This is a genomic window from Candidatus Kurthia intestinigallinarum, assembly GCF_003991225.1.
GTDB classification, from domain to species: Bacteria; Bacillota; Bacilli; order Bacillales_A; family Planococcaceae; genus Kurthia; species Kurthia populi.
Map to the genome: position 1 here is coordinate 57,672 of NZ_JTFC01000032.1, position 57,671 is coordinate 115,342.

At 37.2% G+C, this 57,671-nt stretch carries 59 protein-coding genes, 1 other RNA gene, 1 pseudogene and 1 other annotated feature (2 of these 62 cut by a window edge); of the genes and pseudogenes, 56 read left to right on the forward strand and 5 right to left on the reverse strand.

Going from position 1 to position 57,671, the window contains the following annotated elements; genetic code table 11:
* On the forward strand, positions 1-57 hold the 3' portion of the coding sequence (dtd, locus tag QI30_RS13275; protein ID WP_126991102.1) for a D-aminoacyl-tRNA deacylase. It extends 390 nt beyond the left edge of the window; 57 of the gene's 447 nt are visible here — the last part of the coding sequence; the start codon falls outside the window, past its left edge; its stop codon occupies positions 55-57.
* 84 nt (positions 58-141) lie between these two features.
* Here dtd and QI30_RS13280 read toward each other — a convergent pair whose 3' ends face one another.
* On the reverse strand, positions 142-1,518 hold the full coding sequence (locus QI30_RS13280; RefSeq protein ID WP_126991103.1) for an N-acetylmuramoyl-L-alanine amidase: 1,377 nt from the start codon (positions 1,516-1,518) through the stop codon (positions 142-144).
* 165 nt (positions 1,519-1,683) lie between these two features.
* Positions 1,684-1,928, forward strand: a binding site (T-box leader).
* 83 nt (positions 1,929-2,011) lie between these two features.
* Here QI30_RS13280 and hisS point away from each other — a divergent pair.
* The 4 genes from hisS (at position 2,012) to QI30_RS13300 (ending at position 7,219) form a co-directional block, all read left to right on the forward strand.
* Positions 2,012-3,277: a histidine--tRNA ligase gene (hisS, locus tag QI30_RS13285; RefSeq protein WP_126991104.1), complete on the forward strand. Its 1,266-nt coding sequence runs from the start codon at positions 2,012-2,014 to the stop codon at positions 3,275-3,277.
* Between the two features lie 16 nt (positions 3,278-3,293).
* Entirely contained in the window at positions 3,294-5,081 is a 1,788-nt protein-coding gene (gene aspS / locus QI30_RS13290; RefSeq protein ID WP_126991105.1) for an aspartate--tRNA ligase, read from the forward strand.
* Between the two features lie 140 nt (positions 5,082-5,221).
* Positions 5,222-5,407: non-coding RNA, 6S RNA (gene ssrS, locus QI30_RS13295), on the forward strand.
* Positions 5,408-5,512: 105 nt separating this feature from the next.
* Positions 5,513-7,219, forward strand: a complete 1,707-nt coding sequence (locus QI30_RS13300; protein ID WP_126991106.1) for a hypothetical protein — start codon at positions 5,513-5,515, stop codon at positions 7,217-7,219.
* A 31-nt stretch (positions 7,220-7,250) separates the two neighbouring features.
* Here QI30_RS13300 and QI30_RS13305 read toward each other — a convergent pair whose 3' ends face one another.
* On the reverse strand, positions 7,251-7,898 hold the full coding sequence (locus tag QI30_RS13305; RefSeq protein ID WP_126991107.1) for a hypothetical protein: 648 nt from the start codon (positions 7,896-7,898) through the stop codon (positions 7,251-7,253).
* Positions 7,899-8,011: 113 nt separating this feature from the next.
* On the opposite strand from QI30_RS13305, the gene QI30_RS13310 reads away from it, so the two are divergent.
* The gene (locus tag QI30_RS13310; RefSeq protein WP_126991108.1) at positions 8,012-8,773 is read left to right on the forward strand and encodes a tRNA threonylcarbamoyladenosine dehydratase; all 762 of its coding nucleotides are present in this window, start codon (positions 8,012-8,014) and stop codon (positions 8,771-8,773) included.
* Positions 8,774-8,880: 107 nt separating this feature from the next.
* A complete protein-coding gene (locus QI30_RS13315) occupies positions 8,881-9,603 on the forward strand; it encodes a GntR family transcriptional regulator (RefSeq protein WP_126991109.1) in 723 nt (240 codons plus the stop codon).
* A gap of 44 nt (positions 9,604-9,647) precedes the next feature.
* On the opposite strand, the gene QI30_RS13320 is transcribed toward QI30_RS13315, so the two are convergent.
* On the reverse strand, positions 9,648-10,937 hold the full coding sequence (locus tag QI30_RS13320) for a replication-associated recombination protein A (RefSeq protein WP_126991110.1): 1,290 nt from the start codon (positions 10,935-10,937) through the stop codon (positions 9,648-9,650).
* Between the two features lie 108 nt (positions 10,938-11,045).
* Between QI30_RS13320 and cymR the strand changes: the two genes are divergently transcribed.
* From cymR to mtnN, 21 genes are all read left to right on the forward strand, one after another.
* Positions 11,046-11,465 (forward strand): cysteine metabolism transcriptional regulator CymR, encoded by a 420-nt coding sequence (cymR, locus tag QI30_RS13325; protein WP_126991111.1) that lies wholly within the window; start codon positions 11,046-11,048, stop codon positions 11,463-11,465.
* A 45-nt stretch (positions 11,466-11,510) separates the two neighbouring features.
* The gene (locus tag QI30_RS13330) at positions 11,511-12,653 is read left to right on the forward strand and encodes a cysteine desulfurase family protein (protein ID WP_126991112.1); all 1,143 of its coding nucleotides are present in this window, start codon (positions 11,511-11,513) and stop codon (positions 12,651-12,653) included.
* A 22-nt stretch (positions 12,654-12,675) separates the two neighbouring features.
* Positions 12,676-13,803, forward strand: coding sequence for a tRNA 2-thiouridine(34) synthase MnmA (gene mnmA, locus QI30_RS13335; protein ID WP_126991113.1), 1,128 nt, complete (start codon positions 12,676-12,678; stop codon positions 13,801-13,803).
* Between the two features lie 14 nt (positions 13,804-13,817).
* The gene (locus QI30_RS13340; protein ID WP_126991114.1) at positions 13,818-14,477 is read left to right on the forward strand and encodes a tetratricopeptide repeat protein; all 660 of its coding nucleotides are present in this window, start codon (positions 13,818-13,820) and stop codon (positions 14,475-14,477) included.
* A gap of 15 nt (positions 14,478-14,492) precedes the next feature.
* Positions 14,493-16,898 (forward strand): SF1B family DNA helicase RecD2, encoded by a 2,406-nt coding sequence (recD2, locus tag QI30_RS13345; RefSeq protein ID WP_126991115.1) that lies wholly within the window; start codon positions 14,493-14,495, stop codon positions 16,896-16,898.
* 335 nt (positions 16,899-17,233) lie between these two features.
* Positions 17,234-19,894 carry an alanine--tRNA ligase gene (gene alaS / locus QI30_RS13350; protein ID WP_126991116.1) on the forward strand — a complete coding sequence of 887 codons (2,661 nt, stop codon included), beginning with the start codon at positions 17,234-17,236 and terminating at the stop codon, positions 19,892-19,894.
* Positions 19,895-19,960: 66 nt separating this feature from the next.
* The gene (locus QI30_RS13355; RefSeq protein ID WP_126991117.1) at positions 19,961-20,230 is read left to right on the forward strand and encodes an IreB family regulatory phosphoprotein; all 270 of its coding nucleotides are present in this window, start codon (positions 19,961-19,963) and stop codon (positions 20,228-20,230) included.
* Positions 20,230-20,649 (forward strand): Holliday junction resolvase RuvX, encoded by a 420-nt coding sequence (ruvX, locus tag QI30_RS13360; RefSeq protein WP_126991118.1) that lies wholly within the window; start codon positions 20,230-20,232, stop codon positions 20,647-20,649. Before QI30_RS13355 ends, ruvX begins: the two co-directional genes overlap by 1 nt.
* 11 nt (positions 20,650-20,660) lie before the next feature.
* Positions 20,661-20,942, forward strand: a complete 282-nt coding sequence (locus QI30_RS13365) for a DUF1292 domain-containing protein (RefSeq protein WP_126991119.1) — start codon at positions 20,661-20,663, stop codon at positions 20,940-20,942.
* Between the two features lie 12 nt (positions 20,943-20,954).
* The gene (locus tag QI30_RS13370; RefSeq protein ID WP_126991120.1) at positions 20,955-21,281 is read left to right on the forward strand and encodes a hypothetical protein; all 327 of its coding nucleotides are present in this window, start codon (positions 20,955-20,957) and stop codon (positions 21,279-21,281) included.
* Positions 21,282-21,295: 14 nt separating this feature from the next.
* Positions 21,296-21,847, forward strand: a complete 552-nt coding sequence (locus QI30_RS13375; RefSeq protein WP_126991121.1) for a DUF1292 domain-containing protein — start codon at positions 21,296-21,298, stop codon at positions 21,845-21,847.
* Between the two features lie 12 nt (positions 21,848-21,859).
* On the forward strand, positions 21,860-22,378 hold the full coding sequence (locus tag QI30_RS13380) for a DUF1292 domain-containing protein (RefSeq protein WP_233600588.1): 519 nt from the start codon (positions 21,860-21,862) through the stop codon (positions 22,376-22,378).
* 14 nt (positions 22,379-22,392) lie between these two features.
* Entirely contained in the window at positions 22,393-22,680 is a 288-nt protein-coding gene (locus QI30_RS13385) for a DUF1292 domain-containing protein (protein WP_126991123.1), read from the forward strand.
* 92 nt (positions 22,681-22,772) lie between these two features.
* Complete coding sequence (gene mltG / locus QI30_RS13390; RefSeq protein WP_126991124.1) at positions 22,773-23,888, forward strand: endolytic transglycosylase MltG; 1,116 nt, start codon at positions 22,773-22,775, stop codon at positions 23,886-23,888.
* Positions 23,889-24,025: 137 nt separating this feature from the next.
* Positions 24,026-24,658, forward strand: coding sequence for an O-methyltransferase (locus QI30_RS13395; RefSeq protein WP_126991125.1), 633 nt, complete (start codon positions 24,026-24,028; stop codon positions 24,656-24,658).
* A 14-nt stretch (positions 24,659-24,672) separates the two neighbouring features.
* Positions 24,673-25,602, forward strand: coding sequence for a peptidase U32 family protein (locus QI30_RS13400; protein ID WP_126991126.1), 930 nt, complete (start codon positions 24,673-24,675; stop codon positions 25,600-25,602).
* Positions 25,603-25,618: 16 nt separating this feature from the next.
* On the forward strand, positions 25,619-26,896 hold the full coding sequence (locus QI30_RS13405) for a peptidase U32 family protein (protein ID WP_126991127.1): 1,278 nt from the start codon (positions 25,619-25,621) through the stop codon (positions 26,894-26,896).
* Positions 26,897-27,535, forward strand: a complete 639-nt coding sequence (gene udk / locus QI30_RS13410; protein WP_126991128.1) for a uridine kinase — start codon at positions 26,897-26,899, stop codon at positions 27,533-27,535. It abuts the gene before it with no gap.
* 250 nt (positions 27,536-27,785) lie between these two features.
* Positions 27,786-28,259, forward strand: a complete 474-nt coding sequence (gene greA / locus QI30_RS13415) for a transcription elongation factor GreA (RefSeq protein ID WP_126991129.1) — start codon at positions 27,786-27,788, stop codon at positions 28,257-28,259.
* A 137-nt stretch (positions 28,260-28,396) separates the two neighbouring features.
* Positions 28,397-29,056, forward strand: a complete 660-nt coding sequence (locus QI30_RS13420; RefSeq protein WP_233600589.1) for a DUF1510 family protein — start codon at positions 28,397-28,399, stop codon at positions 29,054-29,056.
* An 88-nt stretch (positions 29,057-29,144) separates the two neighbouring features.
* On the forward strand, positions 29,145-29,837 hold the full coding sequence (mtnN, locus tag QI30_RS13425) for a 5'-methylthioadenosine/S-adenosylhomocysteine nucleosidase (RefSeq protein ID WP_126991131.1): 693 nt from the start codon (positions 29,145-29,147) through the stop codon (positions 29,835-29,837).
* 89 nt (positions 29,838-29,926) lie between these two features.
* Here mtnN and pssA read toward each other — a convergent pair whose 3' ends face one another.
* Positions 29,927-30,466: a CDP-diacylglycerol--serine O-phosphatidyltransferase gene (pssA, locus tag QI30_RS13430; RefSeq protein ID WP_126991132.1), complete on the reverse strand. Its 540-nt coding sequence runs from the start codon at positions 30,464-30,466 to the stop codon at positions 29,927-29,929.
* 82 nt (positions 30,467-30,548) lie between these two features.
* Between pssA and QI30_RS13435 the strand changes: the two genes are divergently transcribed.
* From QI30_RS13435 to holA, 13 genes are all read left to right on the forward strand, one after another.
* Complete coding sequence (locus QI30_RS13435) at positions 30,549-31,325, forward strand: phosphatidylserine decarboxylase (RefSeq protein WP_126991133.1); 777 nt, start codon at positions 30,549-30,551, stop codon at positions 31,323-31,325.
* A 53-nt stretch (positions 31,326-31,378) separates the two neighbouring features.
* A complete protein-coding gene (locus QI30_RS13440) occupies positions 31,379-31,897 on the forward strand; it encodes a YqeG family HAD IIIA-type phosphatase (RefSeq protein WP_029499261.1) in 519 nt (172 codons plus the stop codon).
* A gap of 3 nt (positions 31,898-31,900) precedes the next feature.
* Positions 31,901-33,004 (forward strand): ribosome biogenesis GTPase YqeH, encoded by a 1,104-nt coding sequence (yqeH, locus tag QI30_RS13445; RefSeq protein WP_126991134.1) that lies wholly within the window; start codon positions 31,901-31,903, stop codon positions 33,002-33,004.
* An 11-nt stretch (positions 33,005-33,015) separates the two neighbouring features.
* Positions 33,016-33,852, forward strand: a complete 837-nt coding sequence (gene aroE / locus QI30_RS13450; RefSeq protein ID WP_126991135.1) for a shikimate dehydrogenase — start codon at positions 33,016-33,018, stop codon at positions 33,850-33,852.
* Entirely contained in the window at positions 33,853-34,155 is a 303-nt protein-coding gene (gene yhbY / locus QI30_RS13455; protein WP_126991136.1) for a ribosome assembly RNA-binding protein YhbY, read from the forward strand.
* A gap of 11 nt (positions 34,156-34,166) precedes the next feature.
* Entirely contained in the window at positions 34,167-34,739 is a 573-nt protein-coding gene (locus tag QI30_RS13460; RefSeq protein ID WP_126991137.1) for a nicotinate-nucleotide adenylyltransferase, read from the forward strand.
* On the forward strand, positions 34,726-35,298 hold the full coding sequence (gene yqeK / locus QI30_RS13465) for a bis(5'-nucleosyl)-tetraphosphatase (symmetrical) YqeK (RefSeq protein WP_126991138.1): 573 nt from the start codon (positions 34,726-34,728) through the stop codon (positions 35,296-35,298). Before QI30_RS13460 ends, yqeK begins: the two co-directional genes overlap by 14 nt.
* A gap of 2 nt (positions 35,299-35,300) precedes the next feature.
* The gene (gene rsfS, locus QI30_RS13470) at positions 35,301-35,654 is read left to right on the forward strand and encodes a ribosome silencing factor (RefSeq protein ID WP_126991139.1); all 354 of its coding nucleotides are present in this window, start codon (positions 35,301-35,303) and stop codon (positions 35,652-35,654) included.
* Complete coding sequence (locus QI30_RS13475; RefSeq protein ID WP_233600595.1) at positions 35,647-36,387, forward strand: class I SAM-dependent DNA methyltransferase; 741 nt, start codon at positions 35,647-35,649, stop codon at positions 36,385-36,387. Before rsfS ends, QI30_RS13475 begins: the two co-directional genes overlap by 8 nt.
* Before the next feature lie 63 nt (positions 36,388-36,450).
* Positions 36,451-37,098 (forward strand): helix-hairpin-helix domain-containing protein, encoded by a 648-nt coding sequence (locus tag QI30_RS13480; protein ID WP_233600590.1) that lies wholly within the window; start codon positions 36,451-36,453, stop codon positions 37,096-37,098.
* A gap of 81 nt (positions 37,099-37,179) precedes the next feature.
* Positions 37,180-37,761, forward strand: coding sequence for a ComE operon protein 2 (locus tag QI30_RS13485; protein WP_126991141.1), 582 nt, complete (start codon positions 37,180-37,182; stop codon positions 37,759-37,761).
* Positions 37,762-37,766: 5 nt separating this feature from the next.
* On the forward strand, positions 37,767-40,004 hold the full coding sequence (locus QI30_RS13490; RefSeq protein WP_233600591.1) for a DNA internalization-related competence protein ComEC/Rec2: 2,238 nt from the start codon (positions 37,767-37,769) through the stop codon (positions 40,002-40,004).
* An 88-nt stretch (positions 40,005-40,092) separates the two neighbouring features.
* A complete protein-coding gene (gene holA / locus QI30_RS13495; RefSeq protein WP_126991142.1) occupies positions 40,093-41,121 on the forward strand; it encodes a DNA polymerase III subunit delta in 1,029 nt (342 codons plus the stop codon).
* Between the two features lie 54 nt (positions 41,122-41,175).
* Here holA and rpsT read toward each other — a convergent pair whose 3' ends face one another.
* Positions 41,176-41,424 (reverse strand): 30S ribosomal protein S20, encoded by a 249-nt coding sequence (rpsT, locus tag QI30_RS13500; RefSeq protein ID WP_126991143.1) that lies wholly within the window; start codon positions 41,422-41,424, stop codon positions 41,176-41,178.
* A gap of 242 nt (positions 41,425-41,666) precedes the next feature.
* Between rpsT and lepA the strand changes: the two genes are divergently transcribed.
* The 15 genes and pseudogenes from lepA to QI30_RS13570 all read left to right on the forward strand — a co-directional run.
* A complete protein-coding gene (gene lepA / locus QI30_RS13505) occupies positions 41,667-43,502 on the forward strand; it encodes a translation elongation factor 4 (RefSeq protein ID WP_126991144.1) in 1,836 nt (611 codons plus the stop codon).
* A 326-nt stretch (positions 43,503-43,828) separates the two neighbouring features.
* Positions 43,829-44,455: pseudogene (locus QI30_RS13510) on the forward strand (sugar transferase).
* A 3-nt stretch (positions 44,456-44,458) separates the two neighbouring features.
* A complete protein-coding gene (locus QI30_RS13515; protein WP_126991145.1) occupies positions 44,459-45,580 on the forward strand; it encodes a Wzz/FepE/Etk N-terminal domain-containing protein in 1,122 nt (373 codons plus the stop codon).
* A gap of 12 nt (positions 45,581-45,592) precedes the next feature.
* Complete coding sequence (locus tag QI30_RS13520; RefSeq protein ID WP_126991146.1) at positions 45,593-46,903, forward strand: lipopolysaccharide biosynthesis protein; 1,311 nt, start codon at positions 45,593-45,595, stop codon at positions 46,901-46,903.
* On the forward strand, positions 46,863-47,702 hold the full coding sequence (locus tag QI30_RS13525; protein ID WP_126991147.1) for an O-antigen ligase family protein: 840 nt from the start codon (positions 46,863-46,865) through the stop codon (positions 47,700-47,702). Before QI30_RS13520 ends, QI30_RS13525 begins: the two co-directional genes overlap by 41 nt.
* A gap of 293 nt (positions 47,703-47,995) precedes the next feature.
* Complete coding sequence (locus QI30_RS20470) at positions 47,996-48,169, forward strand: hypothetical protein (RefSeq protein ID WP_158621038.1); 174 nt, start codon at positions 47,996-47,998, stop codon at positions 48,167-48,169.
* A gap of 150 nt (positions 48,170-48,319) precedes the next feature.
* A complete protein-coding gene (hemW, locus tag QI30_RS13530; protein WP_126991148.1) occupies positions 48,320-49,465 on the forward strand; it encodes a radical SAM family heme chaperone HemW in 1,146 nt (381 codons plus the stop codon).
* 91 nt (positions 49,466-49,556) lie between these two features.
* Positions 49,557-50,582, forward strand: a complete 1,026-nt coding sequence (gene hrcA / locus QI30_RS13535; RefSeq protein ID WP_126991149.1) for a heat-inducible transcriptional repressor HrcA — start codon at positions 49,557-49,559, stop codon at positions 50,580-50,582.
* A gap of 26 nt (positions 50,583-50,608) precedes the next feature.
* Positions 50,609-51,184 (forward strand): nucleotide exchange factor GrpE, encoded by a 576-nt coding sequence (gene grpE, locus QI30_RS13540; protein ID WP_126991150.1) that lies wholly within the window; start codon positions 50,609-50,611, stop codon positions 51,182-51,184.
* A gap of 96 nt (positions 51,185-51,280) precedes the next feature.
* Positions 51,281-53,122: a molecular chaperone DnaK gene (gene dnaK, locus QI30_RS13545; protein WP_126991151.1), complete on the forward strand. Its 1,842-nt coding sequence runs from the start codon at positions 51,281-51,283 to the stop codon at positions 53,120-53,122.
* Positions 53,123-53,299: 177 nt separating this feature from the next.
* Entirely contained in the window at positions 53,300-54,448 is a 1,149-nt protein-coding gene (dnaJ, locus tag QI30_RS13550; RefSeq protein WP_126991152.1) for a molecular chaperone DnaJ, read from the forward strand.
* A 19-nt stretch (positions 54,449-54,467) separates the two neighbouring features.
* Positions 54,468-55,409 (forward strand): 50S ribosomal protein L11 methyltransferase, encoded by a 942-nt coding sequence (prmA, locus tag QI30_RS13555; RefSeq protein ID WP_126991153.1) that lies wholly within the window; start codon positions 54,468-54,470, stop codon positions 55,407-55,409.
* A 4-nt stretch (positions 55,410-55,413) separates the two neighbouring features.
* Positions 55,414-56,154, forward strand: coding sequence for a 16S rRNA (uracil(1498)-N(3))-methyltransferase (locus tag QI30_RS13560; protein WP_126991154.1), 741 nt, complete (start codon positions 55,414-55,416; stop codon positions 56,152-56,154).
* A 21-nt stretch (positions 56,155-56,175) separates the two neighbouring features.
* On the forward strand, positions 56,176-57,519 hold the full coding sequence (mtaB, locus tag QI30_RS13565) for a tRNA (N(6)-L-threonylcarbamoyladenosine(37)-C(2))-methylthiotransferase MtaB (RefSeq protein ID WP_126991155.1): 1,344 nt from the start codon (positions 56,176-56,178) through the stop codon (positions 57,517-57,519).
* 131 nt (positions 57,520-57,650) lie between these two features.
* Positions 57,651-57,671: the 5' portion of an N-acetylmuramoyl-L-alanine amidase family protein gene (locus QI30_RS13570; RefSeq protein ID WP_126991156.1), read on the forward strand. 819 nt of this gene lie beyond the right edge of the window; 21 of the gene's 840 nt are visible here — the first part of the coding sequence; its start codon is at positions 57,651-57,653; the stop codon falls past the right edge of the window.

Sequence of the window (57,671 nt, forward strand, 5' to 3'; positions counted from 1 at the left end):
GTCGAGCTCATAAATGATGGCCCTGTGACGATTATTTTTGATTCACCTACGAAATAATAAACAAAAAGGAGTTGCCTAAATGGTAACTCCTTTTTGTTTACATAAAAAAACACGCTCATACTTGAGCGTGTTTTACGATGATTAATCGCGACCGTAATATTCGATAATACCGTTTGTGATACCTTCTGCTACAACAGCACGATACGCATCTGTATTGATGCGAGATAGTTCGCTAGGGTTTGACACAAATCCTAGTTCTACTAGTGTCGCGAATACTGAATTTTCACGTAGCACCATAACATTTTGATATTTTAAACCACGGTCTTTCATTGTTGGGTATTCTTCTTTAATTGCTTCAGCCATATTTTTATGAATGGTATTAGCAAATTCTTTTGAAGTTGATTGATAATACAATGTTTCAATACCTGCGGCTGATGATGCTGCAGCTGAATTATAGTGTAAGCTAATGAAAGCATTTGCACCTTTTTTAGCTGCTAATTTTGCGCGTAAGCCAAGGTCTGTTGTCTTGTTAGAAGAAAGAGCGCCTGTGCCTTCGCGTGTCATATAAACTGTACCGCCAACAGATTCGATTTGTGCTTTTAATGCTTTAGCTGATGCTAATGTAAGTGTTGATTCACTAACATATTTACCAGATAAATCTTTACCGCCTGCACCAGGATCACCACCGCCGTGACCAGCGTCAACAACGACTTTGATACCAGCTAATGAACCGTTTACTGGTTTTGAAACTTGGTCCGGTTTTTCAGTTGTTACAGTTGTGTCAGATGTTTTTAAAGAAATCCAACCTTTTTGTGAATCGCTATATTGGATTTCAGCCCAATTTGAATCCGAAACGCGTAAAATGCGTGCTGAGTAATTTGTAGAAACTGTACCTAATTTTGGAGCCACTGTTGAAGGTAGGCTACGTACATTCATGTCATCATGAACAAGTACATATTTAATTTGAGATGGGGCGCTCGCAGCGAAGGAAATGTTCGTTGTTGATTTGAAACCATAGCGCTCATCTGCATTAATCCAACCTGTTTTACCACCATAAGTTACTTGAATCCAACCATTTTTAGCTGTTTTTTTGATTGTTACTTTAGCGCCGTAAGGAATTGTAACGCCAACTTTTTTACTTGAAACCGTATAAGAAGCACGCATGTTTAAACCTGTTGGTTCAGTTACATAATAATACGTTTTCTTAGCAGGAGTAGTAGCGGTAACCGTTTTAACTGCTTTTAAGTATTTCGCGTTTACCCAGCCTGTTTTTGAAGCTGTGTATTTTACTTGCCACCAATTTCCTTTAGTTTTTACTTTTGTTACAATTGCGCCTTTTTTAAGTGTTTTAACCTTTGAATATTTCACACCTGGGCCAATTCGTACGTTTAACGAGTCCGTTGTTTTATATGTGGTCGTTGCCGCATGCGAAGTGCCAGGTTTAGAAATCATGACCGTTGAAATGACAAGCATTGCAGCGATCATAAATAGCATGATTTTTGATAATTTTTTATTCATGATCGTCCTCCCTTTCTTATATAGTATAAAATTTTCCCATCAAAAAGCTAGTATATTTCAAAAATGTTACAACTTTGACATGAACGAAATATCATGTAACATTTCAGAAAAAGTTGACATCTCCCTTATTTCTTATTATGATATGAAGTAATCTGACATTATTAACAAATACCTATGACCGAGCAAGTAGCTAATTTCAAGACATTTTCCAGAGAGAGAAAATCATGGCTGAAAGTTTTCTTATGATGTGAATTAGTGAATAACACTCGTGAGGTTTTTCTTCGAAACGCAGCAGGCTTATTAGGGGAAAACGGAATCGGCCGTTATCCGATTAGAGAGGGTTATTACAAAGTAATGACCAACTAGGGTGGAACCGCGGAAGCTGAATTTAATGAGCTGTCGTCCCTTGCATTTATTGCAAGGGACGGCGGCCTTTTTTTATTTTCCGTCCCTTCTCGACACGTAATTCAGTATTTTTGAAAGGAGCATACACATGACGTTTAAAGTACCAAGAGGAACACAGGATATCCTACCAGAGCAATCAGCAAAATGGCAAAAAGTAGAGGAAACTATTCGTCATCTATGCCACACATATCGCTATGAAGAAATTCGTACACCGATGTTTGAATCAACTGAATTATTCCAACGCGGTGTGGGGGATACAACTGACATCGTACAAAAAGAAATGTACACATTTACAGACCGTGGTAATCGTTCATTAACATTACGTCCTGAAGGTACAGCTGGAGCAGTACGTGCTTACGTAGAACATAAACTATATGGTTTACCAGACCAACCAGTGAAACTTTCATATATTGGACCAATGTTCCGTTATGAACGCCAACAAGCAGGTCGCTATCGTCAATTTGTACAATTTGGTGTTGAAGCAATCGGCAGTAAAGATCCAGCAATTGATGCAGAAGTTATCTCACTTGCAATGAATGTATATCGCACAGTTGGCTTAACAGATTTAAAATTAGTGATTAATTCACTAGGCGATAAGGAGGTTCGTGAAGCGCATCGTACCGCGCTGATTAACCACTTTGAACCACATATTCACGAATTTTGTTCAGATTGTCAAAATCGTTTAGAAAAAAATCCATTACGCATTTTAGACTGTAAAGTAGACCGTGAAAATCCATTGATGGAAACGGCACCTTCTTTAACAGATTTCTTAAATGAAGAATCTGCAACATACTTCGAAAAAGTAAAACATTATTTAGATTTACTAGGTATCGAATATGAAGTAGATCCAAACCTTGTACGTGGTCTTGACTACTACAATCACACAGCATTTGAAATCATGAGCACATCTAAAGGATTTGGTTCGATTACAACGCTTTGTGGTGGTGGTCGTTACCATGGTTTAGTGCAAGAAGTCGGTGGTCCAGACATGGCCGGTATTGGTTTTGCGATGAGTATCGAACGTTTATTACTTGCATTAGAAGCAGAAGGTAAAGAATTAGAAACAGATAGTGCGCTAGAAGTATTCATTGTATCGATGGATGACGCCGCTAAAGAAAAAGCAGTAGAGCTTGCAAGCACCTTCCGTGCAAAAGGCATCGCTACTGAAATTGACTACGCGAGTCGTAAAATGAAAGCGCAAATGAAAGCTGCAGACCGTCAAGGTGCAAAATGGGTTCTTGTGTTAGGTGAACAAGAGCTTGCTGACAACGCTGCAGCTGTGAAGAATATGGAAACTGGTACACAAGAAAAAGTGCCATTCCATGATTTAGTGAACTACTTACAAACACATTAATTGGAGGAATTACACAATGGCAACACGTACACATGAGTGTGGAGTTTTACGCGCTGAAAACGTTGGCGAGCGCGTCGTATTAAAAGGTTGGGTACAATATCGTCGTGACTTCGGTGGTTTAATTTTCATCGACTTACGCGACCGTACAGGTTTAACACAAGTTGTTTTCACCCCAGAAAACTCTCAAGCAGCATTAGATTTAGCAGATTCATTCCGTAGTGAATATGTAATCGAAGTTGAAGGGGAAGTGCGTGCACGTACACCAGAAATGGTTAACCCAAACTTAGATACAGGCGCTATCGAAGTGTATGTTGATAACGTAACATTAATCAACAAAGCACAAACACCACCATTCCAAATTGAAGACCGCATTCAAGTAAATGAAGATTTACGTTTAAAATATCGTTACCTAGACTTACGTCGTCCTGTAATGTACAAAACTTTTAAATTACGTTCTGACGTAACAAAAGTAGTACGTAACTTCTTACAAGATGAAGGTTTCTTAGAAGTAGAAACACCAATCTTAACAAAATCAACTCCAGAAGGCGCACGTGACTATTTAGTACCATCACGTGTTCATGATGGTGAATTTTATGCACTGCCACAATCACCACAATTATTCAAACAATTATTAATGGTTTCTGGTTTCGAACGTTACTTCCAAATCGCACGTTGTTTCCGTGATGAAGATTTACGTGCTGACCGTCAACCGGAATTCACACAAATCGATATGGAAATGAGCTTCTTAGACCAAGAACAAATTCTTGATATTAACGAACGCTTAATCCAAAAAGTAATGAAAGAAGTTAAAGGCATCAATGTACCACGTCCATTCCAACGTATGAAATATGACGATGCAATGGCACGTTACGGTTCAGATAAACCAGATGTTCGTTTCGATTTAGAATTAATCGATTTAACAGATGTTGTAGATGGCTGTGGCTTCAAAGTATTTGCTCAAACAGTTGCAGATGGTAAACAAGTTAAAGGTTTAAACATCAAAGGTGCAAATGATAAATATTCTCGTAAAGATTTAGATGAATTAACAAAATTCGTTGGTCGTTACGGTGCTAAAGGTCTTGCATGGATTAAAGTTACTGAAACAGGCGTTGAAGGTTTAACAGGTCCTATCGGTAAATTCTTCCAAGATGACTACGGCGTGAAATTAATGGAACGTATGGGTGCAGAACCTGGCGATACATTAGTATTCGTAGCTGATAAAGCAGCAGTAGTAGCAGACGCTCTAGGCGCTTTACGTAAAAAATTAGGTAAAGATTTAGGTTTAATTGACGAATCTCGCTTTGCATTCCTATGGATTACGGATTGGCCATTACTTGAATATGATGAAGAAGCGGGTCGTTACTCTGCAGCTCACCACCCATTCACTCGTCCATTCGATGAAGATTTAGAATTAATGGATACAGATCCTGGTAAAGTTCGCGCTCAAGCGTACGATATCGTGCTTAACGGTTACGAATTAGGTGGCGGTTCATTACGTATTTATGAAAAAGATCTACAAGAAAAAATGTTCAAAGCACTTGGTTTCACACAAGAACAAGCGCAAGAACAATTTGGTTTCTTAATGGATGCTTTTGAATACGGCGTTCCTCCACATGGTGGTTTAGCATTCGGTCTTGACCGTTTCATCATGTTATTATCTGGTCGCGATAACTTACGTGACACAATTGCGTTCCCTAAAACAGCTTCAGCTAGCTGCTTATTAACAGACGCACCATCAGCTGTAGCCACGGCTCAACTTGATGATTTACACATTCGTGTTAAAACAATGGCTGACGAAGACTAATTGTTGAATGATGAAGGCTCGTACGATTTGCGAAAGCGATGACTACGAGCTTTTTTTATTTCGTAAAATAATAATGTAAGCGTTTTATTAAATAAAAAAGTTGCACAAAATAGAATAAAGTGATAGTATAACTGTAACGACAAATCCTGCGGTGTACGACAGCTGCAATCAGTTTTGACCGAACATATTTATTTTTGAGATTTTGTTCATATACAACTTTTTAGATCATGCCTGTTAGGTGGGACTTTCGAGCAAGTTGTGCGAACAAATAACTGCTTTAAGCGGGCTCAAAACGATGTGAAAACTGACGGCACAATGGGATTTGTTTTTTTGTGTGTAAAAAGGGTATATGAATCGATACAAAGAGATTGTCCATACTTTATGAGGACAATCTCTTTTTTCGGATTGATTTCAAAAGGGAGGTGGAAGGTTTGAAGAAACAACCTATAACACAAAAAAACATTGCCCCGGTAGAATATCACTTCATGACCATCAAACAAAAATTTGTACAACAATTTTTAACGAAATATGAAAATGATTTTGATCAAGTAAAACGCTGGCTATCTCCTATGTTTTTTCAAGAAATGGAGAAAAAACTAGATGAACATACGGCTAGAAGACTTGCGGAAGATAGCTATTTCTTTTTGAGTGGCGTCGTACCATACTGGCCACATTTTATTATGGAACGTATGAAGAAAGAACCACAATCAAAATTAAAAAAACTCATCCATACATGGCACCAACCCATATTTTTCTTTGGTGAAATTATTGATGTAACAGATCGTTATGTAGCCATTGAGCATGCATGGACAAAAGAAATTGTCTACGTGCTTGATTTTTCTGCTATGCCACACCATATTGGAGAAAATACGTTATTATTACTTGTAAAAGGATTAGAAGAAAATATTTATTATTCGCTTAGTATGGGAATTATTTTAACCAAGGCAAGTGATTCTTTATTTGAAGCATGGAACAAACTTTATAAGGTTACAGCGTTACCTTATAAAGATTTCTTTCAGCAGCATATCGATGATTGTTGGCGATTACTCATTTCAGAAACATCGCTAAGTAGTAATACGATGCGTACAGACAAAAAGCAATTGCTAGTCATGCTAGATGCAGCGTTAATTGAATTGGATATTAAAAGTGAGCCTTTATTTTTATTTACACATCGGTATGTGACAACTAAGCACATAAAGGCGCGTAAGAAAGGTGGTTTCATTGCAGGCGTATTACAATTTGGCATGAAGTTTAATTTTATTCCACCTATTTTAACCGTTACACAATTAGCAACGATTTGTGATGTTTCGAAAACGACCGTATATAGTTATGCAGCTCAATTAGAAAACTATTATAAAGAGGAGTTTTCTGAATGGCATTTGTTAGAAGATGAGCAGACTTTATATTGTTCAGGAACAGATGCGACGATTATAGATCGAGAAAAATGGCAATTAGCGCGACTATGTGATGAGCGTAGCATTGAAGACGAGGTCACACGTAAACGATTGCAAAAAGCGAAGAATATTGAATTTATACCGAAGAATGCGCATGATTTAGCACAACATTTTGCTTATTTAGCATATGAGCAAACACATGACCAACAACGATTCGACTTTGCACAAACATCCTTTTCGTACGATAAAAATTGTGTAGATGCTTTGTTATTATTAAGCGATTATAAAGGAAATGAAACATACTTACAGCGTGCACTAGAACTAAGTGAAAAATCTTCTGATATGGAACGTAATAGGGCATACTTTAAAGCTGCGGCAGTTTCTTTTGATATGCGAAATTTTGAAAAATCATTTGATTATTTGAATCAAATGACTACTTGGACAGTTGAACAGCAATATTTACGCCTAGCCGTCCTTAGTGCATTAGGTGAAGATAGAGCTTCTAAACGTTTGCTTGCTACCTTACCAGATAATGCACTAACACGTTGGTTTACTTGGGCATATCATCCAATTGCGGAGAATTATAATATTGCGGTTATGATGAATGCATTCGTAGACAAATATCGTCAACGAGATATTGACCCGTTAGCATATCCAAGGCATTGCTTTTATACAGAGGGGTGCCCAGTACAAGGCAGATTGATTTATTTGTTACTGTATCCGATGCTACAACGAAATTATTAAATGCTTTAATTAAAAAAGTCAGGAATCTTATTCAAAATAAGATTCCTGACTTTTTCGTTTTAATTGTTATTGCGTCAGTTGTTTTTGATTCGATTTTATAACCAAGTTCTTTTCGTAAGTAAAATGTAGTATCTTTTGTTTTAATTAAAAAATAATTGGCTGTAATTGAATTTGTGAAAACATTGTTGAATATCGTATTATTTGCATCAAATGAAATAGATGTACCATTACTATCATGTGTTACAAAAACATGTTTATCAGTCTGTGCATTATTTGCACGTAAATAAGGTGCTAAATTTTCAGCATGATACACTTGTTGTAGAGCAGTTTGCTGAAATTGTTCATTCAGTTTTTCAGCATTTGCTAATTGATAGCGTAATGTTTGCTGCTGTTTACTTGTTAAAACCGGTTTTTTACGCAAAACAAATGAATTTAACCAGGATTGTTGTTCTAAAACATAGCTTGCTGGAAAGATAAAATTCTCATGTTGATCGACTTTTTGTATATTGTTTTTTGACGGTTCTGTCATAAAGCGTGCTTGCGCGTTAACGTAGTCGTCATAATTTTTTTGTAGCTGTGCGTAGCTTGTGTCGAGTGAGGGATAAAAAGATGACGCAATGACAGCACCGATTAGCGCGAAAATAAGAGCATTTAGCGTAAAATTAAAAATAGCACGCATAGTGGAATTCCTCCAATTCTTAGTTGGTTACTTGCAATTTTGAAGCGAATTGTTTATATTTTGAGAGACGCCTACTTTTAAGTAGGAATTTTAAACACAACGGAGTGAATGATATGTTACACCAATTTTCACGTAATGAACTAGCGATTGGTCAAGAAGGCCTTGAACTATTAAAAAATACAACAGTTGCCATCTTAGGTGTTGGTGGCGTTGGCTCATTTGCAGCAGAAGCTGTGGCACGTAGTGGCGTTGGCCGTATTATCTTAGTTGATAAGGATGATGTTGATATCACAAATATTAACCGTCAACTAGTAGCGTATATGTCAACAATCGGTAAATCAAAATCTGCTGTAATGAAAGAACGTATTGCAGATATTAACCCAGATTGTGAAGTCATTGATTTGCACATGTTTTATACAGAAGAAACATATGAAAAATTCTTCAGCTATAACCCTGATTATGTAATTGATGCAAGTGATACAGTTATTTATAAAATTCATATTATGAAAGAATGTCTAAAGCGTAATGTGAAAATCATTTCAAGTATGGGTGCTGCAAATAAAATGGATCCAACACGCTTCCGTATTGCCGATATTTCACAAACATTTATGGATCCACTTGCAAAAGTTATCCGTGTGAAACTTCGTAAAGAAGGTATCAAAAAAGGCATTCCAGTTATTTTTTCTGATGAAAGTCCTATTGTAATTCGTCCAGATGTGGCGGAAACAGTTGGTAAACCAGAAGCTGAAATTCGTAAAGCGAAAATGCCTCCATCATCAAATGCATTTGTTCCATCATCAGTTGGATTGATTGCAGCGAGTTGGGTGATTCGTGATATTTTGAGCGATATCACAATTACTCGTGTGCAAGGTTAATCATAGCATAATTTTATTGACTGTCCGAGTTGTATCGGGCAGTTTTTTTGTTATATGATGAATATTAGCGGTATAGACAACTAGGACTAATCAGGGGGAGCGGGGAAATGATTAATAAACGTTCACACATTCCGGTGTATATGCAAATTGAAGAACAATTAAAAAAGAAAATAGCAGAAGGAATTTATAAGGTAGGACAGGTAATTCCTTCAGAGCGCGAATTGGCTTTGCAGTATGATGTAAGTCGAATGACGGTAAGACAAGCGATTACAAATTTAGTGAATGATGGCTTATTATACCGTGAAAAAGGGCGTGGTACCTTTGTTTCAAGTCCTAAGCTTGAACAACCTTTAAACGGCTTAACAAGCTTTACTGAGGATATGTTAGCGCGAGGTATGGTTCCAAGTAGCCAACTTGTAAAGTTTGAACGAAAACCTGCACCATTTGAATTGGCACAAGATTTATTAATAGAGTCAGGAGAAGATGTTTATTCAATCATGCGTATTCGTAATGCGGACGGGGAACCAATGGCGATAGAGCGAACGTATTTGCCAGCAAAATTATTCCCAGGCTTAACAGCTGAAAAATTACAAACATCTCTTTACTCATTAATTGAATCCCACTATCAATTGACAATTGGTAATGCAATTCAGCAAATGGAAGCCGCTTTGACAACAAAAGAAGATGCGCAATTTTTACATATTCCACCTAGTGGGGTCGTATTATTAATTAAGCGAACAAGTTTTTTAGATAGTGGGCAACCTTTTGAAATTGTTCGTAGTGTGTATCGTGCAGACCGGTATAAATTTATTAGTGAAATTCAGCGTTAAAATAAAAAGTCGAAATCTAATATAAAGATTTCGACTTTTTACGTTTATTTATGGTCTTTCTTCGAGCTATTCAAATGGTCATAAATACCGGCCATTCGCTTTTCTTGTCCGGCTATAACTGGTTTGTAGAATTCGGTACCAACAAGATTGTCTGGTAAGTATTGTTGATCAACCCACCCACCAAATGTACCTACAGGTGTATTGTGAGGATATTGATAGCCTTCAACGCCTAATGTTTTGGCACCACTGTAATGTGCATCTCTCAAATGCATGGGGATATCGCCAGTTTTGCCACTATGAATCGCTTCGATTGCTTTATCAATTGCAAGGATGGCTGAATTGGATTTTTCAGCTAAGCACATTTCAATCACTGCATGTGCTAGAGGAATTCGTGCTTCTGGCATGCCTAAACGTTCAGCAGATTGACAAGCTGCAAGGACATGACTTCCAATTTCAGGTGCGGCTAATCCGATATCTTCATAGCCCATCACAAGAAGTCTTCGTGAAACAGCTACAAGATCGCCATTTTCAAGGCACATTGCTAAATAGTATAGTGCCGCATTGACATCACTACCGCGTACAGATTTTTGGAGTGCAGATAATAAATTATAAAACTGACTGCCCTTTTTATCACCATAAACACCAATGCGCTCAGCCAGTTGATCAAGTGTGCGGTCTTTAATAATGGCCACATCTTCTACTTCATCAGAAGCGTAATAAGCAGATTCAAGTAATGTCAATGCCTTGCGACCGTCACCATTACTTGCTATTGCTATTTTTTCGAGCTGTTCATTTGCTATTTTTATTTTGTAGTGACCTAAACCACGCTTTTCATCTTTCAGTGCACGGTTTAAGAGATCAATTAAATCATGGTTTGTTAATCTCTTTAATTGTTTGATTTCTCCACAACGAGAGCGAATGGCAGGATTGACATCATGGAATGGATTTTCTGTTGTCGCCCCAATTAAAATGACCTTGCCACTTTCTACATGAGGAAGTAATGTATCTTGCTGTAGTTTATTAAAACGATGAATTTCGTCTAAAAAAAGTAGCACAGTTCCTTGTAGATTTGCTTCTATTACAATATCTTCTACATCTTTTTTGCCAGCGCGTGTTGCATTCAATGCATAAAATGGCAATTTACTCGTTCCTGCAATTGCAAAAGCGAGTGATGTTTTGCCGATACCAGGCTCACCGTATAAAAGCATTGATGGCACATGCCCCTTTTGAATCATTTTATATAACGTCGTTTCTGGGCCAATAAAGTCGCGGTGTCCGATAACATCATCGAGCATTTTTGGACGCATACGATAGGCAAGAGGTTCATTGGACATAAAAATCACTCCTTTTTCGTACTATTTATGATAGTTGAAAACCGAGTGAATTGGAAGGGAATATGCTATACTTAGGTGATAACAGTATTATGAAGCAGAGGTGTCTATATGAAAATTTCAACTAAAGGACGATACGGTCTTACAATTATGATCGAACTATCAAAACAATATGGTCAGGGGCCGATTCCATTGCGCCAAATTGCCTCAGAAAATCATCTTTCTGAAGCCTACTTAGAACAATTAGTATCACCACTACGTAACTCAGGACTTGTGAAAAGTGTACGAGGTGCTTACGGCGGTTATATGTTAGCGAAGCCACCACATTTGATTTCTGCAGCGGATGTCATTAAAGTGCTAGAAGGACCAATTCAACCGGTTGAGGGAATCGAAAATGAAGCACCACCACAACGTGAGCTATGGATTCGTGTGCGTGATGCTGTTAAAGAAGTGTTAGATAAAACAAATTTAGAAGACTTAGCAAAATATACAGAGTCAACAGACGACAGTAATTACATGTTCTATATTTAAGAAACAACTGCAGCACAAGCTGTACGATTAAAGGAGATTTTTTTAATGACTGAAATTTATCTAGACCACGCAGCGACGTCTCCGATGCATCCAGAAGTAATCGATGCAATGGTAGCGGTTATGAATGATGTATATGGAAATCCTTCATCTATTCATGGCATTGGTCGACACGCGCGCAAATATTTAGACAATGCGCGTGGCTTTATTGCGCGCTCAATTGGGGCGAAAGACCATGAAATTGTCCTGACAAGTGGAGGTTCTGAAGCGGATAATTTGGCAATTTTCGGCACAGCTTATGCGCATCAAAATGAAGGCCGACATATTATTACAACACAGGTGGAACATCATGCGGTCCTTCGTGCATGTGAACGGCTTGAAAAAGAAGGATTTGACGTGACATATCTTCCTGTTGACAAACATGGTATGATTGCTATCGACGACTTCAAACGTGCATTACGTGACGATACCATTCTCGTTACGATTATGTACGGGAACAATGAAGTAGGTACGAAGCAACCAATTGCTGAAATTGGGGCGCTATTAAAAGACCATACCGCTACATTCCATACAGATGCGGTACAAGCGTTTGGTTTAGAAAAAATCGATGTTGATGCACTCGGGGTTGATTTATTATCAACTTCTGCACATAAATTGAACGGTCCAAAAGGAATAGGTTTTCTCTATGAACGTCCAAAAGCGCATTTACAATCCCTTATTGTTGGTGGGGATCAAGAGCGAAAACGTCGTGCAAGTACAGAAAATGTTCCAGCAGTCGTCGGCTTTGCAAAGGCAGTAGAGCTAGCGCAAAGTTCTATGGAAGAAAAAGCAACAGAATATGCGCGTTATCGTCAAATGCTTCTTTCAGCATTTGACGAAGCGGGTATAGCCTACCATGTTAATGGAGATGCCCTTCACGCATTACCCCATGTGCTCAATGTGAGTTTCAATGGTATGGATGTTGAATCATTCTTAATCAATCTAGATATCGAAGGAATTGCTGTTTCAAGTGGTTCTGCTTGTACAGCAGGCTCATTAGAACCTTCTCATGTATTACTTGCTATGTATGGCAAAGGAGCAGAGGAATTACGTAATTCGATTCGTTTTAGCTTTGGTTATGGTTTGGATTCAGCGCAAATCAAACGTGCAGCACAAACCGTTATTGGTATTGTGAAACGTTTAACGAAATAACAAGAAAAGGTGAAGTAAAACAATGACAAAAGCAGTAAAAGATCCATCAGAAACACGTGTCGTAGTCGGCATGTCAGGAGGCGTCGATTCATCCGTGACGGCTCATATTTTAAAAGAGCAAGGATACGATGTAATCGGTATTTTTATGAAAAACTGGGATGACACAGACGAAAATGGTATGTGTACAGCAACAGAAGATTATGAAGATGTTATTAAAGTATGTAACCAAATTGGGATTCCATACTACGCCGTAAACTTTGAAAAAGAATATTGGGATAAAGTATTTACGTACTTCCTTGAAGAATATAAAGCAGGTCGTACACCAAACCCAGATGTTATGTGTAACAAAGAAATTAAGTTTAAAGCGTTTCTTGAACATGCATTACGTCTTGGCGCAGATTATGTGGCGACGGGTCACTATGCGCGTATGGGAACGGATGTAGACGGTAATCGTGTCATGCTCCGTGGTGTTGATGATAATAAAGATCAAACGTACTTCTTGAACCAATTATCACCTGAACAATTAGAACATGTTATGTTCCCAATCGGTGAAATTGTCAAACCACGTGTACGTGAAATCGCAGCAGAAGCAGAGCTTGCGACTGCGAAGAAAAAAGATTCAACAGGTATTTGTTTCATTGGTGAACGTAACTTTAAAGAGTTCTTAAGCCAGTACTTACCCGCACAACCAGGCAATATGGAAACATTTGATGGTGTAGTAATGGGCAAACATGATGGCTTAATGTATTACACATTAGGGCAACGTCACGGTCTAGGAATCGGTGGTGACGGGGAACCTTGGTTTGTTGTCGGAAAAGATTTAGAACGTAATGTATTACTTGTAGGTCAAGGTTTCCACAATGATAAATTATATTCAACAAGCTTAACGGCCGTAAAAACAAGTTTCTCAACAAAACGTGAATTACCACAAAAATTCGACTGTACAGCGAAATTCCGCTATCGTCAAACAGATGTACCAGTGACCGTTGAAATTACAGGTGATGATCAATGGCATGTAACGTTCTCAGAACCAACTCGTGCGATTACGCCAGGACAATCTGTTGTATTATATGACGGGGAAGTGTGCTTAGGTGGCGCAACAATCGATGAAGTATTTAAAGACGGCGAAAAATTAACATATGTAGGATAATAGAGGTGTCACAATTGAATTATAATGAAGAAGGCATCAAAGCGATGCAAGAAGAACGCTTTGAAGATGCTGTAAAAGCATTTACGCAAGCAATCGAAGAAAAACCTGAAGAAACAGTTGGTTATATTAATTTTGGTAACTTACTTGCAGGTATGAATGATATGGAACGTGCAGAACGATTTTTCCAAAAAGCGATTTCATTAGATGAAGAAGCAGCAACAGCTTATTACGGCTTAGCAAATCTTTATTATAATAATGAGCGTTATGAAGAAGCAGCTAAAATTTACGAACGTTCAATTCGCGCAGGTATTGAAGGTCCAGATGCATACTATATGTTAGCGAAATCATTTGAACATGCTGGGAATTTAAAACTTGCACTACCATATATGCAGCGTGCAGCAGAATTAGCACCTGAAGATATTCAAGTGCGCTTAGCGAATGCGATTTTAATGGCATCACTTGAAATGTTTGATTTTGCAAAACCAGAGCTTGAAGCTGTGCTTGTATTGGATGAAAATAACGCAGATGCTTATTACAATTTAGGTGTTTTATATGCAGTTTCAACAGATGATGTAGAAGCGGCAAAAACACATTTGTTAAAGGCGCTTGAAATTGCGCCACAGTTTGATCAAGCAAAATATATTTACGATATGCTTATGCAACGTAAAGACTAATAGGAGGTGACAGTGTTGACTGAAAATTTATCACTTTTTGCGGAAGAACCGCTCTTTGTGGTGGGTCGACCTGTCGTCTCCATTTTTCATAATAAGGAAAATTTATTTTCGATTATTAAGTTGAAAATTCAGGAGACGAATCTAGATTATAAAGAAAAAGAAATTATCGTCGCAGGTTATTTTCCACAAGTCGATACGGAAGCAATGTATCGTTTTCAAGGAAATTTAAAGCAACATCCAAAATATGGTCTGCAATTTCAAGCAACTTCATTTGAAAAAGAAATCCCAGCAACTGAAGTAGGTGTTATTCAATATTTATCGAGTGATTTATTTCCTGGTATTGGTAAGCGGACAGCAGAACTTATTGTTGAAAAACTAGGACCTAATGCCATAAAAAAAATCATTGAAGAGCCCGATGCTCTTGATAATGTCCCTCGTTTAAAAGATGATAAAAAAGAGACCCTTCGAGAAGTGTTAAAAGCCAATCTTGGTATGGACCGTATTTTAATCAAGCTTGGCGAATGGGGATTTGGCCCACAGATTGCAGTACGTATTTATCAAAAATATGAAGGTAAAACACTTCAAATACTACAAGAAAACCCATATCGCTTAATCGAAGATGTAAGTGGCATCGGTTTTAATCGCGCAGATGATTTAGGGGAGCAACTTGAAATTACAGGAGACAATCCTGGACGAATTAAAGCAGCTATACTGCATTTGTTAAATCAAATGGCTTTATCAGAAGGTCATGTCTATATGGAAGCCCAGGATTTAATTGTTGAGGCAAAAGATTTATTAGAGAAAAGTCAGCCTGTCACGATTTCAATCGAAGCGATTTCAAACTCAATTATTGATCTTGGAAAAAACGGCAAAATTTGTGGTGAAGCGCAGCGTTTATATATGCCATCTCTTTATTATTCTGAAGTTGGTATTGCTGAGAAATTAGTAGAGTTAATCGGACGCAATGAGGAGCAATCTGCTTTTCCTAGCTCAGAGATTCGTAAATGGATTGGGGATGCAGAAGAACGCTTTAATGTTGTTTATGCTGAGCCACAAGTAAATGCAATTGTGACAGCAATTAATAGTGCTGCGATGATTTTGACAGGGGGACCAGGTACAGGGAAAACAACGGTTGTACGTGGGATTGTAGATGTGTATGCTGAACTTCATGGACTTTCACTTGATATGAAAGAATATGATAAGGATACGCCGTTTCCAATTGTTCTTGCCGCACCAACAGGTCGCGCTGCGAAACGTTTAAGTGAGTCAACAGGGCTTCCTGCGCAAACAATTCACCGCTTATTAGGGTTTACAGGACAAGAAGACCCAGAAGAAGATACAGAACGTGATATTGTCGGGAAATTAATTATTATTGATGAAATGTCAATGGTGGATACCTGGCTTGCCTATCAGCTTCTTAGAGCGTTACCTGAAGACTGCCAAATTATTTTTGTGGGGGATCAGGACCAATTACCACCTGTTGGCCCAGGGCAAGTATTGAAGGATATGCTTGATTCACATGTTGTACCAACTGTGGAATTAGGACAGGTATATCGTCAAGCAAGTGGTTCGTCTATTGTAGAGATGGCCCACCAATTGAAGCATAATATCATTCCACCAGATTTGACAGCTAAGACAGCTGACCGTTCTTTTATCAAGTCCAACGCAGCTCAAATTCCAACTGTTGTATCACAAATTATTCAAAGTGCGCTGAAAAAAGGATTTACGATTTATGATGTGCAAGTATTAGCCCCTATGTATCGCGGGGATGCGGGAATTGATAATTTAAATCGTATGATTCAAGAGCTAGTGAATCCGAAAAAGAGTATAAAAACAAAGGAAATGGCTTTTGGTGATACAACGTACCGTATCGGCGATAAAGTATTGCAACTGGTTAATCAACCACAAAGTAATGTTTTTAACGGAGATATGGGTGAAGTTATTGCAATTTTCCGTGCGAAAGAAACGACCGATAATGTCGATCAGTTAATTGTGTCATTTGACGGTAATGAAGTGACATATTCACGTGGAGATTTAAGTCAATTAACACTTGCTTATTGTTGTTCGATTCATAAGTCACAAGGCAGTGAATTTCCAATGGTCATTATGCCTGTTGTAAGAAGCTACTATAAAATGTTGCGAAAAAATTTACTATATACTGGATTGACACGTGCCAAAGACTTTTTAATTTTATGTGGAGAACCGGATACCTTTGTTCGAGGTATTCAAAATATTGCAGATGTATCACGTCGTACAACACTTGTAGGACGATTAACAGGCGAAGTTGAATCTGAAGAAGTACCAGCTGAGGAAACCGATTATTCAACGGATAATTCGGAGAAACGTCTCACAACGGAAAATATTACAACTATTGATCCGATGATTGGGATGGACAGCGTGACACCACAGCAGTTTCTTTAATACTAGCAATTGACACTGTCAGACCTTTTTCTTATAATCATCTATAGAATAGATGAAAACGATGACGGAAAAAGTACGATAGTGATGTAATGCAAAGAAAGAGATTCCTTGGCTGTGAGAATTTCCTTACATTTTATCCGAAAGCTAATCCGGAGTGCAGCCAATCACTGCCGTTCACTACGTTATAGTGCTAAGAGATACATAGCTTTTGCTGTGTATGAATTAGGGTGGTACCACGAAAACGTTCCAATAGTTCTCGTCCCTTTCTAGGGATGGGGACTTTTTATTTTGTGCTTGCCCATCGCAATCATCATTATCTAGGAGGAATATATACAATGAAAGCATCAGAAATTCGCCGTAAATATATCGAATTTTTCGTAGAGAAAAATCACAAACAAGAGCCAAGTATGCCGCTTGTTCCAATCAATGATAACTCGTTACTATGGATTAACTCAGGTGTTGCTACATTAAAAAAATATTTTGATGGCTCGGTTATCCCAGATAATCCACGTATTACAAATGCACAAAAAGCCATCCGTACAAATGATATTGAAAACGTTGGTAAAACAGCACGTCACCATACATTCTTTGAAATGCTAGGCAACTTTTCAATTGGCGATTATTTCAAAAAAGAAGCGATTCACTATGCATGGGAATTCTTAACAGATCCAAAATGGATGGGCTTTGATGGTGAAAAATTATCAATTACAATCCACCCTGAAGATGTAGAAGCTTATAACATTTGGAAAGATGAAATTGGTATTCCTGAAGAACGATTAATTCGTCTTGAAGGAAACTTCTGGGATATTGGCGAAGGTCCTTCAGGTCCAAACTCTGAAATCTTCTATGACCGTGGTGAAGAATATGGTAATGACCCAACAGATCCAGAATTATATACAGGTGGCGAAAACGAACGTTACCTTGAAATTTGGAACTTAGTATTCTCTCAATTCAACCATAATCCAGATGGCACATACACACCACTTCCAAAACAAAATATTGATACTGGTATGGGACTAGAACGTATGGCATCTGTTGTACAAGATGTTCCAACAAACTACGATACAGATTTATTCATGCCTATTATTGAAAAAATCGAACAGTTTGCAAATCGTAAATACAAACGTCCTGGTGAAGTAGATTTATCAGAAATCTTCGGTTCTGAAGAAGATATCAATACACCATTTAAAGTTATTGCAGACCATATTCGTACTGTTGCATTTGCAATTGGTGATGGCGCGCTTCCATCAAATGAAGGTCGCGGATATGTATTACGTCGTTTATTACGTCGTGCAGTACGTTATGCAAAACAAATCGGTATTGAAAAACCATTTATGTTTGAATTAGTACCAACAGTTGGGGAAGTAATGAAAGATTTCTACCCAGAAGTAGATGAAAAAGAAGCATTTATCATGAAAGTCGTGAAAAATGAAGAAATCCGTTTCCACGAAACTTTAGATGGTGGTCTTTCTATTTTCAATGAAGTAGTAGAAGCACAAAAAGCTAAAGGTGAAACATTTATCCCTGGTGCTGACGCATTCCGTTTATATGACACATATGGCTTCCCTGTAGAATTAACAGAAGAGTATGCAGCTGAAGTGGATATGACAGTTGATGCAGCAGGCTTTGAAAAAGAAATGGAAGCACAACGTGAACGCGCACGCGCAGCACGTCAAGATGTTGATTCAATGCATGTACAATCAGAAGTGTTAGCAAACTTAACGCAAGCATCTGAATTTGTTGGATATGACACATTAGATGTAGATACACAAGTTGTTGCAATGATTGCTGGGGGCCAAGAAGTATCAGTAGCATCTGAAGGTGACGAAGTGTTAGTTATTCTATCTCAAACACCATTCTATGCTGAAATGGGTGGTCAAGTAGCCGATAGTGGTACGATTTCAAACGAAGCATTCACAGCCACTGTAAAAGACGTACAAAAAGCACCAAATGGTCAACCATTACACACAATCATCGTAGAAAGTGGCGAATTAGCATTAAATGCAGATGTTCATGCAACTGTAAATCGTGAAGCACGTAATTTAATCGTGAAAAACCATACAGCAACACACTTAATGCAATCTGCACTTAAACATGTATTAGGCGACCACGTTAACCAAGCAGGTTCTTATGTAGGTCCAGATCGTCTACGCTTTGACTTCTCTCACTTCGGTGCTGTAACAAAAGAAGAGTTAGAACAAATTGAATTAGAAGTGAATGAAAAGATTTGGGACGATATCGAAGTAATCATTCAAGAAATGCCAATCGACGCTGCAAAAGCAATGGGCGCAATGGCGTTATTCGGTGAAAAATACGGTGACGTTGTACGCGTTGTTCAAGTATCAGATTACTCAATCGAACTTTGTGGTGGTATTCATGTAAAACGTTCATCTGAAATTGGTTTATTCAAAATCGTTTCTGAAGGCGGAATTGGCGCTGGCACTCGTCGTATCGAGGCAGTAACAGGTAAAGAAGCTTATAAAGCAGTAAAAGAAGAACAACATATACTTGAAGCAACAGCAGCATTAGTAAAAGCAAATCCAAAAGATTTAATAATGCGCATTGAAAACTTACAACATGAATTAAAAGAACAACAACGTGAAAATGAATCATTATCTGCAAAAATTGCTGCAGCACAAGCTGGTGACATTTTAAATAATGCGCAAGAAATTAATGGTGTAACGGTTCTTGCAACACGCGTTGAAGCAAAAGACAATGGTCAACTTCGTCAATTAATGGATGACTTAAAAGCGAAAATGAACAATGCAGTTATCGTTCTTGGTGCAGTAGCAGATGCCAAAGTTATGCTTTGTGCAGGTGTAACAAAGGATATCGCGGGTAAAGATTACCATGCAGGTAATATCGTGAAATCTGTAGCAGAGCAATGTGGCGGTAAAGGTGGCGGTCGCCCAGATATGGCGATGGCTGGTGCAAAAGACGCTTCGAAACTTGATACTGCATTACAATCTGTATACGAAACAGTTAAATCAGTTTAAAACCATCATTAATTCCGTTATACTCTAGGTATATGGTTTCTAATGAATCTGAGAGGGGTGCATTGCATGAGTAAGTTCGATCAAACGATGAAATTTAATTTCCCGGAAGAATCTATGGAACAGGAAGTAAAGGAAACAGTGCTTTCTGTACATGCGGCACTAGAAGAAAAAGGCTACAATCCGGTCAATCAAATTGTTGGATATTTATTATCTGGCGATCCGGCCTATATCCCACGTCATCAAGATGCACGTGCAAAAATGCGTAAACTTGAGCGTGATGAGATTGTTGAAGAATTAGTAAAGTTTTATATCAAAAAGAATAACGAGGCAAAATAATGCGAGCAATGGGTTTAGACGTCGGTACAAAAACAGTTGGTGTTGCAGTAAGTGACGCACTAGGCTGGACAGCACAAGGTATCGAAACAATTAAAATTAATGAAGAAAATGGCGAATTTGGATTGGCACGTGTTGGCGAATTAGTCAAAGAATACCGGGTAACAGAATTTGTTGTTGGCTTCCCAAAAAACATGAATAATACAGTAGGTCCACGCGGTGAAGCATCAATCGCATATAAAGAAAAATTAGAAGAAAAATTTTCGCTTCCAGTAACTTTATGGGATGAACGCTTAACAACAATGGCTGCAGAACGCGTGTTAATTGAAGCAGATGTACGTCGGAAAAATCGTAAAAAAGTAATCGATAAAATGGCAGCTGTAATGATTTTACAAGGCTATTTAGATCGCAAATCATTTTAGAGGTGACAAACATGGAAGAAAATCAAACATTTATTATTGTTGACGAAGAAGGCGCAGAACATCAAGCCGTAATTGTCTACAAAATCGAACCATCAGATGAAGGCAATAAATTCGGCAAATCATATATCTTTTATTATGTAGAAGATGAATCAGATGAAGAAGATGTACGCGTATACGTAGCGTCAATCGACGAAAATGCTGAAGATGGCGAACTAGGCGATATCGAAACACCAGAAGAACAAGAATATATTGAAGATATCTTCAACAACCTAGAAGAAAATACAGAAGCATAGGAGACTACGAACGTGAGCGAAGAATTAAACAATGAAAACGTTGTAGCACAAGACATCGAAGCGCAAGAAGATCCATTTAAAGTCATTACATTAGTAGATGAAGATGGCAATGAAAATCTATACGAACAACTTTCTGTTATTACAAAAGAAGCAAAAGGTAATCGCTTTGGTAAACGCTTCGCATTATATGCGGCTGTCGGTTACGAAGAAGATGAAACAGGCAAAACAGATATTATTCCAGTAATTTTAACGGACGATGGGGAACTTGATTTAATTGAAAATACTTCTGAATGGAAGTTTATTGAATCAATTATTGAAGAGCAATCGAAACAATCATAAAAGGCGGCAAAAACATGAGCGAATTAGAACGTTTATATATCCACAATGATGAGGATAAAGAAATTGAATTAGTCGTTGTGAAGCGCTTTGAAGCAAATGATAAAAAATACATTATCTTTTATGCGACAAATGATGAAGCAGTTGGCAATGAAATCCAAGCTGCAACACTAGTACCGACAGAAATGGGCGGCGAAGCGTTCGGTGAAATTGAAACGCAAGAAGAAATGGATTTAATCAATGATATGTTAAATGATTTGGTTGAATCAGGTGACTTTAAACCTGAAGAAGGCCAGGGTCACGACCATGACCACAATCATGAAGAACATGACCATGAACATTTAGTAGCAGAAGATGACGAGGGAAATGAAATCGTTTTTGCAATCGAACGTCGTCTTGAAATCGATGGTAAAAACTACATCGTTTATTATGACGAAAATGAAACGCAACCTGTTATGCAGGCTGCTGAACTTGTAGATACTGAAAACGGTCAAGAATTATTCCCGATTGACAGTGAAGAAGAATGGACGTTAATTGACGAAGCATTACACAATACAGATAACGAATAGGGGATGTCACAGATGGCAGAGCACAACCATGAACATTTAGTAGCAGTAGATGAAAACGGAAACGAAATCGTTTTCGCAGTTATCGAACGCTTTGAAGCAAACGATAAAAACTTTATCTTATTTGCAGAAGAAAAAGAAGGCGGCTCTGAAGTTCAAGCAGCGGTTATCGTTGTGGATGCGGAAGGTAACGAAGATTTACAACCAATCGAATCGCCAGAAGATCAAGCGGCAGTAGCAGAAGTGCTAGAACGTTTATCAAATGGTGTCGATGAAGAAGCATCAGCTGAACATATCGTAGCAGTAGATGATAATGGTAACGAAATTAAATTTGTTGTTATCGCACGTTTCACTGTTGGCGAAAAAACATATGTTGCATTCGTTGAAGAAGAAGTAGAAGAACCTGAACTTCAAGTAGCAATCATCACAGAAAATGAAGCTGGCGAACAAGGATTAGCACCTATCGAATCTGATGAAGAGTTTGAAAAAGTGCAAGAAATCTTAAGTGAAATCTTATCTGGTCACGAAGACTAAGAGGAGCGTTATAAATGGCACAAGACTTTCATGGCCTAACATTCGTTGAATACGATGAAGACGGCGGCGAAACAGTTTACAAAATTTTATCTCGTGTTGAACCAACAAATAGTGAAAAAACGTATTTAATTTTCTGTGAAGATACAGATGATGAAACGGCAGAAATATTTATTGAAGCAGCAGAAGTATTACCAGCAGATGATGGTGGCGAAGCACTTTTTGAGATTGAATCAGAAGAAGAATGGGAAATGCTTGAAGAAGTTATTAATACCATTATGAGTTTAGACGATTCAGCAAACTAATTATAAAGATGAGGCATCGTTTTGTTGCCTCATTTTTTTGTGCAATCGAACAGAACCATGTATAATGAAATGTGGAAAAAGGAGGGTATGTTGTGGATTCTCAATCGTCTGAAAAACAACTGAAAAAATTAAAGCAACGTCAAAGCGAGCAAAAAATTGTGAAAAAAATCGTATTAATTACAACAGCAATTATTATCGCGCTCGTATTAATTGTCGGTGTAGGTGGATATTTCTACGTACAAGGTGCATTAAAACCTGTCGATACAGACTCTGATAAAAATGTTAAAATTGAAGTGCCAATTGGGTCATCAATTGATACAATCGCCGCAACATTAGAAGATAAGGGAATTATTAAGAATGCTAAAATCTTCAAATATTATACGAAATTTAATAATGGTGCAGGATTCCAAGCTGGTACTTATAAATTGTCTCCAGCAATGACAATCGAAGAAATTATTAAGAGTTTAAAAACTGGTAAGGTTTACCGAACACCAGAGTTTACATTAACCGTACCAGAAGGGCTTACAATCGATCAAATTGCTGAACGTGTTGCAAAAAATACGAATTATTCAAAAGAACAATTTATGGATTTAGTAACAAGCAAAGCATTTATTAAGAATATGAAAAAGCAATTCCCTGATACAGTAACAAAAGCAGTCAATGATAAAGATATTCGTTATGCATTAGAAGGATATTTATATCCTGCTACTTATTCATTCTATGAAAAAGAACCATCACTTGAAACAATCGCTACAGATATGGTTAAGCAAACCGATGCAATCGTCCAACAATACTTACCAACATTAAAAGAAAAGAAAATGTCGGTACATGAATTCTTAACATTTGCATCGTTACTTGAGCGTGAAGCAACAGCAAGTACAGATCGTGAAACCATTGCAAGTGTATTTTATAATCGTATTGAAGAAGGGATGCCACTTCAAACGGACCCAACTGTATTATATGCATTAGGAAAACATAAAAATCGAGTATTATACAAAGATTTAAAAGTGAAAAATCCGTATAACACATATACAAATAAAGGGTTACCACCAGGTCCAATTGCAAATGCAGGTATTGAATCATTAAAAGCAACAATTGACCCAGCTTCAACAGAGTATGTTTATTTTGTAGCAGATTCAGATGGTAAAAATCACTTTGCTAAAACATATGCAGAACATCAAAAAAATGTAGCAAAATACATTAAATAGTATTTAGAGAAAGAGTATTGCACAATGCAATGCTCTTTTTTTACGAAGTCGTGACACAATTGTTGTACTCTCGCTTTTTAGAGGCATTTATGATAGGATAAAGTGTATTTTGTATAGATGTAAGGAGAGCGTTAGACGTGAACATTTCAGATGCATACACGAACTCCTTCATTTCTGAGCGAAGTGATTTATTGCTAGAAATGGAACAGTTCGCAGAAGATAATTATGTGCCAATTATGCAATTACCGGCCATTGAAACATTGCTACAAATGTTACGCATTCAACAGCCTAAACGAATTTTAGAAGTAGGTAGTGCAATTGGCTATTCTGCTATTCGTATGGCAAGAGCAGTAAAACAGTGTAAAATTGTTACAATTGAACGTGACGAGACACGTATTGCGAATGCGAAAGGTTTTATAGCACGTTCAGAGGAAGCGGAGCGCATTGAGCTCATTGAAGGAGACGCATTAGAAGTAGATATCGCATCAAATCATGAAGCCTTTGACGCCGTCTTTATCGATGCGGCAAAAGGGCAATATCAAAAATTCTTTGATAAATATAGCCCACTTGTAAAACAAGGTGGTATTTTATATATCGACAACATGTATATGCATGGTTTGTCGGATTTAGACATGAAAGATGTACCTAGAAGAAAAAGAACAATGATTCGTAACCTACACCACTTTGCTGATTGGGTCATTCAAAACGACGATTACCAATCAACATTTTTCCCAATAGGTGATGGGTTATTAGTTTGTATTAAAAAGTAAGAGGTGACCTATCGATGAACAAACCTGAATTACTCGTAACACCAAAATCCGTTTCACATGTAGAAGCATTACTTGAAGCAGGAGCAGATGCCTTTTTAATTGGTGAAGAAAAATTTGGTTTACGTTTAGCAGGCGAATTTACATTGGAAGATGTAAAAACAATTACTACATTAGTCCATGCGGCAGGCAAGAAAGTATATGTCGCAATGAATGCGATTTTTCATAACGATCGTGTGCCACTGCTTGCACCTTATATGAAAGCTATTGATGAAATTGGTGTAGATGCCATTTATTTTGGTGATCCCGCAGTTGTTATGACAAAGCGCGAGTTAGACTCTAAAACGCCTTTACACTGGGATGCTGAGACGATTGCAACCAACTGGTTTCAAGCTAATTATTGGGGCAAACGAGGCGCTACACGTGCGTATCTTGCACGCGAGCTAGGTGTAGAAGAAATTATTGAAATTAAAGAAAATGCAGATGTGGAAATTGAAGTACAAGTACATGGAATGACTTGTATGTTCCAGTCTAAACGTCCTTTATTAGGTAATTATTTTTTATACCAAGGTAAAGCTATGGAAGTAGAAAATCGTAAAGAAGCACGTAATATGTTTTTATACGATAAAGAACGTGGCAATAAATATCCGATTTATGAAGATTATAATGGTACACATATCTACTCACCAGCAGATATGTGTATCATTGATGAGTTAGAAGAATTATTTGAAGCAAATATTGATGTGTTCCGTATTGAAGGGGTCCTTCATGAAGAAGCTTATATTGTAACGGTTGTAGAACAATACCGTAAAGCAATTGATGCATATTTCGAAAACGAAGATACTTATATCGATATGAAAGAAGAATTAGTCGAAGCGATTGAAGCGATTCAACCAGCATTACGTCCAATGGATACAGGCTTCTTCTTCAAAGAGACAGTTTACTAGGAGGGAGCAAAATACGATGGCAACAATTGAAATAAATAATCGTATTAGCGAGATTATCGACGGTAAACGCGTTATTACGAAAAAGCCCGAGTTACTAGCACCTGCGGGTAACTTAGAAAAATTAAAAATTGCTGTACACTATGGCGCAGATGCTGTATTTATCGGAGGCCAAGAATTTGGCTTACGCTCAAATGCAGGTAACTTTTCAATTGATGAAATGCGCGAAGGTGTTGAATTTGCAAATAAGTATGGGGCAAAAATTTACGTAACAACGAATATTTTTGCACATAATGATAATATGGATGGCCTAGAAGACTATTTAATGGCTATTGAGGGAACAGGTGTAACAGGCATTATTGTAGCGGATCCACTTATCATTGAAACATGCCGTGAAGTGGCGCCAAAACTTGAAATCCACTTGTCAACTCAGCAATCATTGTCAAACTGGAAAGCCGTACAATATTGGAAAGATGAAGGTCTAAACCGTGTTGTATTAGCACGTGAAACAGGAGCAGAAGAAATCAAATTAATGAAAGAAAATGTGGATATTGAAATCGAATCATTTGTTCATGGTGCAATGTGTATCGCTTATTCAGGACGCTGCGTGCTTTCAAACCACATGACAGCTCGAGATTCAAATCGTGGTGGCTGTTGTCAATCATGCCGCTGGGATTATGATTTATATGCTGTTGAAGACGGTGAAGAAAAACCATTATTTGAACAAGGCGATGAAGCATTTGCAATGAGTCCAAAAGACTTAAACTTAATTGAATCCATTCCTAAAATCATTGAATTAGGGATTGATTCGATGAAAGTAGAAGGTCGTATGAAATCAATTCACTATATTGCAACAGTTGTTACGGTTTACCGTAAAGTAATGGATGCGTACTGTGCAGACCCTGAAAACTTTGTTGTCAAAAAAGAATGGATAGAAGAACTTGCAAAATGTGCAAATCGTGAAACGGATTCTTCATTCTTTGAAGGCGAGCCAGGATTTGAACAACAAATGTTTGGTACTCATAGCAAACAAACTACATACGACTTCTGTGGTATGGTATTAGACTATGATGAAGAAACACAAATGATTACACTGCAACAACGTAACTACTTCAAACCAGGTGATGAAGTAGAGTTTTTCGGACCAAATATTGAAAACTTCCGCGTTGTTGTAGAAGAAATTTTTGACGAAAAAGGCAACTCATTAGATGCTGCTCGTCACCCACTAGAAATTGTGCGCTTTAAATGCCCACACAAAGTAAACTCATATGATATGATGCGTAAGGAGATGCGATAGATGACAAAAAGTCGCCCAGTTGTAATTGGTATTGCGGGAGGTTCAGGCTCAGGTAAGACGAGTGTTACACATGCTATTTTAGATGTGTTTAAAGACCGTTCTGTCGTTGTAATTGAACAAGATTATTACTATAAAGATCAAAGTCATTTAGAATTTGAACAACGTTTAGAAACAAACTATGATCACCCAGATGCATTTGATAATGCATTATTAGCTCAAGACATTAAAAAACTATTAAATCGTGAATCAATTGAAAAACCTGTGTATGATTATGCTTTACACACACGTTCAAAAGAAACCGTACACATTGAACCACAAGACGTTATTATTATCGAAGGGATTCTAGTGTTAGCAGATGAAAATTTACGTGATTTAATGGATATGAAATTATTCGTCGATACAGATGCAGATTTACGTATTATTCGTCGTATTTTACGAGACATTAATGAACGTGGACGCTCAATGGATTCAGTTATTGATCAATATTTAAGCGTTGTCCGTCCAATGCATAATCAATTTATCGAACCAACGAAGCGCTCAGCAGATATTATCATTCCTGAAGGCGGCGAAAATAAGGTCGCAATTGATTTAATGGTTACAAAAATTAAAACAATTCTTGAATCTAACAACATAGTGTAATATTATGGATAGTGAGAATTTGTCTTTTAGCTGGTAGCTTTTGCTATTTGCGACTTCAAACTAACTAATAACTATGTCGCTTACTACATTTTAGTAAGCGACATAGTATTTTTATTACTTGCCGATATGGGAGGAATAGAAATCTCGTTTAACCTTACGAACTACTGGGGATAGCTTAGTCAATAAGAGCAATCATGTTCTGTTCCTAAGAAATGGTTCAATACTGTACAGTAATTAAGGAGTGACTACCATGTCAGCAGAAAAACAATACCCAATGACTGCAGAGGGTAAAGCAAAATTAGAAAAAGAATTAGAAGATTTAATTACCGTAAAACGTCCAGAAGTTGTAGAACGTATTAAAATCGCTCGCGGCTATGGTGACCTTTCAGAGAACTCTGAGTATGATGCAGCGAAAGACGAACAAGGTTTTGTTGAAGGCCGTATTAAATTAGTTGAAACAATGATCCGTAATGCGGTTATTATTGAAGAAACTGCAGACGGTTCAGACGTATGTACGATTGGTCGTACGGTTACATTTCAAGAGGAAGATGATGAACCAGAGACATATCAAATCGTTGGCTCTGCAGAAGCTGATCCATTTGAAGGTCGTATTTCAAATGATTCGCCAATCGCAAAAGGCTTAATCGGTCATAAAGTTGGCGAAACAGTAAAAATCGTTACTCCTGGTGGCGAATTTAACGTTAAAATTATTGAAGTAAAATAATTAACTTCTAAAATAAAAAGCGGCAGGAAAATTCCTGTCGCTTTTTGTTTTGTTAGCAAAATGTAGCGTTATTGTAATATATGTAGAGCGCACGATTTATATAAAATATGCTATGATGTGTTTATGAGGTGATGATATTGAATCAACAACCACCACAACAAAGACGTCGACGATATAACCCAACGCCGGAACCAAATAAAAAATCCGATAAATTATTAAATATCGCGATTGCTGTTGTTAGTATTTTAATTGTAATCGTTGGCTATTTTGTTCTTACATATGATGGTTCTAATCAAAAAGCAGTTGATGAACCAAAAAATGAACAAAAAGCGACAGATTCAAGTGCTACAAATGCACAAAAAGCCAAAGAGCAAGCGAAAGAAGAAAAAGCCAAGCAACGTGAAGAAGATTTGAAAAAAGATATTACAGAACGTTCTACTGTAACTCAAAGCGAATCAAGCGACAGTAATGTAGAAATGACGATTGTAGATTCAGCTTGGAAAGTAACGAAAACTGAGCAAACAGAAAATATTGGTGAAGGCCACATTTCTGCTTATGATGGGACATCGCTTGACTGGCAAGAAAAAGTGAAAACATTTGCAACTGTAACAAATATTCCAGAAGAAACGATGAAAATTATTCGTGTGAAAAATGGTGGCGCAAATAATCGTACAATCGGAATTGTCACTTCTGAAGACGGTTTGAAAAAATATCGTGTGACGGTACAGTGGATTGCAGATAAAGGATGGAAAGCTGAACAAATCGATGTCTTAAAAACATTGGATGGCACATATTAAAACATAAAAAATCCTGTAGTTCTTGACGACTACAGGATTTTTTGTATATCGTATAGAAGATAGAATTTGAAAGGTGGAACCACTTATTATGAAAATCGCAGTAATCGGCGCAATGGAAGAGGAAGTAGAACTTTTACGCGCAACGTTAGAAAACACAACAACAGAAACAATCGCAAATAGCGAATATACACAAGGCACCTATAAAGATAAAGATGTTATTTTATTAAAATCAGGTATTGGCAAAGTGAATGCGGCAATGTCGACAACGATTTTACTTGAAAAATATCAACCAGATGTGGTCATCAATACAGGATCAGCAGGCGGCTATGATGCAAATCTTGATGTGGGTGCTATCGTCATTTCGGATGAAGTACGTCATCATGATGTAGATGCAACTATTTTTGGCTATGAAATGGGTCAAGTACCACAAATGCCTGTAGGCTTTAAAGCAGATGCTCGTTTAATGGAAGTTGCAGAGCAGGCCGTAGCAGAAGTTGGAGAACATCAATCAGCCACAGGATTAATTACAACAGGGGATTCATTTATGAATGACCCTGTACGCGTTGAAACAGTACGTAACTACTTCCCAACAATGAAAGCTGTTGAAATGGAAGCGGCAGCAGTTGCGCAAGTATGCTATCAATTCGCAACACCATTTGTTGTTATTCGTGCATTGTCAGATATTGCAGGGAAACAATCAGATATTAGCTTTGATGAATTTTTAACGATTGCTGCAAAACATTCAACACAAGTTGTATTAAAAGCAATAGAAAAAATGTAATTTAAAAAGGAAAGAATCGCGATTGTGCGATTCTTTTTTTTATGTAAAAAAGCACGATGGATTTATCCATCGTGCTTACATTTTGTCCACTATATTTTTTTTAGCTGAAAATTTGCAACCATTGTATAAGATAGTACAAGGAAAATAACCAAGTAAACTCCTGGATTGATAAATGGTGCAATCAAGAATGAAGCGGTTAAAATAACACCTGCTGCAGTAATAGGTAATCCCGTGAAACAACCATTTGCTTCAGTGACATTGAAGCGCGCAAGACGAAATGCGCCGCATACAATATATAATACGGCTGCAATCATACCTACAGGACCTAGTTGGAATAATACATATGAATATAATAATAAGGCCGGAGCGACACCGAATGAGATAATATCACTCATTGAGTCAAGTTGTTTACCAAGTTCAGATTCTTGGTTGAATTTTCGAGCGATTTTCCCATCGTAGCGGTCCAACAGCGCTGCAATGAAAATATAAAGGACGGCATGACTATAGGCTTCGTTAAACGTTGCCATAATCGAGGCACCACCGAATGAAATATTACATAAAGTAACAATATTCGCTAGTTGTGACTTTACTTTTTTTATAGTCTCATCGACTCTTTGGAGTAAAAACATAAATTATGCTCCTTTATTTTCTTATAGCTTTATTATACTGTTAGTTAAGAAACCAAACAGATAACAAGGGAGTTTAAACTAGATGCTTAAAGAAAAAGTATACCGCACTATGATCGAACTAACAAATAACAAAATAACATCAAAAATGCTTCAACATATAATGACGAGCCGTATTAGCAAAAGTTTCATTCCATCATATAAACAATTCTACAGAATTGATACAACAGAAGTTTCAAAAGAATTAGATGAATTTCCAACTTTACAAACATTTTTCACAAGAAAATTAATGACAGAAGCACGCCCAATTGCCTCAAATGAAATTGTTAGCCCAGTAGATGCAAAAATCGAATCTTTTGGAAATATTACAGTACAGCAAAAATTTAGGGTGAAAGGAAAAAATTATTCTCTTCAAGATTTATTAGGGAAAGAAGAACATGCGAAACGCTATGAAGAGGGGCAATTTATTGTCTTTTATTTAAGTCCAGCAGATTATCATCGTATACATAGTCCGTTAGATGCGACCGTACTTCGTCAGTATGTGCTTGGTAATCATTCTTATCCAGTGAATCAATTAGGTTTAACATATGGAAAGCAACCGCTATCGTATAATTATCGACTTGTTACGGAATTAAGCGCGACATGTGGAAACGCTGCATTTATTAAAGTGGGTGCAATGTTTGTTAATTCAATTAAACTGACAAATACGACAGAGCAATGGACAAAGGGCGAAGAAGTTGGTTATTTTGAATTTGGTTCGACAGTGATTATGCTATTTGAAAAAGATTGTGTAACATTCTTAAATAATGTTCAAAAGAACGCATCAATCCGAGTGGGTGAAGCGTTTGCGGATGTGTTATAATCGTTTAAGTAACTTGTTGCACAATGAATAATCGAAAAATGAGGGAAATAGTTTTGTATAAACGTTTTATGCCAAGAGAGTTTGTTGATTCTGTCTATGACGTGACACCTGAGAAATTACATGCTTTAGGAATTAGAGGGATTATTACAGACCTTGATAATACATTAGTAGAATGGGACCGCGCAGATGCCACGCCAGAATTAATGGCTTGGCTAAAGCTTATTCGTGATTCAGGCATTCAAGTGGTCATTGTGTCAAACAATAAAGAGGCACGTGTGAAGCATTTTGCAGCACCACTTGATTTACCGTACATTTTCCAAGCTAGAAAACCATTAACAAATGCTTTTCAGCGTGGTTTACAATTGATGAATCTACCATCACACCAAGTGTTGATGCTAGGAGACCAGATGATGACGGATATGCTTGGTGCGAATGCACTTCATCTGCATACAATTTTAGTGAAACCTGTCGCTCAATCAGACGGCCTTGTTACAAAATTAAACCGTCGCCTTGAACGTCGCGTATTTAATTATTTACGCAAAAAAGGTATTGAAACTTGGAGGGAAAAATAAATTATGAACGAAATGCCACACTGCATTGGTTGCGGCACGCAAATCCAAACGGAAGATTCAAAAGCACCTGGTTTTGCACCAGCATCTGCTTTAGAAAAAGAAGAAATTATTTGCAAACGATGCTTCCGTTTAAAAAATTATAATGAATTACAACCAGTCGCATTAACAGATGATGACTTCTTACGTATTTTAAATGGCCTTGGTACACAAAAAGGATTGATTGTGAAAATTGTAGATATCTTCGACTTTAACGGAAGTTGGTTGCCAGGCTTACACCGTTTTGTAGGGAATAATCCGGTACTCTTAATCGCGAATAAAGTCGATTTATTACCAAAATCAATTAATCCTAAAAAAGTTGTTAACTGGCTTCGTCAAGAAGCAAAACAACTTGGTTTAAAACCAATTGATGTCTTACTCGTATCTGCTCACAAAGGGACAGGCATTGAAGAAGCAATGACAAAAATTGAAGAATATCGTCGCGGTGAAGATGTCTATGTAGTTGGCTGTACGAATGTAGGAAAATCAACATTCATTAACCGTATTATCAAACAAGCAACTGGACAAGGAGATATTATTACAACATCATACTTCCCAGGTACAACACTTGATATGATTGAAATCCCATTAGATGATAAAAAAGCAATCTTTGATACACCTGGGATTATTAATCATCACCAAATGGCACACTATATTGATCCGTCAGAGTTAAAATATATTATGCCGAAGAAAGAAATTAAACCGAAAACATTCCAATTAAATGCAGAACAAACGTTATTTATTGGCGCGTTAGCACGTTTTGATTTTATTCAAGGAATGCGTTCAAACTTTACTGTGCACATTGCGAATGACTTAAACATTCACCGTACGAAGTTAGAAAATGCAGATGAACTTTATGCAACACATAAAGGGGAGCTTCTTGCGCCACCAACGAAAGAGTTTATCGAGCAATTACCAGAACTAGTGCGTCATGAATTTTCAATCAAAGAAGGAAAAACAGATATCGTATTTTCTGGTCTTGGTTGGATTACAATTCAAAATCCAGATGTTGTCATTGCAGCACATGCACCAGCTGGCGTAGAAGTAATGGTTCGTCCGTCACTTATTTAGGGGGAATTAATGTGAAAAAATGGTATGCAGTCATTGGGAATCCGATAGAACATTCACTGTCACCACTTATGCATAATACGTGGATGACAGTGGAAGAACGTGATGCGGCGTATTTACCGCTACATGTACTACCGGAAAATTTAGAGCAGGCATTTACAGGGATGAAAGTTTTAGGCATTAGTGGTTTTAATATTACGATTCCACATAAGGAAACGATTCTTCCACTCTTAGATGAACTAGATCCATTAGCTAAGAAGATGGGGGCTGTTAATACAGTCGTTCGTCTCGAAAATGGTCAGTATAAAGGATATAATACCGATGGACTTGGCTTTGTGAAATCGTTAGAAGATGCGGTAGGTACACAGCATAAGAACAAACGTCTATTAATCATTGGTGCAGGTGGGGCTTCACGAGGAATTTGTTTTGCACTCGTACAGGAGGGTTATACAAATATTGCAATTGCTAATCGTACTGTATCGAAGGCACAAGCAATTTGTAATGAACTTGACACAAATGCAGAAGCATTGTCATTAGATGAAGCGGCAACACAACTTGGTGAATTCGATATTATCGTACAAACGACTTCTGCAGGACTTAATCATAGCGAATTTGCGCTGCCATTATCACTCGAAAATTTATCTAAGACTGCAATTGTCGCGGATATTGTGTATAATCCATTAATGACCCCATTTTTAGCACAATCAAAAGAAAAGGGAGCCACGGTCGTGACAGGATTAGGCATGTTTATCCATCAAGGAGCACTTGCCTATAGTTACTGGACTGACGTGTATCCCAAAGCAGCCGTCGTAGAGGACGTTCTGCTCGCAAATTTAGGAGGAAACAAATAGATGTTAACAGGTAAACAAAAACGATTTTTACGTGCGGAAGCGCACCATTTAGACCCGATTTTCCAAGTAGGTAAAGGCGGCGTCAATGAAGCACAATGCGAACAAATTCGCCAAGCATTAAATGCACGCGAATTATTAAAAGTGCGTATTTTAGATAACTGCGAAGATGACAAAAAAGTTGTTGCAGCAGAATTAGTAGAAGGCACAGATGCAGAATTAGTACAATTAATCGGCTTAACAGTCGTATTATATAAACAAGCGTCAAAACGTGAAAACCGTAAAATCGAATTACCACACGCGTAAGGATGATGGTTATGAAGAAAATTGGTCTATTAGGTGGTACATTTAATCCGCCCCATATTGCTCATTTAATAATGGCAAATGAAGTCGCCGACCAGCTTGGACTTGATGAAGTGCGCTTTATGCCAAATGCTGTACCTCCACATAAAATAAAGCAAGGTGATGCGACTGCAGAAGAACGCCTCGAAATGACGAGGCTTGCGATTGTGGACAATCCCCGTTTTAAGCTTGAGCCTTTTGAAATCGAGCGCGGTGGAGTCTCGTATACATTTGAAACGATGACATTGTTAATGCAACGTGAAGCGGATGTAATGTTTTACTTTATCATTGGTGGAGATAGTATTGATGCACTTGGCACATGGTATCATATAGATGAGCTTATGAAAATTGTGCATTTTGTCGGGGTACAACGTCCTGGTTTTTTTGGCGAGACGACATATGATGTGGAGCTCGTTGAAGCACCTCTAATAGACCTTTCTTCAACGATTATTCGCGAGCGCCTACAAACGGGAAAAACCGTGCGCTATTTACTGCCAGAAGCAGTGGAACAATATATTCGAGAGGAAGGATTATATGGAACGCGTTAATTTACTTGCCGCGATGAAAGACCGTATGCCTGAGAAACGTTATATTCACACAATTGGCGTAACAGACACAGCAATGGCTCTAGCGGAGCAATTCGGACAAAATCCGAAAAAAGCGGAAATTGCAGCAATTTTACATGATTCATGTAAATATGCAGACCGCGAATGGATGAAGCAAACAATTATTGAGCAGAAAATGGATCCAACTTTATTGGTATATCATCATGAATTATGGCATGGACCAGTAGGTGCTTATGTGGCGAAACAAGAGTTTGGTGTAGAAGATGAAGATATGCTCAATGCGATTCGTTTTCATACAACAGGTCGAATAGGAATGAGCGATTTAGAAAAGATTATCTATATTGCAGACATGATTGAACCAAATCGTAAATTTCCAGACGTCGATATGTTGCGTGAAGCATCAAAATCAATGGAGTTAAATGACTTAATGATTACATGTCTTAGTCATTCCATTCAATTTTTGATGTCTAAACACCAACCTGTTTTTCCAGATTCATTTAATTGTTACAATGATTTATTGCTAACTAAGAAGGGAATTTAACAATGACACACAAACTTTTAGATACAGTTTTTAAAGCAGTAGATGACAAACGCGCCGAGGATATCGTCGTATTAAATATGCAAGGTATTTCTTTGCTATCAGATTATTTCTTAATCTGTACAGGTAGTTCTGAACGTCAAGTTCAAGCAATCGCTCGTGAAGTAAAAGAGCAAGCAGAAAAATCAGGGCATGAAGTTAAACGTATGGAAGGTTTTGACGCAGGTCGCTGGGTATTAGTTGATGCAGGCGATGTTGTTGCGCATATTTTCCACAAAGATGAACGTAGCTACTACAACTTAGAACGTTTATGGGGCGATGCACCAGAAACATTCGTCGCAACTGATTCAAATGAGTAATAGCTATGGTCGTTTTGCAGAAGTGTATGATGCGTTAATGACAGATATTCCGTATGCAACATATGTGGAATGGGTTAAAGAGCATGCACCGGCTGCAAACAATCAAAATTTACTAGATATTGGTTGTGGTACAGGCGTAATGGCTGTTGAATTTGCCAAAGCAGGATACAATGTAAGTGGCTTGGATTTATCAGAGGAAATGTTGATGATTGCAAGTGAACGCTGCTATGAGGAAAATGTGAATGTTTTCTTCGTATGCCAATCGATGGATGAATTAGATGGATTTAATGACTTGGATGTCGTGACAATTCCAATTGATTCATTAAACTATGTGCCAGAACAACGAGCGGTAGAACAAACATTTACACATGTATATGAAGCATTAAAAACAGGTGGTCACTTGTTCTTTGATGTCCATTCACTTTATAAAATGGATGAAATTTTCATGGATAGCCCATTCACATACGATGATGGAGACATTACGTATTTATGGGATACTGAGCCAGGTGAAGCGGCTCATTCTGTTAAGCATGATATGTTATTTTATGTTGTGACAGCTGATGGAACGTATGAACGTTTCGAGGAACAACATTATCAACGTACGTATGCGATTGAAACGTACATGACAATGTTACAACAAGCTGGTTTTACGAATATAACGGTGACAGCAGATTTTACTGATGAAGCACCGGCTATTGATTCAGAAAGAATTTTCTTTCATTGTGTAAAATAAACTTGTAAAAATTAGAAAATATTGTATATTGGAATTAGCTTCTATGAATGCCGAAAGAAAGGTGTGAAGCTAATTCCTTTTTTTATTCAAAATAAAAAATATTTTTTAATTGGCAGCGTTGTTTTAGTTGCCATCCTCTTCTATTTCTTCAAACAATCATCTACGGAACACACAACCCCTTTAGAACCTATCGAACAACTCTCAACTACTTCTAACGAACAAGTTTTATCTAAAACATCAGAATCTACTACTCAGACATCTATTCAAACAACAATAGCCGTCGATGTTAAGGGCGCTGTCAAAAATCCAGGCGTTTATACTGTAAATGCAGAAGACCGCGTATACGACGCGATAATAGCTGCAGGTGGCTATAAAAACAATGCGGATTCTAAAACGATTAATCATGCGGCACATGTACAAGATGAAATGGTCATTTATGTGCCAAAACGGGGAGAAGAGATAGAAACACCTACTGTAGCGATTACATCACAGTCTACAGAACCACAATCTTCAACAACCGCCGTTAACATTAATACGGCAGACGAAGCAGGCTTGCAAACGATTAATGGAATTGGGCCTGCAAAAGCAAAAACAATTATTCAATATCGTACAGAAAATGGTCCTTTTCAAAGCATTGATGATTTGAAAAAAGTTTCAGGTTTTGGTGATAAAACTGTTGAACGTTTGAGACCCCTTGTTACTGTACAATAGTCTGACCTCTTGTAAAACCATTGACGTCAAAAAGAGTCAAAGGATAAACTAGACAGTAGGACATCATTAGGAGGCATTCATATGGAGCGTATTACATGGGATCAATTTTTTATGGCACAAAGTCATTTATTAGCGCTACGTAGCACATGTACACGTCTAGCAGTAGGTGCGACAATTGTGCGTGATAAACGAATTATTGCAGGGGGCTATAACGGTTCGATATCAGGAGATGACCATTGCATCGATAAAGGATGCTATGTGGTTGATAATCATTGTGTAAGAACAGTTCATGCAGAGACCAATGCATTATTGCAATGTGCAAAATATGGTACACCAACAAATGGCGCCGATTTATATGTAACGCATTTCCCTTGTTTACCTTGTACGAAATCAATTATTCAATCAGGTATTAAAAATTTATATTATGCAAAAGACTATAAAAATAATACGTATGCGATTGAACTGTTTAAACAAGCAGGCGTTAATGTTGTACATGTACCATTTGATGAACGTAAGATTGACTTCTTAAGCGATGAAAAAGTCACGTTATACCTTTCATTACTCAACGAGCTGCGCGATAAAGGAGCAACGTCAGAAGAATTGGCACCTTATGAACAGAAGGTGGAGCAATTATTTGGCAAACACATTTTAGAAACGAAGTAATTTATTTGGCTTTGGCAACATTATTAGCGACAGTAGCCGCTTCGGTGTCGCCAAAGCTTTTTTTGATTTTTATTCCCTACGTCATTTTCCTTATTTGGCGTCGTCACAATACGTTATTTTTAATAACGCTACTTCTTTTAATACTTTTAACAGCTTGGCGTACACATACGACCTCACAGCTACCTACAACCCTCCCATCAACCATTCAACTAACATTTCAAGATAATACAAAAATCAACGGTCGCACGCTTCGTGGCTTTGCAATGTCCGAATACGGTCGAGTTTATGTGGCATATGCGATAGAGAGTGCAAAACAAAAAGAACAACTTGAAAATACAGCACTAACAGGTCTAACAATTCACGCAAAAGGGAAACTAACAGAACCGAATAAGCCATTGCATCGCTACCAATTTTCAATGATAGATTATTTAAAAAGTCAGCATGCTATTGGTATATATGACATTGAGGATTTTAATGTTATTCGCTATAAAACAGGAATTATGACAAAGCTTGGAAGGTATCGTTATACACTTTTAAAACATATTGATGAAACTTTTCCAGAATCGCTACAAGCGGAGGCAAAGGCTTTATTATTTGGTGATCAGCGGGATATCGATTCGGATTTATCTCGTGCTTATCAAGTATTAGGCATTACGCATTTATTTGCAATTTCTGGTCTTCATATTGCGTTATTAGGAGGAGCATTTTATCAGCTTTTACTTTTTTGTGGTTTGCGTCTTCATCATGCAAAAATAATTTTGCTCATAGCTTTGCCAATTTATGCAGTTCTTGCAGGGAGTTCAGCATCTGTCTGGCGTTCGGCAGCTATGACGATGGTTGTCGTATTATTACAGCTTAGACAAACTAAATTAACTGCTGCAGATGCATTATCATTAACTTTTATTGGATTTGTTCTCTATAATCCAAGTGTAATTTATCAAGTAGGATTTCAGCTGTCTTATTTGGCTACAGTCGCGCTTATTTATTCAACAAAAATTTTAATGACAAGTCATTGGCTAAAAAATGCTTTCTTTTTAACCTTTGTATGTCAGATGCTTGTTTATCCGCTTCTGTTACATCATTTTTATGAACTTAGTTTATCCTCGTTTTTTGTTAATATTCTGATGGTGCCTTTATTTTCATTTATTGTGTTGCCACTTAATATCTTTTTTTTGATGCTGTCGTATCTATCGCCACAGTTAAACGCGCTGTTTTTAAGTATTTATGAGCCTCTACGCGAACATTTAACGACGTTTTTACTTTGGATGTCAAAACAGCCTTATCAACTTTGGCAACCGGGTAAACCAGATATGCTGTGGTTGGGCATTGCGATGGTTGGAGTATTTATTCTTTTTTTGGCATTCGAAAAAAAACGCTATATTATAGCTAGTTGTACCATATTAATTCCTGTCATGATGCTTGAAATAAATCCATTATTAAATGATGAGCTTCGTATTACGTATTTAAGTGTTGGACAGGGAGATTGTACGATTATTGAATTGCCGCATCGCCAAGGTGTTTATGTCATTGATGTAGGTGGTGTATTACGTTTTCAAGATGAAGCATGGAAAACGAGTGATTCGCCGTATGAAGTTGGGCGACAAGTCGTCGTTCCTTATTTAAAAGGAAGAGGACTTACCACAATTGATACGCTTATTTTGACACACGCAGATGCTGATCATGTAGAAGGAGCAGAGGAAGTCATGCAATCGCTTCGAGTGAAGGAAGTGCATATTACACCGAATTCTTCACAAAAAGCAGTTATGAAAGATGTTATGGATGAAGCATTGCGTCAACATATTCCTGTACGAGAAAGAATGGCGGGTTATACTTTTAACAAAGGAGAGGTGGGTTTTTCGTATATTTGGCCACGTGATACGACGTATGAAGGAAATAATGATTCACTGGTGCTAAAAGTGTCGAAAGGCGCATTTTCAACGCTTTTAACAGGCGATATTGAAGCAGAAGGGGAATCACAGCTTCTTGATGATAAAACGCTTCATACAACCATTCTATCGCCAGGTCATCATGGCTCGAAAACGTCAAGCTCAGAAGCATTTTTACAAACAACGCAGCCGCAGCTTGCTATTTTTTCAACAGGTATTAATAATCGCTATGGTCACCCTGCGCAAGAAATTCGAGCGCGTTTTGACGCAAATTCAATTCCAACGTTAAATACAGCAGAGGATGGAACGATAGAGGTGATTGTGAAAGACTCTTGGTATGTGTTAACGAATCGTTAATTTGTATGATTTTCGATATAAGCAATAGAGGAAGGTGACTGTGGGCATTTTTTTTGTGTATACTTAACGTATTATAGGAGTTGGTTATATGTTTCAAAAAGTATGGAAAGAAATCACAAACGGGCATATCGCACCTGTCTACATTATTGTTGGCGAAGAGACGTATTTTATCGACGAAACGCTGCGTCGATTGAAAGATAAATTAGCAGAACAAGGCGAACTTGATATTATGAATTATGATTTAGAAGAGCATCTTGTGGATGAAGTAATCGATGAAGCAGATACAATCCCATTTTTCTCCGATAAAAAGTTAGTGATTGCAAAAAATGCTTCTTTTTTAAAGGCAACGGAAAAAGGGAAAGAGAAACTGAATCATGATTTAAAGAAATTAGAGCGTTTTTTGCAGTTTCCATCAGATACCTCTGTAACAGTGTTTATTGCACCATATCCCAAGTTGGATGAACGTAAAAAAATAACGAAACAGATGAAAGAACATGCACTTTATTTATTTGCTGAAACACCAAAAGAACGCGATCTGGCTATCTGGGTGAAAAATGAAGTAACTAATCGTAATGCGATGATATCAGATGCGGCAATTGCGCAACTGATTGAAATGGTTGGGATGGATATGCTACAACTACGTTCAGAAATTGATAAACTAGCATTGTATACAGCAAATTCAAATGAATTGATTGAACCACCATTAGTAGAAGAAATGGTCGCCAAAACACTTGAACAAGATGTTTTTAAACTGCTGAATGCGTATATTCGAGGAGACAAAACGACTTCTTTAGCAACTTATCATGATTTATTGCGACAAAAAGAAGAACCGATTGCGCTTGTAGCATTAATATCATCTCAAGTGCGCTTAATGTCTAACGTGTATTATTTACTGACAAAGGGGTATCACCCACAACAAATTTCAAAACAATTGAAAGTAAACCCGTATCGTGTGAAGCGAATTGTTGAAGACCGAGGGCATATTGGCGACCAACAATTGCTTGATGCCCTTTATGGTTTAGGTGAAGTAGATTTACAATTAAAAACAATGAGTGGCAATCGTGCGCGATTTTTAGAGTTTTTCTTGATGAAACCGATTGGATATAATATAAAATAAAAGAAAAAAGACGTTCCAATCGGAACGTCTTTTTTCTTTCTATATTATATAGAATTAAGCTTTTTTCATTAAACGAGCTTTTGTACGTGAAGCAGCGTTTTTGTGGATTAAGCCTTTTGAAGCAGCTTTATCTACAGATTTAACTGCAGCTGTTAATAATTCAGCAGCGTTTTCGTCTTTAGCAACTAAAGCAGTTTCAGCTTTTTTGATTGCAGTACGCATAGCAGATTTAACTTGTACGTTAGCAGCATTCGCTTTTTCTGCAACTTTAACGCGTTTGATAGCAGATTTGATGTTTGGCATGAAATTCACCTCCTAGGATAAATCGAGATGAGCAAAATTCTCAACTTGTGTCTGTATCTAATACAACAAGCATTATTATAGCAAAGCAAGTTATGTAAATGCAAGAGAGAAATGCAAAGAATATTTACTTGACAGAAAAAAAGTGCATTTTTTTTAAGAATTTCGTAGGAAATGCACGGAATATTGCCAATGTACTACTGCGACTGCTATAATTCTAGTAGTTTAAATAGGAGTGAAAATAAATGAATCGACAAGAACTATTAGATAGACAATCACATATTCGTAACTTTTCTATCATCGCGCATATCGACCATGGTAAATCGACGCTTGCCGATCGTATTTTAGAAAAAACTGAAGCACTAACATCTCGTGAAATGAAAAATCAATTATTAGACTCAATGGATTTGGAACGAGAACGAGGAATTACAATTAAGTTAAATGCCGTGCAATTGAACTACAAGGCAAAAGATGGTCAAGAATATACAATGCATTTAATCGACACACCAGGACACGTCGATTTTACGTATGAAGTATCACGTAGTTTAGCTGCTTGTGAAGGCGCTATTTTAGTTGTAGATGCTGCACAAGGTATTGAAGCTCAAACATTAGCCAATGTTTATTTAGCACTTGATAACGATCTTGAAATTTTGCCCGTTATCAATAAAATCGACTTACCTTCTGCAGATCCAGAACGTGTACGTCAAGAAGTAGAAGATGTTATCGGTCTTGATGCATCAGAAGCAGTATTAGCTTCTGCAAAAGCAGGGATTGGTATTGAAGATATTTTAGAGCAAATCGTAGAAAAAGTTCCAGCACCAGAAGGAGACCCGGAAGCACCATTACAAGCATTAATCTTTGACTCTGTTTATGATGCCTACCGCGGTGTAATTATTTCTATTCGTATCGCAGAAGGAACTGTAAAACCAGGCGATACAATTCGTATGATGGCGACAGGTGCCGAGTTCGAAGTTATAGAAGTAGGTGTGCATACCCCAAAAATGACGCCACGTGACTTCCTTACAGTAGGGGATGTAGGCTATTTAACAGCCTCTATTAAAAATGTAGGTGATACGCGTGTCGGTGATACAGTCACTTCTGTTATCAATGCAGCAGCAGAGCCATTACCAGGATACCGTCGACTAAATCCAATGGTTTACTGTGGATTATACCCAATTGATACTGCAAAATATAATGATTTACGTGAGGCATTAGAAAAATTAGAGTTAAATGACTCGGCCCTTCAATATGAACCAGAAACATCACAAGCATTAGGTTTCGGTTTCCGCTGTGGTTTCTTAGGTTTACTACACATGGAAATTATTCAAGAGCGTATTGAACGTGAATTTAATATTGATTTAATTACAACGGCACCATCTGTAATTTATCATGTACAAATGACAGATGGCGAAGAAGTTCAAGTAGCGAATCCATCTGAAATGCCAGATCCACAAAAGATTCAGCAAATCGAAGAGCCTTATGTAAAAGCAAATATCATGGTTCCAAATGATTATGTTGGTGCTGTTATGGAAATTTGCCAGCGTAAACGTGGGAATTTCTTAACAATGGATTATATTGATACGACACGTGTTAATATTTTCTATGAAATGCCATTATCTGAAATTGTATATGATTTCTTCGACCAATTAAAATCGTCAACAAAAGGCTATGCATCATTCGACTATGAAATGATTGGCTATCAACCTTCGAAACTTGTGAAGATGGATATTTTATTAAATGCTGAACAGGTTGATGCATTAAGCTTTATTGTACACCGTGACTTTGCATATGAACGAGGTAAAGTAATTGTTGATAAGCTACGTGAGTTAATCCCACGTCAGCAATTTGAAGTGCCAATTCAAGCAGCGATCGGAAATAAAATTGTTGCGCGTTCAACAATTAAAGCGATGCGTAAAAACGTATTAGCAAAATGCTACGGCGGCGATATTTCACGTAAACGTAAACTTCTTGAGAAACAGAAAGAAGGTAAAAAACGTATGAAACAAGTTGGCTCAGTAGAAGTTCCACAGGAAGCGTTCATGGCTGTTCTTAAAATGGACGATGATCAACCGAAAAAATAATTAAAAATATGAAGAAGACCTTTCGTAAGGGGGTCTTCTTTTTTTACTTTAAAATTTACCAATAAAGAAATAATTGTTAACCTAAAATACCTATATTTTTTTAAAGTTTTAATAAGTGATTTTATAATTAAGCAATAAGTAGTTAGTTTTATATTGTTAGTTTTAATTTTTAAAAATATAATAGTTCTAAAAAATATTTTTATGTAAAAAAAAGTAAAAATACATTCATTTTATAGCAATTTACAAAGGAATATAACAAATTGGGTTTTGATTTCCTTATTTTAGTTTAACTAAAGAATATAGAAAGAAGATAAAGAGGTGGATTTATGCAGCAATATAAATTATTTGGGAAAAGAACATTCGACCTAACATTTTCACTTCTTGCGCTCCCATTTTTAGTACCTATTTTCTTGCTGGCGATTATTGTGATTTTAGTAAACGATGGACGTCCTATTTTTTTTAAACAACAGCGAGTTGGTAAAAAGGGAAAAATATTTACAATGTGGAAATTTAGAACAATGTATACAAATCAATTGGGCTTACCGGTTAATTCAAAAAATCGGAGTTCTTGGTCAAATGGTATCCCAGATACATTCGTGTTCAAAGATAGTTTAGAGGATCCGCGCATTACAAAAGTAGGGAAGTAGTTGCGTAAAACGAGTATTGATGAGCTTCCACAAGTGTTAAATGTTTTAAAAGGAGAAATGAGTATTGTAGGTCCACGTCCTGAGACACCTAGCTGTGCATTCTATTATTCACCTTATCAAACAAAACGCTTAGATGTAAAACCTAGTATAACTGGTTGGGCACAAGTTAATGGGCGTTCTACTATTAATCATGGACAAAAAATTGAATTTGATCGTTATTATGTAGAACATTTTAATTTTAAGATGGATGTGGAGATTGTACAAAAAACGATTATGCAAGTTATTAAACGGAAGGGGGCGTATTAACGGATGAAAACGCTAGAACCTCCCTATTCATTACAAGAATTGTTACTAGTACTATGGCGTAAAAAATGGCTTATTCTTTTAACTACAATTTTAGGAATTGTCTTAGGGTATGTTATTTCTACTCAAATGAAACCTAAGTATGAGGCGACGACAGAAATTTTAATTGAGACAGATAAAAGCGACAATCTATTGTATACGCAAAATATGATGGAGACATATCGCGAAGTTTTAACAAGTAGTGCGTTAATTAAGAAAGTGAATGAGCAAGGAAATTTTGATTTAACAACAAATGAGTACAATGAACAAGTGAAAATTACGATGATTAACACGTCACAACTAATTACGATTACAGCGAAAGCAGATAATGAGCTGGAGCCTGTAAAACTAGTTAATAAAATTGCGACAGTGTTCAAAAAAGAATTGACGAATTATTCAAAAATTAATACAGCACTTGTGCTAAATCCAGCGACACAAAGTACATCGAATCAAGATAGTACATTTAACGAATTAGTAAGCATTTTAATTGGTGGCGTAATTGGTCTCCTGTTAGCAATTTGTTATTGTCTACTGCGAGAGATTTATAGCACAAAGGTAGATACGGAAACAAATGTGCAGCGTCTGAATGTGCCTTTACTTGCTAAAGTTACAAAGAAAGACTCAGCTCAACAGTGGCTTTATCATATAGCGGCGCTAATTCAAGGAGAAGTAAAATTGGGTAAAAAAACCGTTTTATTATTAAATTCGGCAAAGGAAAAGAGCGGTTATTTACAACAACTTAGCCAATTATTAGCGCAGCATAAGCAGGTAGTTGTATTAAAGCAAATAGAAGGGAATGCCCACTTTGTTAAAACAAATGAAGGCGAGCCCGATGCATTCATCTATAGTACGGCAACACCATTCTCTGCATTACAACAAAAATACAATGAGTTAGAACAACAGTACGATATTGTACTAGTTGAAACATCACAGTTAGATAGCGCAGAAACGATGCTAGTGGCCTCTAATCAAACACAGTTTATTTATTGCGTTGATGCGAAAAAAACCACTTTAAAGCAAGCGAAATCCATTTTAAAAAAAGTCGTTCAACTGAAGATGCATCGTTTAGGCATCGTCATTGCGAAGTAGGGGGAGCTGACTATGAAGAAGTGGTTGCAGAAGCAAATGAAGCATCGTTTTATTCGTGCGTTATCTGTATTAGTTGCTGGTTCAGCAGTTTCAAGCATCATTCTGCTCTGCATCACACCCGTTTTAACGAGACTGTATACACCGGAAGACTTTGGGGTATTGTCCATTTTTACGTCGATTTTATATGTGTTGATGATTATTGTCTCGTTGCGTTATGAAGCGGCTCTTGTGTTGCCAAAAGAAAAAAAGGCGGCGCTGGCTTTATTATTCATTGCAAATGCTAGTACATTTATCGTAGCAGGAATCGTTATTTTACTTCTTGTGACGACCCCTTTTACGACTTGGATTGGCATTGGTGAAACGCATTCATTCTTTTGGATTTTAGGGCTGAGCTTATTATTTGTAGGCATTTTCCAATCGATGAATAATTGGGCATTGCGTTATGAGCAGTACGACGTTATTAATCGAGCAAAAATTTCGATGAATACCGGACAAGGTTTTGGACAATTAGTATTTGGGTTTTTAAATATTGGTGTCATCGGCTTATTGCTCGGAGAAATGCTGGGGCGGTTAACAGGCATGATACAGTATGTACGCTATTATAAAAAAGATTTACAACAAGCGAATCATACAACGTTTCATCAGGCGAAAGAAATACTTGTACGCTATAAAAAATTTCCACTTATATCAAGCATTTCAAATGTTATTTATAGCGTTGCTGTTAATTTACCGGCATTATTTCTAGCGGCTTATTTTGATGTTGCTACAGCAGGTTTTTATTATCTGGCACAAAAAATTTTAACAGTGCCAGAAAATCTTGTTGGGTTTTCCGCAACACAAGTTTATCTATCACAAGCTGCCAAAATGATGCAAGAAGGACAAGATTTAAAGAAACATTGCTTAGAGACAGTGAAGCATCTATTTATCATCGCATTTGTTATTATCGCTAGCATCGATATTTTAGCACCAATTGGTTTTACATTTTTTTTTGGTCATGGTTGGGATACGACGGTAACATTTATTCAAATACTATCATTAATGTATTTCACAAAAATGGTTTTACAACCAATTAATGGCGTTTTCCAAGTATGTGAGGCTTTTTATATGCAAATTACTGCAGAGTCCATTCGCCTTGTGTTTATTATTTTGGCATTGTTTTTTGCATCCACCCATAAAATGACGCATTTTGAAGCGCTTTGGATGATTAGTATTATGACAACATTAGGCTATATTGTATGTGCCATCTTTGCGTGGCAAGTGATGAATAAGGCAGGTGATAAGCGTGACAACGTTATCAACAACTCAGAACAGCGTGAAATCTGATCGGATGATTATGCTATGTTTAATCATTAGCATGCTAACAAGCTCCTATGTTGTCATGGAACCTACACCAATAGATTTATTGTTAATTTTGGCAACCATCCTCGCTATTCTTTTAAAGCGCTTGTATGTTTCAAAAGAAACGTTACTTGGTACGTTATTTTTAGTTGGTTTTATTGTCGCAAATTTTATTTCAACATGGATGGCATATGAAGCAATAGACGGCATGAGTTATTTTGTAATCACACTATATTTAATTATTACATGGTCTGGTGTAGTCGGGTTTGGTGAAATTTATCGAACACGTTTAGCAGAACAATTAATGACTTTTTATACAATAGGAGCTCTTATCACAGCACTTGTGGCGCTTAGTGTTTACTTTGGTATTATGCCAGGTAAACCTGATTGGTTTTTATTTGAGCGTATTAAAATGTTCTTTAAGGACCCAAATGTTTTTGGCCCTTATTTTGTTCTTCCAGCGGTGTATATGCTAGGGCTTTTAGAACAAAGACATCGAGCACTATATTTCGTGCTATTAATAATTTTTGTTGGAGCCGTGTTGATTAGTTTTTCTCGCGCTGCTTGGTTAAATCTTGCTATTGCTGTTTTTATATTTTATATTTTACCGCGGGCTAAAGAGGCTAATTGGCGCAGAGGTATTAGCGTTTATTTAACATTAGTCGTACTTGCTGGTGTACTAGTGATTTTGAAAAATCAAACATTGTTGACAACGCGTCGAAGCACAAATCGTCTATCCAACGAAAAAGACTGTTTGAATGGAATTGATAGAAAAATACAATAAGTGTTAGGAAATTGTTTTAAAATATGGACTGAGGGTAAAAAGACTAGTATAGGAAGAATTGTTTTGTAATTATTTGGTGTTTTTTTCAAGTATAAAATAACTATATCTAGTTTTATGAATATTATAGTGAGACTTTAGGTAAAAAAATAATTTCAATATTTATGGCTTTTAGTCTTTTTAAGTAACGTCGAAAAAGCGCAAAATCATGAGTAAAAAGTTATATACAAACATTCTGCTATCTGCTATCATTGGTTTATCCTATTAGCATAGTAGAAATTGAAGGGGTGAGAAACATGTTAGACAAAGATGAAGCACGTCTAGACAGTTTAATTTTGACAATTGAGAAACGTCTAAATCATTTTGAAAAAAACATTTCTCACATGCAAAAGAAAATTGCGGAGTTAAAAACAATCCAAAATCAACGAATTGAACCATCGAATAAATTATGGCGTACAACGGCCGTATAAAAATAGAAAGATATAAAAGAGCGCATCATACTTGTAAAAGCAAGTGTGATGCGTTCTTTTATTTATGAGAAAAGCTGTCGGTATAGTTTTAGCTGAAAATACGGTACACTTAAGCAGAACTTTAACGAGAAAGAAAGTAGGGATCTACAAATGGCTAGAGGTGTTTATATACACATTCCTTTTTGTCATCAAATTTGTAACTATTGTGATTTTAATAAAGTGTTCTTTAAAAATCAGCCAGTAGGTGAATATATTGAAGCAATTGGACAAGAAATGCGTATGACTGTTGAAAAAAATCCGACAGCATTCGTAAATATTGAAACGATTTTTCTAGGAGGCGGGACACCGACATCCTTATCAGTTGAACAACTAACAAGATTAATGGAGTTAATTCATTTATATTTACCGGTAAACAACGTGACAGAATTTTCTTCAGAGGCGAATCCAGATGAATTAACACATGATAAATTACTTGTATTAAAAAAATATGGCATCAATCGATTGAGTTTAGGTGTACAATCATTTGACCAAGAGATTTTAAAAAAATTAGGCCGTACGCATTCAAATGACCATGTCTTTTCGACACTTCGCGATGCAAAAGAGGTAGGTTTTGATAATATTAGCATCGATTTAATGTATGGATTACCGGGACAAACCATTGAACAGTGGCAAGAAACATTAGATATTGCTTTTTCATTAGAGCTTCCGCATTTTTCAGCGTATTCACTTATTGTAGAACCTAAAACGATTTTCTATAACCTCATGAATAAAGGGAAATTGAGTTTACCGGGAGAAGATTCAGAAGCAAAAATGTATGATATGCTGATGCATCAAATGGAAGCGCATGGATTAAAACAATATGAAATTAGTAATTTTGCTAAACCAGGCTTTGAATCGACACATAACTGTATTTATTGGGAAAATGATGAATACGCAGGTTTTGGTGCTGGTGCAAGCGGTTACTTAGATGGAGTTCGCTATCAAAATATTGGACCGTTAAAAAAATATATTGAAGCAATAGAAAATGGAGACTTTCCTCTATTAAATACACATGTTGTAACGAAGCAGGAGTCTATTGAAGAAGAAATGTTTTTAGGGCTGCGTAAAATCGATGGTGTATCGAAACAACATTTTATTGAAAAATTTGATTTACCAATGGAGCAATTGTTTTCAAATCATATTGAGGAACTTGTGAAAGAAGCATTAGTGGAAAATACGGAAGATGCATTGAAATTAAGTTATAAGGGGCGTTTTGTTGGAAATGAAGTTTTTCAACAATTTTTGTTAGATTCATAAGCTTATACGTTGACATAAAAAGTAACATTCGTTATATTGAATATAGTGTTAGCACTCACTAACAACGAGTGCTAAAAAAGAGGTGATGATCATGTTAACAAATCGACAACTTCAAGTGTTACAAGTAATCGTTGACGATTTTATCTCTTCTGGACAGCCGGTCGGTTCACGTCAAATTGCGAAAAAAGACAATGTGTCATTTAGTTCTGCTACAATTCGCAATGAAATGGCGGATTTAGAAGACTTAGGTTTTTTAGAAAAGACACATACTTCTTCGGGGCGTGTGCCATCGGAAAAAGGATATAGATTTTACGTGGATCATTTGCTAAAACCTCAAGTAATTACGAACCAAGAAATTGCATCCATTCGCTCGATCTATGCAGATCAGTTAATGGAAACTGAGCAAATGATTCGTGAATCCGCTAATATTTTGTCCGATTTAACAACGTATACGTCTGTTATTTTAGGTCCTGATGTCCATATGCATAAGGTCAAACGATTCCAAATCGTCCCACTATCTTCTACGCAAGCGGTTGCGATTATCGTGACAGATAGTGGGCATGTTGAAAATCGTGTGTTTACATTACCAGAGGATTTTTCAATGCGTCGTATTGAGAAAGTCGTGAATATTTTAAATGAACGATTAGTAGGCAAGCCACTTGTTGAAATCCCTTTACGTATGGATGGTGAAATTGCAAAGCTTATTAAAGAACATGTTGGTGCGTACAGTGATTTTGTGTCGAGTCTATTTAATAGAATCTCTGCACAAGAAGAAGGACGCGTTTATTACGGTGGTAAAACAAATATGTTAAACCAACCTGAGTTTCATGATATTAATAAGGTGCGCATGTTATTAGACTTGATGGATAAAACGCCACAAGTACAAACGCTTTTCCAGGCAGGAAATCAACAAGGCGTACAAATTCGAATTGGCTCGGAAAATAATTTATTGGCAATGGAGGATTGTAGTATTATTACGGCGTCATTTGATGCAGGCGATAATCAACATGGCTCAATTGCAATTATTGGTCCTAAACGTATGGACTACAAGCGTGTCGTAACATTGCTCGATTTTATGAGCGGTGATTTAAGCCGACTGCTGACGAACAATCGCTAAGCCGACATCTTGAAGGAGGATGACCAGTGACTGAGAAAAATGAAAATCAAGAGCAAGTAATGGAAGAAAATGAAGCTGTTGAAGAAACAATTGAAACAACAGAATCATCTGAGGCTGTTGAAGAAATTGTCGAAGAGGAAGTTGCAGAAGAAGTGGATCCTGTAGCTGAGCTAGAGGCGAAACTTGTAGCTGAAGAAGAACGCTATTTACGTCTTCGTGCGGATTTCGATAACTTAAAACGTCGTAGTCAACTAGACCGCGAGGCGCAAGCTAAATATCGTGCCCAAACATTATTAACAGATCTACTGCCAGTGCTTGATAACTTTGAACGTGCTTTGTCAGTAGAGGCGACTTCTGAAGAAGCGCAAAATATGAAAAAAGGTATTGATATGGTTTATCGTTCGCTTGTTGAAGCCACAACTAAAGAAGGTTTAAAAATTATTGCAACAGAAGGTGAAGTGTTTGATCCAAATATTCATCAAGCTGTTATGCAAGAATCAAATCCAGAGCAAGAATCTGGCATCGTACTTCAAGAGCTTCAACGTGGCTATCAATTAAAAGATCGCGTTTTACGACCAGCTATGGTAAAGGTTAATGAATAACTGAAACCATTCGCAGTCAAGAACGTATAATAAATATATAAATATAATGGAACAAACGTCTAAAATAGGCGCTTAAATATAGGAGGAAAATTTAATATGTCTAAAATTATTGGTATTGACTTAGGTACAACAAATTCATGTGTAGCAGTATTAGAAGGTGGCGAACCAATCGTAATCGCTAACAAAGAAGGCGCACGTACAACTCCTTCAGTTGTTGCTTTCAAAAATGGCGAACGCCAAGTTGGTGAAGTAGCAAAACGCCAATCGATCACAAATCCTAACACAATTATTTCAATTAAACGTCATATGGGTACGGATTATAAAGTAAAAGTAGAAGATAAAGAATATACACCACAAGAAGTGTCAGCAATGATTCTTACACATTTAAAAGAATATGCTGAAGATTATTTAGGCGAAAAAGTAACAAAAGCGGTTATTACTGTTCCTGCTTACTTCAACGATGCAGAGCGCCAAGCAACAAAAGATGCTGGTAAAATTGCTGGTCTTGAAGTAGAACGTATTATCAACGAACCAACAGCAGCAGCACTTGCCTACGGTTTAGAAAAACAAGACGTTGACCAAAAAGTTTTAGTATTTGACCTTGGTGGAGGTACATTTGACGTATCTATCCTTGAACTAGGTGATGGTGTATTTGAAGTATTAGCAACTGCTGGTGACAACCGTCTTGGTGGTGATGACTTCGACCAAAAAATCATTGATTATTTAGTAGCAGAATTCAAAAAGGAAAACGGCATTGATCTTGCTCAAGATAAAATGGCATTACAACGTTTAAAAGATGCTGCTGAAAAAGCGAAAAAAGAACTTTCTGGTGTATCTACAACTCAAATTTCACTACCATTCATTACTGCGGGTGCAGAAGGTCCATTACACTTAGAAGTATCTCTATCTCGTGCAAAATTCAACGAATTAACTGCTGATTTAGTAGAACGTACAATGGTTCCTACTCGTCAAGCGCTTAAAGATGCTGGTCTTTCTGCTTCAGAAATCGATCAAGTAATTCTTGTTGGTGGTTCTACTCGTATCCCTGCAGTTCAAGAAGCTGTACAAAAAGCAACAGGTAAAGAACCTCATAAAGGTGTAAATCCTGATGAAGTAGTGGCATTAGGTGCTGCAGTTCAAGGCGGCGTACTTACAGGGGATGTAAAAGACGTCGTATTACTTGATGTAACGCCACTTTCTCTAGGTATTGAAACAATGGGCGGCGTATTTACAAAATTAATCGACCGTAATACAACAATCCCAACATCTAAATCTCAAGTATTCTCAACTGCTGCAGATAACCAACCAGCTGTAGATATTCACGTTTTACAAGGTGAACGTTCAATGGCTGCTGATAACAAAACATTAGGTCGTTTCCAATTATCAGATATTCCTGCTGCACCACGTGGTATTCCACAAATCGAAGTAACATTTGATATTGATAAAAATGGTATTGTAAGTGTTACAGCTAAAGATTTAGGTACACAAAAACAACAAAACATTACAATCCAATCTGATTCAGGTTTATCTGAAGAAGATATCGAACGTATGGTACAAGAAGCAGAAGCAAATGCAGACGCTGATAAAAAACGTAAAGAGGAAGCAGATCTTAAAAACGAAGCAGATCAATTAGTATTCCAAACTGATAAAACATTAACTGACCTTGGTGAACAAGTGACAGAAGATGAGAAAAAACCAGTTTTAGAAGCGAAAGATGAGTTAGCAAAAGCAATCGAAGCTGGCGAACTTGAAGGCATTAAAGCTGCAAAAGAAAAATTAGAAGGTTTATTACAACCACTAGTAATGAAAGTTTACGAACAAGCTGCGGCTGCTGCACAACAAGCAGAACAAGGCGAGGCTGGTGCTGACACAGCATCTAAAAAAGATGACGGCGTTGTAGATGCAGACTTCACTGAAGTAGACGAAGACAAAAAATAATGATGATGCCTAATTGGCGTATCGAAAGATAGACAACTAAATAGCTTTTAGTAAAAGTCCATCGTATATAAAGAGCCAAAGACCGTATCCGGGCTTTGGCTCTTTTCAATATATCGAAACAGAAAAAAACATGATACAATAATAGCTATGTGAATAGAGCGGAGTTGAAGAACACAAATGGAAAAACGTGATTATTATGAAGTGCTTGGCGTCGAAAAAACAGCGACACAAGCAGAGATAAAAAAGGCATACCGAAAATTATCAAAACAGTATCACCCAGATATTAATAAAGAACCTAGTGCGGCTGAAAAATTTAAGGAAATCGCAGAAGCATATGAAGTGTTAAGTGATGACCAGAAACGTGCTCAATATGATCAATTTGGTCATGCTGGAGCACAGCAGGGCTTTGGAGGCGGCGGATTTGGCGGCTTCGGAGGTGGCGGTGACTTCGGAGGATTTGAAGACATCTTTAGTTCATTCTTCGGAGGCGGAGGCGGAAGCAGCCGACGTCGTGATCCAAATGCACCGCGTAAAGGTGCAGATATCGAGCATTCAATCGTCTTAACGTTTGAAGAAGCTATTTTTGGGGTTGAAAAAGAAATCGAACTTGTGCGTGACGAAACATGTGATACATGTCATGGTTCAGGTGCAAAACCAGGTACAACAAAAGAGACATGTTCTCACTGTCATGGTGTAGGACAAGTGAATGAAACCGTTAATACACCATTCGGTCAAATGACAAATCGTCGTGCCTGTCAAGTATGTGGTGGTACAGGATCGATTATTAAAGAAAAATGTGATACTTGCCACGGTGCAGGTAAAATGAAAAAACGTACAAAAATTAAAGTTTCGATTCCTGAAGGGATTGACCACGGTCAAACAATTCGTGTAAGTGGTAAAGGTGAAGCTGGATTAAATGGTGGACCATACGGTGACTTATACGTAACAGTACGTGTACGACAAAGCGATAAATTCGAACGTGATGGCGATGATATTTACTACGAATTACCAATTACATTCGCGCAAGCTGCATTAGGAGATGAAATCGAAGTACCAACTGTACACGGTAAAGTGAAAATGAAAATTCCTGCTGGTACACAAGGCGGCGATCGATTCCGTTTACGTAGCAAAGGTGTTAAAAATGTTCAAGGTTACGGGCAAGGGGATCAACATGTCATTGTAAAAGTTATTACACCTAAAAAATTAAATGCAAAACAAAAAGAACTATTACGTGAGTTTGCGGAAATTTCTGGTGACATTCCGGAAGAACAAGGTAGCTCATTATTTGATAAGATTAAACGTAAAATTAATGATTTAAAAGACTAAAATTAGGAGTTGATTGCAAGTGAAATGGTCAGAACTATCCATTCACACATCGGAAGAAGCGGTAGACGCAATTTCGAATATTTTACATGAGGCCGGCGCTAGTGGCGTCGTGATTGAGGACTCACAAGATTTTGAACGACAACGCGACCAACAATACGGAGAAATTTATGCGTTAGATCGTGAAGATTTTCCTGCAGATGGAGTTATCGTCAAAGCATATTTACCCGTATCAAGTTTTTTAGCTGAAACAGTCGAAGAAATCAAACTTGCAATCAATAATCTTAAGAACTTCAATATTAATGTTGGTGAAAATCTTGTATCACTTTCAGAAGTAGATGAAGAAGATTGGTCTACTACTTGGAAACAATATTATCATCCCGTGAAAATTTCAAATCGCTTTACAATTGTTCCATCTTGGGAGAATTACGAGCCTGTTGAAAGCGATGAATTGATGATTGAATTAGATCCAGGAATGGCATTTGGTACGGGGACACATCCAACGACTGTCATGAGTTTACAAGCATTAGAAAAATATGTACAAAAAGATATGTACGTAACAGATGTTGGTACTGGTTCTGGCGTTTTAGCAATCGGCGCATCAATGTTAGGTGCAAGTCATGTACACGCACTTGATTTAGACCCTATTGCAGTAACGGCTGCAAAGGAAAATATTGCACTAAATCATATTACAAGCACAATCGACGTTGTCGAGGGGGACTTACTTGATACCGTAAGAGAACCTGCAGATATCGTAGTCGCAAATATTTTAGCTGAAATCATTATGACCTTTACAAATGATGCATATACAGTTGTTAAACCAGGTGGTCTTTTCATCACATCAGGTATTATTGAAACGAAAAAAGAAGACGTGAAACAATCTCTTACGGAAGCAGGATTTGTCATCGATGAAGTGATGATGATGGAAGACTGGGTAACGATTGTGTCACGTAAACCGGAGTAAGACGATGCAACGATATTTTATAGAAGAACGATTTCATGAAGGTACAGTGACGTTAACTGGAGACGATGCACGTCATATTACAAAAGTAATGCGCATGCGTGAAGGAGAAGAAATCATTGTTGTTGAATGTGAGGAAACAGCACATATTTGTGCAATAACTGCCTTTAACGAGCACGATGTTTTGGTTCAACAAACGGGACGTACAATTCCATCACCTGAATTACCAATCGATGTAACAATTGCTTGTGGATTACCTAAAGGTGATAAGTTAGATTTGATTGTTCAAAAGGGTACAGAATTGGGTATGTACGGCATACTACCATTTGAAGCGGCGCGTTCTATTGTGAAGTGGGATGCTAAGAAAAGCGCGAAAAAAATAGAACGTTTACAAAAGATTGCAAAAGAAGCAGCAGAGCAATCTCACCGCACACATATTCCGGTCGTAGAACAGCCAGTTTCTTTTGCGCAACTTGTTAAAAAGTGTGCAAAGTATGATGTTGTCTTTGTAGCAGATGAAGAAGATGCAAAAGTAAAAGAGCGCACACGACTCGTTGATAAACTAAAAAAAATTTACGATTGCAAATCGATATTGGTTATTTTTGGACCAGAAGGTGGTATTGCGCGTGATGAAGCAGAAAAACTCCGTGCAGCAGGTGTCATTACAACCTCTTTAGGGCCAAGAATTTTACGTGCAGAAACAGCACCACTTTATATGCTGTCTGCAATTTCATATGAATTTGAGTAATTAGAAAGAGGTGTCGCAACCTTGTCTAAGGTGGCTTTTCACACATTAGGTTGTAAAGTAAATCATTACGAAACAGAAGCAATTTGGCAATTATTTAAAGAAGATGGTTACGAGCGTACCGATTTTGACCACCAATCAGATGTATATGTGATTAATACATGTACAGTGACGAATAGTGGAGACAAAAAAAGCCGTCAAGTGATTCGCCGAGCTGTTCGTAAAAATCCAGATGCTGTTATTTGTGTAACTGGTTGTTATGCACAAACATCACCAGCAGAAATTATGGCAATTCCAGGTGTTGATATTGTTGTTGGAACACAAGACCGTCAAAAATTATTAGGTTTAATTGAAGAGTATAAAAAAGAACGTCAACCCATTAATGCAGTACGTAATATTATGAAAAATCGTGTTTATGAAGAGCTTGATGTACCCTATTTTACAGACCGTACGCGAGCATCTTTAAAAATACAAGAAGGCTGTAATAACTTCTGTACATTTTGTATTATTCCTTGGGCTCGAGGCTTAATGCGTTCGCGAGACCCTGAACAGGTTGTAAAACAAGCCCAACAACTTGTTGATGCAGGATATAAAGAAATTGTATTGACAGGAATTCATACAGGTGGCTACGGTCAAGATTTAAAAGATTATAATTTAGCAATGCTTTTACGTGATCTTGAAACGAAAGTAAAGGGTCTTAAGCGTTTGCGTATTTCATCAATTGAAGCTTCGCAAATTACTGATGAAGTAATGGATGTTTTAAGAGATTCAAAAATTATTGTCAATCATTTGCATATTCCAATTCAAGCCGGATCTGATACGGTGTTAAAACGTATGCGTCGTAAATATACGATGGAATTTTTTGGAGAACGTTTAACTAAATTGAAAGAAGTATTACCAGATTTAGCGATTACTTCAGATGTTATTGTAGGGTTCCCGGGTGAAACAGAAGAAGAGTTTATGGAAACCTATAATTTCATTCGTGAATATGAATTTGCAGAGCTTCATGTCTTCCCATTCTCAAAACGTACAGGCACACCTGCAGCGCGTATGGAGGATCAGGTTGATGAAACAGTGAAAAATGAGCGTGTACATCGCTTATTATCACTTAATGATCAATTAGCAAAACAATATGCAAGTCGTTTTGAACAAGAAGTCTTAGAAGTTATTCCTGAAGAAATCGTCAAGGCTGGCGAACCGCATGAAGGTATGTTACTAGGGCATACAGCGAATTATATGAAGGTAGCCTTTGAAGGTACGCCTGATATGATTGGTCAAATTGTCAAAGTGAAGGTAACCAAGGCAGGATACCCAATCTCAAGCGGACAATTTGTTCGTGTAATGGATGATGAACCTGTAGAGTTATAGCAATGTTAGAAGGGAGGAGTAGGTAACTACTGCTCCTTTTTTGTGGTATTTTATAAAAGAGAGGATTTTTGACATCTCTTTAAGTATGTCTGGGTAGGGTATAATTTAACTTACAGAAGGGTGTGATAGCCATGCAAAAACTTCATTTAGCA

What these genes read in the sequence shown, in the direction of transcription:
- QI30_RS13280 (WP_126991103.1), bottom strand. Translation starts at nt 1,518, where the DNA reads ATGAATAAAAAATTATCAAAAATCATGCTATTTATGATCGCTGCAATG.
- hisS (WP_126991104.1), top strand. Translation starts at nt 2,012, where the DNA reads ATGACGTTTAAAGTACCAAGAGGAACACAGGATATCCTACCAGAGCAA.
- aspS (WP_126991105.1), top strand. Translation starts at nt 3,294, where the DNA reads ATGGCAACACGTACACATGAGTGTGGAGTTTTACGCGCTGAAAACGTT.
- QI30_RS13305 (WP_126991107.1), bottom strand. Translation starts at nt 7,898, where the DNA reads ATGCGTGCTATTTTTAATTTTACGCTAAATGCTCTTATTTTCGCGCTA.
- QI30_RS13310 (WP_126991108.1), top strand. Translation starts at nt 8,012, where the DNA reads ATGTTACACCAATTTTCACGTAATGAACTAGCGATTGGTCAAGAAGGC.
- QI30_RS13315 (WP_126991109.1), top strand. Translation starts at nt 8,881, where the DNA reads ATGATTAATAAACGTTCACACATTCCGGTGTATATGCAAATTGAAGAA.
- QI30_RS13320 (WP_126991110.1), bottom strand. Translation starts at nt 10,937, where the DNA reads ATGTCCAATGAACCTCTTGCCTATCGTATGCGTCCAAAAATGCTCGAT.
- cymR (WP_126991111.1), top strand. Translation starts at nt 11,046, where the DNA reads ATGAAAATTTCAACTAAAGGACGATACGGTCTTACAATTATGATCGAA.
- QI30_RS13330 (WP_126991112.1), top strand. Translation starts at nt 11,511, where the DNA reads ATGACTGAAATTTATCTAGACCACGCAGCGACGTCTCCGATGCATCCA.
- mnmA (WP_126991113.1), top strand. Translation starts at nt 12,676, where the DNA reads ATGACAAAAGCAGTAAAAGATCCATCAGAAACACGTGTCGTAGTCGGC.
- alaS (WP_126991116.1), top strand. Translation starts at nt 17,234, where the DNA reads ATGAAAGCATCAGAAATTCGCCGTAAATATATCGAATTTTTCGTAGAG.
- QI30_RS13355 (WP_126991117.1), top strand. Translation starts at nt 19,961, where the DNA reads ATGAGTAAGTTCGATCAAACGATGAAATTTAATTTCCCGGAAGAATCT.
- ruvX (WP_126991118.1), top strand. Translation starts at nt 20,230, where the DNA reads ATGCGAGCAATGGGTTTAGACGTCGGTACAAAAACAGTTGGTGTTGCA.
- QI30_RS13365 (WP_126991119.1), top strand. Translation starts at nt 20,661, where the DNA reads ATGGAAGAAAATCAAACATTTATTATTGTTGACGAAGAAGGCGCAGAA.
- QI30_RS13375 (WP_126991121.1), top strand. Translation starts at nt 21,296, where the DNA reads ATGAGCGAATTAGAACGTTTATATATCCACAATGATGAGGATAAAGAA.
- QI30_RS13380 (WP_233600588.1), top strand. Translation starts at nt 21,860, where the DNA reads ATGGCAGAGCACAACCATGAACATTTAGTAGCAGTAGATGAAAACGGA.
- QI30_RS13385 (WP_126991123.1), top strand. Translation starts at nt 22,393, where the DNA reads ATGGCACAAGACTTTCATGGCCTAACATTCGTTGAATACGATGAAGAC.
- QI30_RS13400 (WP_126991126.1), top strand. Translation starts at nt 24,673, where the DNA reads ATGAACAAACCTGAATTACTCGTAACACCAAAATCCGTTTCACATGTA.
- QI30_RS13405 (WP_126991127.1), top strand. Translation starts at nt 25,619, where the DNA reads ATGGCAACAATTGAAATAAATAATCGTATTAGCGAGATTATCGACGGT.
- udk (WP_126991128.1), top strand. Translation starts at nt 26,897, where the DNA reads ATGACAAAAAGTCGCCCAGTTGTAATTGGTATTGCGGGAGGTTCAGGC.
- greA (WP_126991129.1), top strand. Translation starts at nt 27,786, where the DNA reads ATGTCAGCAGAAAAACAATACCCAATGACTGCAGAGGGTAAAGCAAAA.
- mtnN (WP_126991131.1), top strand. Translation starts at nt 29,145, where the DNA reads ATGAAAATCGCAGTAATCGGCGCAATGGAAGAGGAAGTAGAACTTTTA.
- pssA (WP_126991132.1), bottom strand. Translation starts at nt 30,466, where the DNA reads ATGTTTTTACTCCAAAGAGTCGATGAGACTATAAAAAAAGTAAAGTCA.
- QI30_RS13435 (WP_126991133.1), top strand. Translation starts at nt 30,549, where the DNA reads ATGCTTAAAGAAAAAGTATACCGCACTATGATCGAACTAACAAATAAC.
- yqeH (WP_126991134.1), top strand. Translation starts at nt 31,901, where the DNA reads ATGAACGAAATGCCACACTGCATTGGTTGCGGCACGCAAATCCAAACG.
- yhbY (WP_126991136.1), top strand. Translation starts at nt 33,853, where the DNA reads ATGTTAACAGGTAAACAAAAACGATTTTTACGTGCGGAAGCGCACCAT.
- QI30_RS13460 (WP_126991137.1), top strand. Translation starts at nt 34,167, where the DNA reads ATGAAGAAAATTGGTCTATTAGGTGGTACATTTAATCCGCCCCATATT.
- yqeK (WP_126991138.1), top strand. Translation starts at nt 34,726, where the DNA reads ATGGAACGCGTTAATTTACTTGCCGCGATGAAAGACCGTATGCCTGAG.
- rsfS (WP_126991139.1), top strand. Translation starts at nt 35,301, where the DNA reads ATGACACACAAACTTTTAGATACAGTTTTTAAAGCAGTAGATGACAAA.
- QI30_RS13475 (WP_233600595.1), top strand. Translation starts at nt 35,647, where the DNA reads ATGAGTAATAGCTATGGTCGTTTTGCAGAAGTGTATGATGCGTTAATG.
- QI30_RS13485 (WP_126991141.1), top strand. Translation starts at nt 37,180, where the DNA reads ATGGAGCGTATTACATGGGATCAATTTTTTATGGCACAAAGTCATTTA.
- holA (WP_126991142.1), top strand. Translation starts at nt 40,093, where the DNA reads ATGTTTCAAAAAGTATGGAAAGAAATCACAAACGGGCATATCGCACCT.
- rpsT (WP_126991143.1), bottom strand. Translation starts at nt 41,424, where the DNA reads ATGCCAAACATCAAATCTGCTATCAAACGCGTTAAAGTTGCAGAAAAA.
- lepA (WP_126991144.1), top strand. Translation starts at nt 41,667, where the DNA reads ATGAATCGACAAGAACTATTAGATAGACAATCACATATTCGTAACTTT.
- QI30_RS13515 (WP_126991145.1), top strand. Translation starts at nt 44,459, where the DNA reads ATGAAAACGCTAGAACCTCCCTATTCATTACAAGAATTGTTACTAGTA.
- QI30_RS13520 (WP_126991146.1), top strand. Translation starts at nt 45,593, where the DNA reads ATGAAGAAGTGGTTGCAGAAGCAAATGAAGCATCGTTTTATTCGTGCG.
- QI30_RS20470 (WP_158621038.1), top strand. Translation starts at nt 47,996, where the DNA reads ATGTTAGACAAAGATGAAGCACGTCTAGACAGTTTAATTTTGACAATT.
- hemW (WP_126991148.1), top strand. Translation starts at nt 48,320, where the DNA reads ATGGCTAGAGGTGTTTATATACACATTCCTTTTTGTCATCAAATTTGT.
- hrcA (WP_126991149.1), top strand. Translation starts at nt 49,557, where the DNA reads ATGTTAACAAATCGACAACTTCAAGTGTTACAAGTAATCGTTGACGAT.
- dnaK (WP_126991151.1), top strand. Translation starts at nt 51,281, where the DNA reads ATGTCTAAAATTATTGGTATTGACTTAGGTACAACAAATTCATGTGTA.
- dnaJ (WP_126991152.1), top strand. Translation starts at nt 53,300, where the DNA reads ATGGAAAAACGTGATTATTATGAAGTGCTTGGCGTCGAAAAAACAGCG.
- QI30_RS13560 (WP_126991154.1), top strand. Translation starts at nt 55,414, where the DNA reads ATGCAACGATATTTTATAGAAGAACGATTTCATGAAGGTACAGTGACG.